The sequence below is a fragment of the Mesorhizobium sp. WSM4846 genome (assembly GCF_055811415.1).
In genome coordinates this window covers 39173-84111 of the sequence record NZ_JBVVPZ010000021.1, presented here as the reverse complement: position 1 = coordinate 84111, position 44939 = coordinate 39173, and the positions used below count along the sequence as shown (strand labels likewise).

Annotated in this window: 50 protein-coding genes, 1 tRNA gene and 2 pseudogenes; 36 read left to right on the top strand and 17 right to left on the bottom strand. The window is 61.9% G+C overall.

Translation table 11 applies throughout. The features are described 5' to 3' along the window. The first annotated feature begins 126 nt into the window (after positions 1 to 126). Positions 127 to 1262, top strand: a pseudogene (locus AC0L15_RS18760) (OpgC family protein). Positions 1263 to 1402: 140 nt separating this feature from the next. Further along, positions 1403 to 1636: a hypothetical protein gene (locus AC0L15_RS18755; protein WP_287247608.1), complete on the top strand. Its 234-nt coding sequence runs from the start codon at positions 1403 to 1405 to the stop codon at positions 1634 to 1636. Positions 1637 to 2235: 599 nt separating this feature from the next. Here the strand turns inward: AC0L15_RS18755 and AC0L15_RS18750 are convergent. Beyond that, a complete protein-coding gene (locus tag AC0L15_RS18750) occupies positions 2236 to 3318 on the bottom strand; it encodes a LacI family DNA-binding transcriptional regulator (RefSeq protein ID WP_287247606.1) in 1083 nt (360 codons plus the stop codon). A gap of 136 nt (positions 3319 to 3454) precedes the next feature. On the opposite strand from AC0L15_RS18750, the gene AC0L15_RS18745 reads away from it, so the two are divergent. Together AC0L15_RS18745 and AC0L15_RS18740 are read left to right on the top strand one after the other, a co-directional pair. Further along, positions 3455 to 3598 carry a hypothetical protein gene (locus AC0L15_RS18745; RefSeq protein WP_287247604.1) on the top strand — a complete coding sequence of 48 codons (144 nt, stop codon included), beginning with the start codon at positions 3455 to 3457 and terminating at the stop codon, positions 3596 to 3598. Positions 3599 to 3668: 70 nt separating this feature from the next. After that, positions 3669 to 3833, top strand: a complete 165-nt coding sequence (locus tag AC0L15_RS18740; protein WP_287193630.1) for a hypothetical protein — start codon at positions 3669 to 3671, stop codon at positions 3831 to 3833. A gap of 32 nt (positions 3834 to 3865) precedes the next feature. Here the strand turns inward: AC0L15_RS18740 and AC0L15_RS18735 are convergent, their stop codons facing one another. Further along, complete coding sequence (locus AC0L15_RS18735; protein ID WP_287247603.1) at positions 3866 to 4240, bottom strand: DUF423 domain-containing protein; 375 nt, start codon at positions 4238 to 4240, stop codon at positions 3866 to 3868. A 34-nt stretch (positions 4241 to 4274) separates the two neighbouring features. Then, entirely contained in the window at positions 4275 to 5534 is a 1260-nt protein-coding gene (locus tag AC0L15_RS18730) for a multidrug efflux MFS transporter (RefSeq protein WP_287193669.1), read from the bottom strand. 149 nt (positions 5535 to 5683) lie between these two features. On the opposite strand from AC0L15_RS18730, the gene AC0L15_RS18725 reads away from it, so the two are divergent. Further along, a complete protein-coding gene (locus AC0L15_RS18725; RefSeq protein ID WP_023798420.1) occupies positions 5684 to 5941 on the top strand; it encodes a DUF982 domain-containing protein in 258 nt (85 codons plus the stop codon). A 260-nt stretch (positions 5942 to 6201) separates the two neighbouring features. Here AC0L15_RS18725 and AC0L15_RS18720 read toward each other — a convergent pair whose 3' ends face one another. After that, the gene (locus AC0L15_RS18720) at positions 6202 to 6360 is read right to left on the bottom strand and encodes a hypothetical protein (protein ID WP_023798419.1); all 159 of its coding nucleotides are present in this window, start codon (positions 6358 to 6360) and stop codon (positions 6202 to 6204) included. 202 nt (positions 6361 to 6562) lie between these two features. Between AC0L15_RS18720 and AC0L15_RS18715 the strand changes: the two genes are divergently transcribed. Next, a complete protein-coding gene (locus AC0L15_RS18715; protein ID WP_287247602.1) occupies positions 6563 to 7534 on the top strand; it encodes a glycosyl transferase family 90 in 972 nt (323 codons plus the stop codon). A 30-nt stretch (positions 7535 to 7564) separates the two neighbouring features. On the opposite strand, the gene AC0L15_RS18710 is transcribed toward AC0L15_RS18715, so the two are convergent. Then, positions 7565 to 8608, bottom strand: a complete 1044-nt coding sequence (locus AC0L15_RS18710) for an aldo/keto reductase (protein WP_287247600.1) — start codon at positions 8606 to 8608, stop codon at positions 7565 to 7567. A 255-nt stretch (positions 8609 to 8863) separates the two neighbouring features. Here AC0L15_RS18710 and ppk2 point away from each other — a divergent pair, with 255 nt between their 5' ends. Further along, the gene (gene ppk2 / locus AC0L15_RS18705; RefSeq protein ID WP_236389674.1) at positions 8864 to 9784 is read left to right on the top strand and encodes a polyphosphate kinase 2; all 921 of its coding nucleotides are present in this window, start codon (positions 8864 to 8866) and stop codon (positions 9782 to 9784) included. Positions 9785 to 9996: 212 nt separating this feature from the next. On the opposite strand, the gene AC0L15_RS18700 is transcribed toward ppk2, so the two are convergent. From AC0L15_RS18700 to hemB, 3 genes are all read right to left on the bottom strand, one after another. Continuing rightward, entirely contained in the window at positions 9997 to 10641 is a 645-nt protein-coding gene (locus tag AC0L15_RS18700; RefSeq protein WP_287247599.1) for a dihydrofolate reductase family protein, read from the bottom strand. 250 nt (positions 10642 to 10891) lie between these two features. After that, complete coding sequence (locus tag AC0L15_RS18695; RefSeq protein ID WP_287247598.1) at positions 10892 to 11188, bottom strand: nucleotidyltransferase family protein; 297 nt, start codon at positions 11186 to 11188, stop codon at positions 10892 to 10894. A 48-nt stretch (positions 11189 to 11236) separates the two neighbouring features. Beyond that, positions 11237 to 12268 carry a porphobilinogen synthase gene (gene hemB, locus AC0L15_RS18690; protein ID WP_027154643.1) on the bottom strand — a complete coding sequence of 344 codons (1032 nt, stop codon included), beginning with the start codon at positions 12266 to 12268 and terminating at the stop codon, positions 11237 to 11239. Between the two features lie 205 nt (positions 12269 to 12473). Between hemB and AC0L15_RS18685 the strand changes: the two genes are divergently transcribed. The 17 genes and pseudogenes from AC0L15_RS18685 (at position 12474) to AC0L15_RS18605 (ending at position 27600) form a co-directional block, all read left to right on the top strand. Then, a complete protein-coding gene (locus tag AC0L15_RS18685; RefSeq protein ID WP_287247596.1) occupies positions 12474 to 13517 on the top strand; it encodes an enoyl-CoA hydratase/isomerase family protein in 1044 nt (347 codons plus the stop codon). Next, positions 13514 to 13936 (top strand): DUF6163 family protein, encoded by a 423-nt coding sequence (locus AC0L15_RS18680; RefSeq protein ID WP_287120431.1) that lies wholly within the window; start codon positions 13514 to 13516, stop codon positions 13934 to 13936. Before AC0L15_RS18685 ends, AC0L15_RS18680 begins: the two co-directional genes overlap by 4 nt. A gap of 256 nt (positions 13937 to 14192) precedes the next feature. Next, positions 14193 to 14708 carry a transcriptional regulator LdtR gene (ldtR, locus tag AC0L15_RS18675; protein WP_027154640.1) on the top strand — a complete coding sequence of 172 codons (516 nt, stop codon included), beginning with the start codon at positions 14193 to 14195 and terminating at the stop codon, positions 14706 to 14708. A 359-nt stretch (positions 14709 to 15067) separates the two neighbouring features. Further along, positions 15068 to 16321, top strand: coding sequence for a L,D-transpeptidase family protein (locus tag AC0L15_RS18670; protein ID WP_091591574.1), 1254 nt, complete (start codon positions 15068 to 15070; stop codon positions 16319 to 16321). Between the two features lie 304 nt (positions 16322 to 16625). After that, positions 16626 to 17939 (top strand): serine hydroxymethyltransferase, encoded by a 1314-nt coding sequence (gene glyA, locus AC0L15_RS18665; RefSeq protein ID WP_128246712.1) that lies wholly within the window; start codon positions 16626 to 16628, stop codon positions 17937 to 17939. An 81-nt stretch (positions 17940 to 18020) separates the two neighbouring features. Continuing rightward, positions 18021 to 18608 carry an invasion associated locus B family protein gene (locus AC0L15_RS18660; protein ID WP_353813075.1) on the top strand — a complete coding sequence of 196 codons (588 nt, stop codon included), beginning with the start codon at positions 18021 to 18023 and terminating at the stop codon, positions 18606 to 18608. Positions 18609 to 18742: 134 nt separating this feature from the next. Next, a complete protein-coding gene (nrdR, locus tag AC0L15_RS18655) occupies positions 18743 to 19219 on the top strand; it encodes a transcriptional regulator NrdR (protein ID WP_023798407.1) in 477 nt (158 codons plus the stop codon). Between the two features lie 2 nt (positions 19220 to 19221). Further along, positions 19222 to 20343, top strand: coding sequence for a bifunctional diaminohydroxyphosphoribosylaminopyrimidine deaminase/5-amino-6-(5-phosphoribosylamino)uracil reductase RibD (gene ribD / locus AC0L15_RS18650; RefSeq protein WP_287247595.1), 1122 nt, complete (start codon positions 19222 to 19224; stop codon positions 20341 to 20343). Between the two features lie 118 nt (positions 20344 to 20461). Further along, complete coding sequence (locus tag AC0L15_RS18645) at positions 20462 to 21079, top strand: riboflavin synthase (RefSeq protein ID WP_287247593.1); 618 nt, start codon at positions 20462 to 20464, stop codon at positions 21077 to 21079. Positions 21080 to 21117: 38 nt separating this feature from the next. Beyond that, positions 21118 to 21219: pseudogene (locus AC0L15_RS18640) on the top strand (CopG family transcriptional regulator); the annotation flags it as partial. A 111-nt stretch (positions 21220 to 21330) separates the two neighbouring features. Beyond that, positions 21331 to 21825 carry a 6,7-dimethyl-8-ribityllumazine synthase gene (gene ribH / locus AC0L15_RS18635; RefSeq protein ID WP_287247592.1) on the top strand — a complete coding sequence of 165 codons (495 nt, stop codon included), beginning with the start codon at positions 21331 to 21333 and terminating at the stop codon, positions 21823 to 21825. Beyond that, positions 21822 to 22322: a transcription antitermination factor NusB gene (gene nusB / locus AC0L15_RS18630; protein WP_023798402.1), complete on the top strand. Its 501-nt coding sequence runs from the start codon at positions 21822 to 21824 to the stop codon at positions 22320 to 22322. Before ribH ends, nusB begins: the two co-directional genes overlap by 4 nt. Next, positions 22319 to 23536: an MFS transporter gene (locus AC0L15_RS18625; protein WP_473496724.1), complete on the top strand. Its 1218-nt coding sequence runs from the start codon at positions 22319 to 22321 to the stop codon at positions 23534 to 23536. Before nusB ends, AC0L15_RS18625 begins: the two co-directional genes overlap by 4 nt. A 251-nt stretch (positions 23537 to 23787) precedes the next feature. Continuing rightward, positions 23788 to 24699 carry a glycine betaine ABC transporter substrate-binding protein OsmF gene (gene osmF / locus AC0L15_RS18620; protein WP_473496722.1) on the top strand — a complete coding sequence of 304 codons (912 nt, stop codon included), beginning with the start codon at positions 23788 to 23790 and terminating at the stop codon, positions 24697 to 24699. A 38-nt stretch (positions 24700 to 24737) separates the two neighbouring features. Then, positions 24738 to 25904 (top strand): ABC transporter permease, encoded by a 1167-nt coding sequence (locus AC0L15_RS18615; protein WP_287247589.1) that lies wholly within the window; start codon positions 24738 to 24740, stop codon positions 25902 to 25904. Beyond that, positions 25901 to 26839, top strand: a complete 939-nt coding sequence (locus AC0L15_RS18610) for an ABC transporter ATP-binding protein (RefSeq protein ID WP_287247587.1) — start codon at positions 25901 to 25903, stop codon at positions 26837 to 26839. The genes AC0L15_RS18615 and AC0L15_RS18610 overlap by 4 nt, the downstream gene beginning before the upstream one ends. Next, positions 26836 to 27600 carry an ABC transporter permease gene (locus AC0L15_RS18605; protein WP_287247586.1) on the top strand — a complete coding sequence of 255 codons (765 nt, stop codon included), beginning with the start codon at positions 26836 to 26838 and terminating at the stop codon, positions 27598 to 27600. Before AC0L15_RS18610 ends, AC0L15_RS18605 begins: the two co-directional genes overlap by 4 nt. A 172-nt stretch (positions 27601 to 27772) precedes the next feature. Here AC0L15_RS18605 and AC0L15_RS18600 read toward each other — a convergent pair whose 3' ends face one another. Further along, a complete protein-coding gene (locus AC0L15_RS18600; RefSeq protein WP_287247584.1) occupies positions 27773 to 27973 on the bottom strand; it encodes a type II toxin-antitoxin system HicB family antitoxin in 201 nt (66 codons plus the stop codon). A gap of 110 nt (positions 27974 to 28083) precedes the next feature. Between AC0L15_RS18600 and AC0L15_RS18595 the strand changes: the two genes are divergently transcribed. Together AC0L15_RS18595 and AC0L15_RS18590 are read left to right on the top strand one after the other, a co-directional pair. Then, complete coding sequence (locus AC0L15_RS18595) at positions 28084 to 28197, top strand: DUF2165 family protein (protein ID WP_287181899.1); 114 nt, start codon at positions 28084 to 28086, stop codon at positions 28195 to 28197. A gap of 251 nt (positions 28198 to 28448) precedes the next feature. Continuing rightward, positions 28449 to 30590, top strand: a complete 2142-nt coding sequence (locus AC0L15_RS18590; RefSeq protein ID WP_128169988.1) for a sodium-translocating pyrophosphatase — start codon at positions 28449 to 28451, stop codon at positions 30588 to 30590. Positions 30591 to 30882: 292 nt separating this feature from the next. Here the strand turns inward: AC0L15_RS18590 and AC0L15_RS18585 are convergent, their stop codons facing one another. Beyond that, positions 30883 to 31425, bottom strand: coding sequence for an outer membrane protein assembly factor BamE (locus AC0L15_RS18585; RefSeq protein ID WP_473496718.1), 543 nt, complete (start codon positions 31423 to 31425; stop codon positions 30883 to 30885). Between the two features lie 114 nt (positions 31426 to 31539). On the opposite strand from AC0L15_RS18585, the gene AC0L15_RS18580 reads away from it, so the two are divergent. From AC0L15_RS18580 to AC0L15_RS18550, 7 genes are all read left to right on the top strand, one after another. Then, positions 31540 to 32082: a ubiquinol-cytochrome C chaperone family protein gene (locus tag AC0L15_RS18580; protein ID WP_287247582.1), complete on the top strand. Its 543-nt coding sequence runs from the start codon at positions 31540 to 31542 to the stop codon at positions 32080 to 32082. Positions 32083 to 32108: 26 nt separating this feature from the next. Further along, the gene (locus tag AC0L15_RS18575) at positions 32109 to 32672 is read left to right on the top strand and encodes a YceD family protein (RefSeq protein ID WP_287247580.1); all 564 of its coding nucleotides are present in this window, start codon (positions 32109 to 32111) and stop codon (positions 32670 to 32672) included. A 131-nt stretch (positions 32673 to 32803) separates the two neighbouring features. Continuing rightward, the gene (plsX, locus tag AC0L15_RS18570; protein ID WP_023798389.1) at positions 32804 to 33874 is read left to right on the top strand and encodes a phosphate acyltransferase PlsX; all 1071 of its coding nucleotides are present in this window, start codon (positions 32804 to 32806) and stop codon (positions 33872 to 33874) included. Positions 33875 to 33883: 9 nt separating this feature from the next. Beyond that, entirely contained in the window at positions 33884 to 34855 is a 972-nt protein-coding gene (locus AC0L15_RS18565; protein ID WP_023798388.1) for a beta-ketoacyl-ACP synthase III, read from the top strand. Positions 34856 to 34960: 105 nt separating this feature from the next. Further along, on the top strand, positions 34961 to 35284 hold the full coding sequence (locus tag AC0L15_RS18560) for an integration host factor subunit alpha (RefSeq protein WP_287247578.1): 324 nt from the start codon (positions 34961 to 34963) through the stop codon (positions 35282 to 35284). A 196-nt stretch (positions 35285 to 35480) separates the two neighbouring features. Then, positions 35481 to 36023: a MerR family transcriptional regulator gene (locus AC0L15_RS18555; protein WP_095485784.1), complete on the top strand. Its 543-nt coding sequence runs from the start codon at positions 35481 to 35483 to the stop codon at positions 36021 to 36023. Between the two features lie 152 nt (positions 36024 to 36175). Next, positions 36176 to 36514 (top strand): hypothetical protein, encoded by a 339-nt coding sequence (locus AC0L15_RS18550; protein ID WP_128183720.1) that lies wholly within the window; start codon positions 36176 to 36178, stop codon positions 36512 to 36514. Positions 36515 to 36567: 53 nt separating this feature from the next. Here the strand turns inward: AC0L15_RS18550 and AC0L15_RS18545 are convergent, their stop codons facing one another. Beyond that, entirely contained in the window at positions 36568 to 36843 is a 276-nt protein-coding gene (locus AC0L15_RS18545; RefSeq protein WP_128183718.1) for a hypothetical protein, read from the bottom strand. Between the two features lie 369 nt (positions 36844 to 37212). Next, positions 37213 to 37737 carry a hypothetical protein gene (locus tag AC0L15_RS18540; protein ID WP_473496714.1) on the bottom strand — a complete coding sequence of 175 codons (525 nt, stop codon included), beginning with the start codon at positions 37735 to 37737 and terminating at the stop codon, positions 37213 to 37215. An 18-nt stretch (positions 37738 to 37755) separates the two neighbouring features. Here AC0L15_RS18540 and AC0L15_RS18535 point away from each other — a divergent pair. From AC0L15_RS18535 to AC0L15_RS18525, 3 genes are all read left to right on the top strand, one after another. Further along, positions 37756 to 37832 (top strand) — tRNA-Pro (locus AC0L15_RS18535). A gap of 271 nt (positions 37833 to 38103) precedes the next feature. Beyond that, positions 38104 to 38793 (top strand): hypothetical protein, encoded by a 690-nt coding sequence (locus AC0L15_RS18530; protein WP_473496713.1) that lies wholly within the window; start codon positions 38104 to 38106, stop codon positions 38791 to 38793. Between the two features lie 33 nt (positions 38794 to 38826). Further along, positions 38827 to 39012: a hypothetical protein gene (locus AC0L15_RS18525; protein WP_473496711.1), complete on the top strand. Its 186-nt coding sequence runs from the start codon at positions 38827 to 38829 to the stop codon at positions 39010 to 39012. 527 nt (positions 39013 to 39539) lie between these two features. On the opposite strand, the gene AC0L15_RS18520 is transcribed toward AC0L15_RS18525, so the two are convergent. From AC0L15_RS18520 to AC0L15_RS18500, 5 genes are all read right to left on the bottom strand, one after another. Then, the gene (locus AC0L15_RS18520; protein WP_473496709.1) at positions 39540 to 40847 is read right to left on the bottom strand and encodes a deoxyguanosinetriphosphate triphosphohydrolase family protein; all 1308 of its coding nucleotides are present in this window, start codon (positions 40845 to 40847) and stop codon (positions 39540 to 39542) included. Then, complete coding sequence (locus AC0L15_RS18515) at positions 40834 to 41052, bottom strand: hypothetical protein (RefSeq protein WP_473496707.1); 219 nt, start codon at positions 41050 to 41052, stop codon at positions 40834 to 40836. Before AC0L15_RS18515 ends, AC0L15_RS18520 begins: the two co-directional genes overlap by 14 nt. Before the next feature lie 282 nt (positions 41053 to 41334). Next, positions 41335 to 42954, bottom strand: coding sequence for a terminase large subunit (locus AC0L15_RS18510; RefSeq protein ID WP_473496705.1), 1620 nt, complete (start codon positions 42952 to 42954; stop codon positions 41335 to 41337). Continuing rightward, complete coding sequence (locus tag AC0L15_RS18505; protein WP_473496704.1) at positions 42917 to 43321, bottom strand: phage terminase small subunit P27 family; 405 nt, start codon at positions 43319 to 43321, stop codon at positions 42917 to 42919. Before AC0L15_RS18505 ends, AC0L15_RS18510 begins: the two co-directional genes overlap by 38 nt. An 18-nt stretch (positions 43322 to 43339) precedes the next feature. Further along, positions 43340 to 43630: a head-tail connector protein gene (locus AC0L15_RS18500; protein ID WP_473496702.1), complete on the bottom strand. Its 291-nt coding sequence runs from the start codon at positions 43628 to 43630 to the stop codon at positions 43340 to 43342. Positions 43631 to 44939: the final 1309 nt, after the last annotated feature.

Below are 44939 nucleotides of genomic sequence, written 5' to 3'. Positions count from 1 at the left end.
ACCCCTATTTGTGACTTAATTAAAAAAATCACCACAATAATCGCCGCGCGCCCCCCCCGTCCCCCCGGGGCGCCGGCGGGGGGGCGGCCCCCCCCCCCCCGCCCCCCCCCGGAACGCGACACGCGCATTGATGTGTTCCGCGCTCTCGCTCTGCTGATCATATTCGTCGACCATGTCCCGGGCACGGTTTTCGAAACTCTGACCTACAAGAATTTCGGCTTTTCGGATGCCGCCGAGGCCTTCGTGCTGATCTCCGGCATGTCCGTCGCGCTCGCCTACGGCGCAAAATTCCAGTCCGGAGACCGGCTCCTGGCGACACTGAAATTGTGGCGCCGCGCCGGAGTGCTCTATGTCGCCCACATCGTCACGACGATGGCGGTGCTGGCCATCTTCTGCGCGGCGGCGATGTTCGCGAAGCGGCCGGACATGCTGACCCTGATCAACATCGAGCCATTGATCAGGGACCCGCAACATGTGCTGATCGGCATTGTCACGCTTGGCCATCAGCTTGGCTATAACAATATCCTGCCGGTCTATGCGGTGCTGCTGCTGATGGCGCCAACCTTCCTGCTGTTCATCAGTTACCGGCCTTTTACGGCGCTCGCCCTGTCCGGAACTCTGTGGCTGGTTGCCGGGATCTACCAGATCGCCCCGCCGAATTACCCTGAGCCCGGCTTCTGGTTCCTCAATCCGCTGTCGTGGCAGTTCCTCTTCAACATCGGCCTGGCGAGCATGCTGCACATCAGGCGCGGCGGCGTCATTCCGGTCAATCGCTGGCTGGTCGGCGCGTCGGCGGCCTATGTCGCGACGGCGTTGGTCTGGGTGCACAGCCCGCTATGGGGGCACGTGTCGTGGCTGAACCTGCCGGTGGTGCTGACCGGCTTCGACAAGACCTTCCTGTCGCTGCCGAGGCTGCTGCACATCCTGGCGGTGAGCTATCTGATCGTGGCGTTTCCTTCTGTCTCCAACCTGTTCGCACCAGCCGCGACCATCCGCTGGCCATATTGGGCAAGCGATCGCTGCCGGTTTTCATCGCCGGCACGCTGATCGCCATGGCGGCGCAGGTGATGAAGCTGATCAACCCGGGTGGATTTGCCTATGACAGCCTGCTGATCGCCGCCGGCATCGCCATGCAGTTCGCGCTCGCCTATTATCTCGAATGGCTGTCTTCTATTGGCGGCAACAGCAAGCCGGTCCGCAGCCAGGCGCCGCCGATCCATGCGTCCTTCGGCGTGGGCGGCATGGCAACTAGCAACCCCTAGAGATTTTTGCAGCCGAGTGGAATCACTTGGCGTAGTCGCGGTCGGTCCCCCCTCCCTCCCGGCGGCGGTCTGCGTCGTCGGCAGCGCAGCCGGCGGCGCTTCGCATTATTCGCCGGCGCCCGAGGTCGGATGTCCCGTCCTTGCCGATTCCGATGGCGACTGTTCCGGCACCCGTCGTTCCAAACTGCGACTTCAGCAACAAGGTATACGATAATAAGACGGTCACAATTGATCCTGGCGTCTACTGTGGAGGAATGTTCATCCTCAACAACTCCGTTGTCACGTTCCGCCCTGGTATTTACTTCGTCAAGGACGGGAAGTTCTTTGTCGACTCCAACGCGAAGGTCCAAGGCGACGGCCTCGTTTCTACCTGACTGGAAACAACGCGACGCTGCATTTCACCAGCAATACGAGAATCGATTTCACCGCGCCTTCGACCGGTGCCCTGGCTGGAATTCTTTTCTTCGAGGACCGCAGCGCGCCGGTCGAGCGCCTCCATTATTTCGATAGCAACAGCATCACCAGGGAGACGGGTTCCATGTACCTGTCACGCGGCATTTTTTCCACTGACAGCAACTCCACCATCGCTGCAAATTCGGCCTTCACAAACGTCATCGCCCGGAAGGTGTGGATCAAGTCGAATGCCAGCCTCACCCTCAACGCCGACTATGGTGCGACATCGGTGCCGAATGTCGCGGTTTACTATGAAGGAGTGGAAGCCGTATGGCTGGTAAGTGAGCCTGGCCCCATGCGCAACCGACGCTTGACTACAGATTCCGCATCGGGACAAAAAGGGCGGGGAGGCAGTGGTACCGGATCGGTCGCGCTACGGTGGTGCGTAGTGGGTGACGAGCCCAAAGGTCCGGGCCCCGACCGAGGCTTGTACACGCGGGGGTCACCTCGCGCTCCCTGCGGGGCAAGAACACTGGCGAGGCGCAGGAAACTGCGCCACGTATTAATTAGACGTCCGGGCTCAGGCTGTCTTGGGCGGCGGCCCCGAAGATGCCCTGACCTCTAGCTCGACGCCAAGCGTCTCGCGCCGCACCGTGCCGTCGAAATCGAGGATCGTTCGCGCCGCCCGGCGGCCGATCTCGGCGATTGGCTGCGCGACCGTGGTCAGCGGAGGATCGCAAAGTGCGGCGTCAGGCACGCCGTCGAAGCCGACGACGGAGACGTCGCCGGGAACCGCAATGCCGCGCGCGGCCAACCATTCGATCGCGACCATGGCGATCCGGTCCGACATCGCCAGGATGGCGGTCGGCGGCGCTGCCGAGGCGAAGATCGTTTCGAGGCCGGCCCTTGTGCTGGCTTCGTCGTTTTCGGTCTCGTATACCGGTATCCCAGCGGTTTCGACGCCGTACCGGGAAAACGCCTCGAAATAGCCGACGAGGCGATCGCGCGTGCCGGTGTAGAGGGCCGTCCGGACTTTCTCCGGCGAGACAAGGCCGGTACTGCCGTCGGCGAAAGGCAGCGCCAGCACGGCAAAGCGGCGATGGCCAAGCTCGGCGAGATGCTGCGCCGCCAGGCGGGCGCCGGCGACATTGTCGACGCCGATTGCCGAAACGGTGTCGTCGTCGAAGCCGAGCTCAAGCGCGACAAAGGGGAGTTTGCGTTCGCGCGTCAGTTCGACAAGCCGTGAGCCGCCCTCGATGCAGAACAGGATGAAGCCGTCGACTAGCGCGCTCTGGATGTTCCAGGCAAGTTTTTCCTGGTTGCCGGCCGATACCAGCGCTATTCCCGCGCCGGTGGCGTCACAGGCCTCGGAAATGCCGGCCATCATCGCGCGGGCAAAGGGATCGTCGAAGAAATAGGACAGCGGCTCGGTCGTGGCGACGCCAATCGCGTTGACCTTGCCGGCGCGCAGCAGCCGGCCCTTCGGGTCGGGACCGGCATAGCCCATCGCCTCGGCCGCCGCCTTGACTCGTTCGCGGACTTCCTCGCGCACGATCTCGGGACGGCTGAACACGTTGGAGGCGGTGCCGTGCGAAACCCCGGCGGCCTTGGCGATGTCGGCCAGCCGGATGGGTCTTGTATTGCTTTCGCTGGATGATGCCATTTTTTGCCTCCAGCAGGCTATCTAGCATCTTTGTTGGATCGATTCAAATTTTGCTTGACATCAGCGTGGTCCAAGCCTAGTTTTGAATCGATCCAATTGAGTATCGTCATTGGATCGATTTAGGAAGGAGCGAGCCATGCACCCCGTCAATTATCTGTTCGAAGACATCTATCGCAAGGACTGGAGCATAATTTCGAAGCCGGTGACCCGGACACGCGGCGGCAGCGCCGGGCCGTGGATCCGCGATCTGCGCTTTCTCGTGGAGCGCAAGCGGAGCTGATCGGCAGCGCTTTTTTCCGCCTGTCGATTGGATCGATTCAAATCTCAAATCGAAAAAAGGAAGCTAAGCCATGCACCCGATCAATCATCTGTTCGAAGAGATCTATCGCAACTATTGGGGCATCTCGCCGGCCATCGACAGGCCGGAGCGGCGGCGCCTGGCCAAGCCGGCGGCACGCAATCGCGACCTGCCGGTCCGGCCCGAGCGCCGGCATGAGGGGCCGTCGTCTGACTGACCGTTGTTTGGCGGAAACCGAATCCGGCCGCCTCAGGAGCGCGGGCGCCTCAGCGCCGAGGCCGCAACCGCCAGCCAGCCGGCGATGAGCAAGGTGCCGCCGATCGGCGCCGACATCGAAAAAAGCCGCGAGCCGAGGAAGTCGCGGGCAAGCAGATCGCCGCAGAACAAGACAAGCCCGATGAGAAGAATAAGGCTTGCGGTTCGCATGATCCGGTTTGCGCCGACGAGGCCGATGGCAAGGAAGACCGGTGCATGCATGAGCAGGAAGGTCGCGACCGTGCCGACGAAAGCGCCGCCCAGATGTGCCGCCGCGGCAGAAAGCGCCACACCGGCCGCGCCGCACAGGCCGCCGGCGAAAACGAGGATGCGGCCGATGCCGCTTGCTGGGTGGTCGGCTGTGCTCATGGCTTGGACTCCGTAAAGTGGCCCGCAAACGGTGTCAGGATTTGCCCGCCTGCACCAGCATGTCGCGTGCGCGGCGCGACTGGACCAGCCAGTTATACGCCGCTCCACCCGCCATCAGCACCGACGTGCCGAGAAACACCGCGCGCATGCCGAAATGACCACCGACGAACCCGCCGAGTAGCGGGCCGGCAACCTGTCCGACATACTGCGCCGAGATCGACAGACCCAGCACATTGCCGCCGACGCCGTCCGGAACATTGTGGCGGATGACGCTGGTGATGCAGGGCAAGAGGCCGCCAAGCGCCAGTCCCATCAGGAAACGCAGGCCGACGAGCTGCCACCCCTGGGTGACGAAAGCCTGCGGGATCAGCAGCAGCGCCGAGACGGCAAGCGCCGCAATGATGACGTTCCAGTGGCCGACGCGGTCGGCGAGCTTGCCGAGACGCGAGGCCGACAGGATGGCGCCAAGTGCCGCCGCCGACATGACCGCGCCGGACATCAGCGTGACCCGGCTTTGGTCCTCGATGATCTGTTGCACATAGACCGCGATGATCGGCTCGATCGACATGGTGGCGAAACTCAGCAGCGTGCCGGTCACCAGCATGGCGACGACGGGGCGCTTGTCCGGGATTTGCGACCAGCCGCCTTTCGGCTTCTCAGTCGATGCCGATTTGTCGGTTTCCGGGCGAGGGTTCTCCTTGATGAGAAAAGTCGTTGCCAGGAACGCCAGGAAAATGACGCCTCCGGCGAGCAGGAAGGTGGCGCGGATGCCGATCAAGGGCGGCAGCGCGCCGCCGAGCAAGGGACCGACGAGAGCGCCGCCGGTGATGCCGGCCGACAGCACGCCGAGCGCCCAGCCCGACCGCTCCTTCGGCGTCTGCATGGCGACGAGAATGGTCGAGCCCGAGGAATAGCCACCGGCGAAACCGATCAGCAGGCGTAGCAGCACCAATTGCCAGACGGTCTCGACCATGCCGGTCAGGGACATGCAGACGGCCATGCCGAAACTGGCGCGCACCAGCATCAGCTTGCGGCCGTAGCGGTCGCCAAGCCGTCCCCACAGCGGCGCGACCAGCGCGGCGGCGAAGAAGGTCGCGCCATAGGCGATGCCGGACCACTGCACAACAGCCGCGTGGCCCTCGGCGCCCAGCTGCTCTACGTAAAGCGGCAGGAAGGGCAACAGCAAGGTCATGGCGACAAGCGTGCTGAACGAGCCGGCAAAGCACACGGCGAGATTGCGGCGCCAATGGATATTGTGGGCGCCTTGGGTGGCAGGGGTGGAGTCTTGCGGCATGTCTGTCCTGTCCGGCAGCCTCTCGACGGCATCATTGCACAAGAACTGGCGCGGCCTGCCTGCCAGGGGATTAGCCAGCGTCGCGGCGTGATTGCGGTGGCAACCACTTTCGCGCTCGCTTCGCGAGCGGCGATGGCGTAAGAGCGGCGATGGAAAACAACCGATTTGAAACACCCGTGACCGTCAAGGGCGCGGCGGGAACCACTCAGCTCTTGCGCACGGCCCGCGAGGCTTCCGACTACCTCCTCAACAACTGGCCCGGCAAGCGCAGTCCAAAGCACCGCGAAGCGCTGCAGGCCTGCCATGATGCGCTGGCCGGCGACAAACCGGCAATGATCGCAAGGCGTGCCTTCATCGCCGCCGCCCGCGAAGTGAACGTTTTCGTCAGCGACAAGGCGCCGGTCTGAAGACGCAGGGAAATCTGATCCGCCTCGCGGGCCGGGTGCGCTTTTACTAAGGGGCAACCGCTTCAGGTTTGCAGTGCCCCTCATTGCCCTGCCCGTCCTCCGCAGCAGCTGCGGAGGATGGGCCGGGCATTTCTCCCCGTATAGTGACAGGAGAAAGCGGCCTGCCCCAAGGGTTTCGCCAATTCCGGCGTTGCAGAAAGCGCGCCAAGGTTGCGGCCAGTTCCCTTCTCGCCGTCACTATGAAGCGATTGCCCTGCAGTTTACTCTGCGGTTTCCGTTTCGGTCTCGGACGTGGTCTCGTCTTCCGGCTTCGAACGTTCCTTGGCTGCAACCTTGGCCGCTTGCTTTTCCGCCTTCTTGGCAGCCTTCTGCCGGTCGCGTTCCTTGCGTTCCTGGCCGTAATTCGGTGCTCGCGCCATATCTCTTCCTTTCGCAATCCAAAGGGTTATTAGCCCTGCCTAGGAGCATTGGGCTCCAAACACAACACCGCAAAGAGCGATCGGCTCCATAGACAGCCGGCAGGCCGGCTGAACACGGTTCCGTGGCTTGCAAGATAGCCGGCACAATGGTGTAGGAGGCACCGGGGGGCAAATCACAAGCCGACTTTTCACCAAGTGACCGATGGCCACCCTTCAAAGAAACGCACAGAAGCTATTCTACTATGCGCGCAATGCCGTGCGCGATATTGCACCGCAGGCGCTGTTCCGCCGCAGGCTCGCCGGGCTGCTCGATCAGGCCAGGCTTTCGGACGGATCGGTCCGCGCGCGTCTCAACTACTACAACAGATTGCAGGACGCTTTCGCGCCGAGCGGCGGGGCCGTGCCGGTCAGCCGGCTACCGAGAGGCCGGAGCATGTATTACTACGATCTGAAGGAATTTACCCGCTACTTCGATCCCGATTTGCGCATCGACCTCGAATTCGGCGACGTCGCCGACGTGCCTGCGATGCCGTCGATCGTCAAGGATCGGCCGATCGCCGGCGACAACAGCAACGGGGTCCTGTTCAAGCTCAACAAGTTCCGCCACTTCCACATGCCCGCCGACGATGTAACCTTCGCGGACAAGCTTCCGGTTGCGGTGTGGCGCGGCGAGCTCAACAATCCGATAAGGACCTTGCTTCTGGACGCTGCGCGCGATCTGCCCTTTTGCGATGTCGGAACGCCCAAACCGACGGCAGCGCCGGAATATCGCAAGCCTTATCTGAGCATCGACCAGCAGCGGCGCTGTCGCTACATCATTTCGCTCGAAGGCAACGATGTGGCGACCAACTTGAAATGGATCATGAGTTCGAATTCGCTGTGCCTGATGCCGCCGCCGACATATGAGACATGGTTCGCCGAAAGCGAACTCGTGGCTGGTGTTCACTATGTGCCGCTCGAACCTGATTTCACGGATCTTGCCGAGCGGGTGCAATATCTCGAACGCCATCCGACTGAGGCCGAACGCATCGTTGCCGCCGCCAACGCCTATTGCCGCAAGTTCGCCGACGAGCGGGCCGAGCAGGCGATCTGCTTGCTCGTGCTCTACAAATATTTCGTGCTCAGCGGCCAGATCGAGCCTGATCCCGAGGTCTGGCGTTTTATCTCAGGCTAAGCCCACGGCGACCTTCGACCTGATCCGTTGTCAGATATCTTCTCGGTCAAGAACCAGATCGGCCGGACCAAACCGGTCTTTTGCCGTGAATTGCTGGTGCCAATAGGGGTAGAGAACCGGCGGGCGGCTCACAGTGTCGAGGCGTGCGCGCTCATCGCTGGTCAGCACCAGGCTGGCTGCGGCGATATTGTCCTTGAACTGCGCTTCGGTCCGTCCGCCGATCACCAGCGAACTGACCGCGGGCCGGCCGAGCAGCCAGGCAAGCGCCACCTGCGCCGCCGAGACGCCATGGTTCTCGCCGATATGGGCAAGCGCGTCGACGATCCGCCACAGCCGGTCCTCGTCACGGATTGGCGGTTCGGTCCAGCCGCTGAGCTGGCGCGCGGTGGCCTGGTCGCGGTGGTATTTGCCGGACAGCAATCCACCGGCGAGCGGGCTCCACACCAGCACGCCAAGCCCCTGGTCGACCGAGATCGGCAGCAGTTCATATTCGGCTTCGCGCGCTTCCAGCGTGTAGTGGATCTGCTGGGTGACGAAACGCGGCTGGTGCTGGCGGTCGCTGACCCCCAGCGCCTTCATCACCTGCCAGCCGGAATAGTTGGAACAGCCGACATAGCGGACCTTGCCCTGGCTGACGAGTGTGTCGAGCGCGGCGATGGTCTCTTCGAGCGGCGTCGTGCCGTCCCATTCGTGCAGGAAATAGATGTCAATGACGTCGGTCCTGAGGCGTTTCAGGCTCTTCTCGCACTCGCGGATCAGATGGTAGCGCGACAGGCCCTCATCGTTGGGGCCGTCGCCGATCCGCATGCGCGCCTTGGAGGCGATCAGCACATCGCCCTTGCGTTTGCCGCCGAGTGCTTCGCCGATGATCTCTTCCGAAAGCCCGTTCGAATAGACATTGGCGGTGTCGATGAGATTGATGCCGGCGTTGATGCAGAGGTCGATCATCCGGCGTGCCTCGTCGAGATCGGTCTTGCCGACCGCCGAGAATGCGCCGGCGCCGCCAAAAGTCATGGTGCCCATGGTCAGCGTCGAAACCTTCAGCCCGGAACGGCCGAGTGTGCGGTATTCCATGTCAGATCCTCGCGATTGCGTTGAAAAGAGTGTTTTGAAGGTTGCTCGGGGAAACCTGGCATTTGTAGGACAATTCGAGCCGCTTGTCGTGTGTGCCAGGAGGCTGATCGATCCCATCTCGCGGAGTTGGGCGACCGGCGTGCGGGCCGGCTGCAATAAAACCGTCATTGCCGGCCTATATGCAAGTCGGCTCAAGGTGTCCGATCTCGGCCGGCAGGCCGAGGCCGACGCGGGCGTGCACGCGGAGCAGCATAAATGACCGAAGCAAAACAGAATTCTCCCGCCAGGGACTGGCTGGAAGCGGAACTCGCCGACACGCTCGACGAGGACTACGAGCTGGAGATGTCGGAACCGGCGCTGTCGCTGGAAATCGCCAGGATCTACAAGAACGCGCATCCGCCCTCGATGGATCGCCTGCAATATTTTCGCGACCTGATCACGCTGCAATCCGAATTGATCAAGCTGCAGTCCTGGGTGGCTTACACCAGGAAGAAGCTGGTGGTGGTTTTCGAGGGCCGCGATTCGGCCGGCAAGGGGGGCGTCATCAAGCGCATCACCCAGCGGCTCAATCCGCGCATCTGCCGCGTCGTCGCACTTCCGGCGCCGACCGAGCGCGAGAAATCGCAATGGTATTTTCAGCGCTACGTGCCGCATCTGCCGGCAGGCGGCGAGATCGTGCTGTTCGACCGCTCCTGGTATAACCGCTCCGGCGTCGAACGTGTGATGGGCTTCGCCGAGCCGGACCAGGTCGAGGAGTTTTTTCGCGACGTGCCGGAGTTCGAGCGCATGCTGGTCCGCTCCGGCATCACCCTGGTCAAATACTGGTTCTCCATCACCGACGAGGAGCAGCAGATGCGTTTCCAGATGCGCATCCATGATCCGATGAAGCAGTGGAAGCTGTCGCCGATGGACCTGCAGTCGCGCGTGCGCTGGGAACAGTATACCAAGGCCAAGGAAGAGACCTTCGCCCGCACCAACATTCCCGAAGCCCCCTGGTTCATCGTCGAGGGCAACGACAAGAAGCGGGCGCGGCTGAACTGCATCGATCATCTCCTCAAGCAGATGCCTTATGAGGAAGTGCCGCACGAAGAGATCACGCTGCCCGATCGCGTCTTCAATCCAGAATACGAGCGCCAGGTGCTGCCGCGCGAGCTGTATGTTCCGGAGAAGTATTGAGGAGCGCGCCCCTTCTCCCCTTGTGGGAGAAGGTGGATCGGCGCCCAGCGCCGAGCCGGATGAGGGGTGCTGGAAGAAATGAGGCGTCAGCGATCCTGGCGCTGTGCGTCCAATTTGGACGAGCGTGTCCGCCAAGCTGGAACACCCCTCATCCGACCGAGCTTCGCTCGGCCCCCTTCTCCCACAAGGGGAGAAGGGGGACCTAGCCAGGCTTACGCGCGCTCGATGGTGACATGCATGGCATTCGGCGTGCCCACCTGCTCGCTGCAGCGGTAGCCGAGCTTGACCATGTCGATGCCGGCAAAAAGGTTCTCGCCTGAGCCGAGCAGCATCGGCGATATCGCCAGATGCATGTCGTCGATGAGCTTTTCCCTCAGATATTGCCGGATCGTGGCGACGCCGCCGCCGAGCCGGACATCCTTGCCGTCAGCCGCGGCTTTCGCCTTTTCCAGCGCCGAGTGGATGCCGTCGGTCACGAAATGGAAGGTCGTGCCTCCCTCCATGACGATAGGATCGCGCGGTTGGTGGGTGAGCACGAAGACCGGCACATGGTAGGGCGGATTGTCTCCCCACCAGCCCTTCCAGGTGTCATCGGGCCAAGCGCCGCGGATCGGTCCGAACATGTTGCGGCCCATGATCCACGCGCCGGTGTTTTCGAAGCTGCGCGTTACGAACGCGTCGTCGGTATCCGTGGTCCCGCCATCTTCGCCGGACATGTTGCGGAAGGTTCGGGTGCCGAACATCCATGTGTGCAGGGCTTCCCCGCCGACGCCCAGCGGCTCTTTCAAGTCCTGGTCGGGACCGGCGCCGAAGCCGTCGATAGATACGGTGAAAGCGTTGACGCGAAGCTTTGACATGAGGACCTCCTTCTAATCCAGTTGTGAAATGCAAGCAGTTGTTTTTAGCCAGACTGATTGCATTTTGCAAGCGGTATTTCGCCGCGGAGCATAAGCGGCTCGTTTGGCTCGCATCAGGGTCACCGCAAAGAGGGGTGGTTGCAACAGCAGCTACATGCGCCGCGACGCCTCGAGTATGCCCTCGACAGCTAGGCGGAGCGGAGCGCCGCTATGATCTCGGCTAGGATAGGCTCGATCCGGCGGACTGCCATCAGAATACGCGCACGGCCGATCGTTCGATCTCGGCCTTCAACATAGGATGAAGGCTGTCACGCGTGGTGATGTCGATTTCCGTTGACATCTTCTCTTCCAGAAATTGCTTGATCCCGACCGGGTCGATCAGAGAAAAGCGCCGCGCTGGATCATAGTCGATGAACAGATCAAGATCGCTGTCCGGCTGCGCTTCGTCCCGCGCCGCCGACCCGAACAGATACAGCGAAGTCGCGCCCATGCCTTTGATGGCATCTGCGTTTCTCTGCAACCGTTCGATAACCTCGTTCCTGCTCATGAGCCTATTCTATCGGATTGCAGCAAAATCCCAAAACGATGCGGGTGCCTATCCCTTGAGCATCGCCGCCACTTCGGGCGCGAAATAGGTGAGGATGCCGTCGCAGCCGGCGCGCTTGAAGGCGAGTAGCGATTCCAGCATCGCCTTGTCGCCGTCGATCCAGCCATTGGCGGCGGCCGCCTTGATCATCGAATATTCGCCCGACACCTGATAGGCGAAGGTCGGCATCCGGAATTCGTCCTTTAGCCTGCGGATGATGTCGAGATAGGGCAGGCCGGGCTTGACCATCAGCATGTCGGCGCCCTCGGCGAGGTCCTGTTCGGCCTCGCGCACGGCCTCGTCGGAATTGGCGTGGTCGAGATAATAGGTCTTCTTGTCGCCCTTGAGCAGGCCGGCGGTACCGACCGCCTCACGGTAGGGTCCGTAGAAGGCGGAGGCGAATTTCGTCGCGTAGGACATGATCGCCACATCCTGAAAACCATTGGCGTCGAGCGCATCGCGGATGGCGCCGATGCGGCCATCCATCATGTCGGAAGGGGCAATGATATCGGCGCCGGCCGAAGCCTGGATGACGGCAGCCGCCGTGACCTGCTCCACCGTCTGGTCGTTGACGATGATGCCGTCACGCAAGATGCCGTCGTGGCCGTGCGAGGTGAAGGGATCGAGCGCCGCATCGGTGATGATGCCGATCTCGGGCACCGCGCGCTTGATGGCGCGCGTGGCACGGTTGATGACGTTTTCCGGATCGAGGATGTGCGAGCCGGTCTGGTCGCGCAGGCCAAGCTCGACATTGGGAAAGGTGGCGATCGCCGGAATGCCGAGCTTTGCCGCGCGCTCGGCCTCCTTGACGGCAAGGTCGAGCGACAGGCGGAAAACACCAGGCATGGCGGCGATCGGTTCGCGCATATTTTTCCCATCGATGACGAAGATCGGCCAGATAAGGTCATCGACGCAGAGCCGGTTCTCCTGCACGAGGCGGCGCGACCAGTCGGCCTTGCGCATGCGGCGCAAACGGCGACTGCCGGTGATCTCGTCGACGCTGCGCGCGCCGGCAGGCTTTGCTGGGGTGAATTTGTTCATCGCCAAAACTCCGGATTGGCGGCTTTTAACACGAGCCTCCGCCGCTGACCAATGCGGCACGATAGTGCCAGGCACAAGCTGGATACCGGTATACGAGTTCCCGACCGTTGTTGTCCGACAGGATTGCGCCCCGGCATTGACGCACCCATGCGCCACGCTTTAGCACTTCAGTCCCGGCGGCATTGGGCGAGGGATTCTTTAGGCGATGGATTTTGGCGGCGGCAACGAGATCCGCTTCGAACGATTGGGCAGGGCCGGCGTCGTCACGCTGACGCGGCCGCAGGCGCTCAATGCCGTCACCCATCGCATGGTTGGGACGTTCGACAAGGCGCTGCGCGCCTGGGAGCGCGACGACGGCGTCGATGTTGTCGTCGTCAAGGCCGAGGGCAGGGCGTTTTCGGCCGGCGGCGACATCCTCCACATCTACGAGGCCGGCCGCGCGGGAAAGCCGCCGGTCGATTTCTTCGCCGACGAATACCGGCTGAACGCCCGCATCGCGCGGTTCGAAAAACCCTATGTCGCGCTGATCGACGGCATCGTCATGGGCGGCGGCGTCGGCATCTCCTTCCACGGCTCGCATCGGCTGCTGACCGAGAACGCCCAGTTTGCCATGCCGGAAGTCGGCATCGGCTTTTTCCCGGATGTCGGCGCCAGTCATCTGCTGCCGGGCCTCGGCGGCAGCTTCGGCATGTATCTGGCCCTGACCGGAAACCGCATCCGCTATGGCGACGCTCTGTGGTCGGGCCTGGCGACGCACACGATCAAGGCGCAGGACCAGGCCGGCTTTCTCGACCGGCTGGTTGCGAGCGGCGACCCGGAAGCGGCGCTGCGCGGCTTTTCCGTCCCGGCCCGGCGCGAAACGGACAGTCCGACACTGGAAGCCATCGCTCGCCATTTCGCGCAGCCGTCGCTGAGCGACATCATCGGCAGCCTGGAGCGCGCCGCACCCGCAGACGCGTTCGCGGCAAAGACACTGGCGACGATCCGCACCCGCTCGCCGACTAGCCTGCATGTTGCCTGGCGCGAGATCAGCGCCGGGCTGACGCTGTCGATGGACGAGTGCATGCGGATGGAGTTCCGCATCCTCAACCGCATGCTTGCCGGCCACGATTTCTACGAAGGCATCCGCGCCGCCATCATCGACAAGGGCTCGTCGCCGCAATGGCGGCCAGCAGACATCGACGACGTCAGTGCTGCCGACGTCGATCCCTATTTCGCTCCGCTCGGCGAACGGGAACTCAAGCTGTGAGCGAGGTCACGTCGAGACGCGTCGTGCTCCAGCCCTCGACGGTCGAGGTGATCTTCGCCTGGTTTCAGCGCGTCATCTCAGGCTACTGTCTGTTGTTCGGGATTTTGTACTGGATCCGGCTGATCGGCTTCTATCCCGGCTCGTTGTGGCGCTTCGATCTGATGCCGGTGCATTGGCAGGTGGCGGCGGTGACGCTCGCCGTCTTCTTTCCCTTCGCCGCCGCCGGTCTGTGGATGCTGGCCTCCTGGGGGCCGGTGATCTGGTTCATCTGCGCGGCGACCGAGACCGTCATGCATGCCGGCTTTCCCGAACTCTTCGGTCACCGGCCGCTGATCCTCGCCTCGCATGCGGCGGTGGCGCTGCTCTACATCGTCTTTCGCGTGGTGATCTGGATGCAGAAGCGCCGGAGCCGGCAATAGAGCATCGGACCGATGCTCTACAAGAATAGCCCACGCCTGCGGTTGGACGGGGCAAATTACCGCCCGCAATCATTGGCTAAATCTTTAGGTTAATCATCCTTGTTGGGGTGACCCTTCGTTAAGCCTCTCTCGAAACCTATTACCGGTAAGCTCTTGTTAGCCCTAGCGTTTAAGTCGAATTTTATGAGTATTCGATAGTGTCGCGATCAAGGTGAAAAACAAAAAATCACCAGGCGACAAACGAGAGGCAAAGACAATGATCAATTCCCGTCCGGCGGCGAAGACCGCCAACGTATCCGATGACCGCCGCGAGGCGATCCGTTCGCTGTACATGGAATCGCTGCAACTGGTGGAACGGCTGCACCGCCGCCTGCTTGACGTGATCAAGGACGAATTCGACCGCAACGGCCGTTCCGATATCAACGCCATCCAGGCGCTGCTACTCTTCAATATCGGCAATTCGGAACTGACCGCCGGCGAGCTGCGCTCGCGCGGCTATTATCTCGGCTCGAACGTCTCCTACAATCTGAAAAAGCTGGTCGATCTCGGCTTCATCAACCACCAGCGCTCGCGCATCGACCGCCGTTCGGTGCGGGTCTCGCTGACGCCGAAGGGCAGTGAGGTGGCGGAAGTCGTCGCCGGCCTCTACGAGCGCCATGTCGGCTCGATCGAGCAGGTCGGCGGCATCAACACGGAAGAATTCAAGCAGATGAACCGCGCCTTGCAGCGCCTCGACCGCTTCTGGAACGACACCATCGCCTATCGCATGTAAAGCATGTCCATCGCGTGCAACCGCGCCACAGGCCCAGTCGGGGAGCGATACACAAGACCGGTGCCGAAAAGCATCGGTCTTTGCGTTTCGTGAGGCCAGCCGATCCAAATCGCGGTCAGGGTCACGTTGCCGCCATATTCCCGGTGGAAGCGAGAACGCGGGTGATGTTGCGGCGCGAGCCAATCCGTCTCCCCGCCAACCGCCTCAGTGAAGGCGCGTCGCGCCCGGCGCGTTCTCGCACAGAAGCGAGTGGGGCATGGTTGGCTAATTGTTAAGGGCGCCAACCTTAGAGTGGGCCGGGCCTAGCATGCGGGCGGATCGCCCGGTGAAAAACTGTTACAGGACTATCTGGAGCGTACATGAGAACCAGTCGCCGTTTCTTCCTTTCCGGAGCCTCCGCGTTGGCCGCGACGATGGTTGCCGGTGGCGCCAGCGCGCAGGACGTGATCGCGGACATCCTGAAATCCTCGGGCCGCGGCAACTGGAACGACCAGTTCGACGCCCGCGCCAGCGAGGGCGGCAAGGTGGCCTCGACGCTGCCGATCGTCAGCCTGCAGACCGTTGCGTACACAGAGCAGGCGATCGCGCAGTATCAGAACATTGTCGCGCAGGGCGGCTGGGAGCGGGTCCCGGACACCAAGAAGTTGCAACTCGGCGTCATCGATCCCGACGTGGTGCCGTTGCGCAGGCGCTTGATGATTTCGGGTGACCTGGCGCAGAGCGCCGGCCTTTCAGAGGCCTTCGATTCCTATGTCGATGCGGCAGTCAAGCGCTTCCAGGCGCGTCATGGCCTGCCTTCCGACGGGACCCTGGGCCAATATAGCTATGCGGCGATGAATGTCTCGGCGCAGGTCCGGCTTGGCCAGCTGCAGACCAATCTGCAGCGGCTGAACGAACGCGCCGGCACGCTGGGCAACCGCTATGTATTGGTCGATATCCCCGGCGCCCAGATCGAAGCGGTCGAGAACGACCGCGTCGTGCTGCGCCACACCGCCGTCGTCGGCAAGATCGATCGCCAGACGCCGATCGTCGATTCCAAGATCAACGAGATCATCGTCAATCCTTACTGGAACGCGCCGGTCTCGATCGTGCGCAAGGACATCATTCCGCTGATGCGGAAGGACCCCAACTATCTCAAGGACAGCAAGATCCGGCTGTTCGCACCGGATGGCAGCGAGGTCGATCCACTGACTGTCGACTGGTCGACCGACGACGCGGAGAAATACCGCTTTCGCCAGGATCCGGGCGCCGGCAATGCGATGGCCTCGGTCAAGATCAATTTCCCGAGCCCGGACGGCGTTTACATGCACGACACGCCGCAGCAGAGCCTGTTCGGCAAGATGATGCGCTTCGATTCCTCGGGCTGCGTGCGCGTCCAGAACGTGCGCGACCTCGTCACCTGGATCCTGCGCGACACGCCGGGCTGGAGCCGCCAGCATTTCGAGGCGTCGATCAAGAGCGGCGAGAACATCCCGGTGCAGGTCACCAATCCGGTGCCGGTCTTTTTCCTCTACATCTCGGCCTGGTCGACGGGGCCTGGCGTCGTGCAGTTCCGCGACGACATCTACGGGCTCGACGGAGCCAACGAGCTGCAGATCACCTCTGCGCTCTAAGCCACTGATCGTATTGTTTAAAGGCCGCCATCGAGGCGGCCTTTTTGATGTGCGCCAGGCATGGCGCGTGGTGCGCAAGCACCGTTTGGCCGGGATGGTAGCCGCAATGACTTGGAGGTGAAAGTCCTCTGCTGGCCCTGGTGGCGTCGCGAAGCCTTGCTGAACGGCCGGCAGGCGAGGAAATAGGTAGCTCTTCGCCTCGCTGCCGCAATCCGACCAGCAAATTTCGCGCCGCAAACGTGGCGGGGCGAAAGCAACTGTGTTAATGGCGCGGCAGACCCCCCGGACGACAAGGATCTCAAGCATGGCAACAGCAGCGGCAGTGTCGAACAAATTCGAATCCTTCTTCGAAACCACGCTTGCCGATGCCGATCCGGAGATTTTCGGCGCGATCCGCAACGAACTCGGCCGCCAGCGCCACGAGATCGAGCTGATCGCTTCGGAAAACATCGTCTCCCGCGCCGTGCTGGAAGCGCAGGGGTCGGTCATGACCAACAAATACGCCGAAGGCTATCCCGGCAAGCGCTACTATGGCGGCTGCCAGTTCGTCGACGTGGCCGAGGAACTGGCCATCGAACGCGCCAAAAAGCTGTTCGGCTGCAACTTCGCCAATGTCCAGCCGAATTCCGGCAGCCAGATGAACCAGGCGGTGTTTTTGGCGCTGCTGCAGCCCGGCGACACCTTCATGGGGCTCGACCTCAATTCCGGTGGCCACCTGACGCACGGTTCGCCGGTCAACATGAGCGGCAAATGGTTCAAGGTCGTTTCCTACGGCGTGCGCAGGGACGATCACCTGCTCGACATGGACGCGATCGAGAAGACCGCCCACGAGACCAGGCCGAAGCTGATCCTGGCCGGCGGCACTGCCTATTCGCGCGTCTGGGACTGGAAGCGTTTTCGCGAGATCGCCGACTCGATCGGCGCCTATCTGATGGTCGACATGGCCCACATCGCCGGCCTGGTCGCCGGCGGCGTGCATCCGTCGCCGCTGCCATACGCCCATGTGGTCACCACCACCACGCACAAGTCGCTGCGTGGCCCGCGCGGCGGCATGATCCTGTGCAATGACGAGGACATCGCCAAGAAGATGAACTCGGCGGTGTTTCCAGGCCTGCAGGGTGGTCCGCTGATGCATGTCATCGCCGCCAAGGCGGTGGCCTTCGGCGAAGCGCTGAAGCCAAGCTTCAAGATCTATGCCGAGGGCGTTGCCGCCAATGCCAAGGCGCTGGCCTCCAGCCTGCAGGAAACCGGCCTCGACATCGTCTCCGGTGGCACCGACAACCATCTGATGCTGGTTGACCTCAGGCCGAAGAACGCCACCGGCAAGCGTGCCGAGGCAGCGCTTGGCCGCGCCAACATCACCTGCAACAAGAACGGCATCCCTTTCGATCCCGAAAAGCCGTTCGTCACCTCGGGCGTGCGCCTCGGCACGCCGGCCGGCACCACGCGCGGTTTCGGCCAGGCCGAGTTCCGCGAGATCGGCAAGCTGATCGCCGAGGTGCTGGACGGGCTCAAGGCCGCGAATTCCGATGAGGGCAATGCAGCCGTCGAAGCCGCGGTGAAGGCGAAGGTGGCCGCGTTGACGGATCGTTTTCCGCTCTATCCCTATCTCGGTTGAGCTCACGCAAAGTGTCGTCCCTTATCGGCGGACGAGAAGCACTTTTTCAGCGGGGACGGAGTCCGGACAGGAGCCTTGACGATGATGCAGATTTTCGGTGTCGCTGGCTTGGGCACGCTTGGCGTGCTGGTCACATTGACCAGCTTGCCGTCCGTAGCCCGGGCACAGTCTGCGCCCATCCCAGCCGCACCGAAGACCGAAACCTTCGGCAACTGGTCCACCACTGTGGACGAGATCGATACCGGTGGGGATCTGCGCAAAACCTGCGTCGCCTCGACCGCCTTTCTCGATGCGAGCGGTACCAGCGGCACGCTCACGCTTGTCATCTCGAACGGTGATGCACTGCCGCCCAATGGCTATCCGACCCTCGTCATCGCCATGAAGAACAAGGACTTGCCGACTGGCGAGAACATTCCGGCGGTGTTCGGCGATGGCAACGGCAAGGTCAAGGCGACCGTCGATGCCATGGCCGGTGCCGGCGGAAAATGGATGTTGAACAACAAGCCCGAGATCAGCCTGGCGCTGCTGCGTGCCATGCGCCGCGCCAGCGCGCTCGATGTCATATTCGCCGACACGCCGGTCGCGACCGTATCGATGGACGGCTTCACCAAGGCCTATCGCAGCCTCGGCGTGTCATGTGGGTTCCCGACTGATGACGTCGCGCCGTAATCGGCCGGTATTGCCGTTGATGCTGGCAATTTTCCTCGCCCCTCGCTATCTCTGAGGCGCGACCGATACTTTGCCATCGCGGCAAAAACCTCTAAGCCTTTCGCTCCACGAGATTCGCGAACACAAGGCTGCTCATGCGCTGTCCCTACTGCCAGTCCGAAGATACGCAGGTGAAGGATTCGCGCCCCGCCGAAGACGGCGCGGCGATCCGCAGGCGGCGCGTCTGCCCCGATTGCGGCGGCCGCTTCACCACCTTCGAACGGGTGCAGTTGCGCGACCTCGTTGTGGTGAAGAAGTCCGGACGCAAGGTGCCGTTCGACCGCGACAAGCTGCTGCGCTCGGTCGAGATCGCCGTGCGCAAGCGCAATGTCGATCCCGAGCGCATCGACCGCGCGGTGACCGGCATCGTGCGCCAGCTCGAAAGCTCCGGCGAGACCGAGGTCGCCTCGGGCGAGGTCGGCCGCCTGGTGATGGAGGCACTGAAGTCGCTCGACGACGTCGCCTATGTGCGCTTCGCCTCCGTCTATCGCAATTTCCGCGAGGCCAAGGATTTTCACGACGTGCTGGGTGAGCTTAAAGGTGACGAGCTCAAGGAAGAGGACGCCGGCTGAGCATGGCAAGGCGCAGCCAAGCCGAGCAAGAGGTTCTTGATCGCCGCTTCATGGCGGCGGCACTGAGGCTGTCGCGGAAAAACGCCGGGCGGACCTCGACCAACCCTTCCGTCGGCACGCTGATCGTGCGCGACGACGGCGCCGGGCCGATGATCGTCGGCACCGGCGTCACCGCTGTCGGCGGCCGGCCGCATGCCGAGACCGAGGCGCTGGCCGAGGCCGGCGAACTCGCACGCGGCGCCACCGCCTATGTCACACTGGAGCCCTGCGCCCACCATGGCCGCACCCCGCCTTGCGCCAGCGCATTGGTCAATGCCGGCGTCGCGCGGGTGGTTGGAGCTGCGAGCGACCCCGATCCACGCGTGTCCGGCAACGGCTATGCGATCCTGCGTGTCGCCGGTGTCGAGGTGGTCGAAAAGGTGCTCGTGGCAGAAGCCGCCGAGCAGATGGCCGGCTATCTCATTCGATCTCTGAAAAAACGTCCGGAAGTGATCCTGAAACTTGCGCTTTCCAGCGACGGCAAGATCGGCGTGGAAGGCGCGGGGCAGGTCTCGATCACCGGCGACATCGCCCGGCGCGAAGTCTATCTGATGCGCGCCGAAGCCGACGGCGTACTGATCGGCATCGGCACGGCGCTGGAGGACGATCCGGCGCTGACGGTGCGGTTGCCGGGGCTGGAGAACCGCTCGCCGGCGCGCATTGTGCTCGACCGCCAGATCAGGCTGCCGGAGACGTCGAAACTGATAGCCGGCGTCGACCGGGTTCCGCTTTACGTCGCCGCCTGTGCCGAAGCCGACCCGCATCGGCGCGCCGCGCTCGAACGCGCCGGCGTGCGCTTCATCGGCACTGAGACGTATGAAGGCGATATTGCGCTGCCGGAGTTGCTCGAGGATCTGGCCGCACTCGGCATGGCGAGCGTGCTGGTCGAGGGCGGCGCCAAGGTGGCCAAGGCCTTCCTCGCCGAAGGGCTGGTCGACCGCATCGTGCTGTTCCAGGGGCAGGAGCCAATCGGCAAGCGCGGCATTGCATCGCCCATCGACGCCGATCATATCCCGGCAGGATTTCGCAAATTGCGCGACATGCGTTTCGGCGAAGACAGCTACGCCGAGTGGATAAGACCATGATCCCAAAAAGTGGGAACCGATATTTGGACAAGAACATGGTCAAACTGAAAGACATGATCCCGAAAAGTGGGAACCGGTTTTCGGAAAAGATCATGGCCAACCAAGAAGACAGGATCTGATGTTTACCGGGATTGTCACCGATGTCGGCACCGTCGCTGCCGTCAAGCCGCTGAGAGAGGGCGTCGGCTTGCGCATCGACACCGCCTATGACCCGCAGACGATCGCCATTGGGGCTTCGATTTCTTGCAGCGGCGTCTGCCTGACGGTGACGGCGCTGCCGGAAAGCGGCGCCAACGCGCGCTGGTTCGAGGTCGAGGCCTGGGAAGAGGCACTCAGGCTGACGACGGCCATGGGCTGGAAATCCGGCACCAGGATCAATCTGGAGCGGGCGCTGAAGATCGGCGACGAACTCGGTGGCCACATCGTTTCAGGCCATGTCGACGGCATCGCCGAGATCGTTGCGCGCAAGGAGGAGGGCGATGCCGTGCGCTTTACGCTGGAAGCGCCGCGCGATCTGGCCAAGTTCATCGCACCCAAGGGTTCCGTCGCGCTCGACGGCACCTCGCTCACCGTCAACAAGGTCGACGGCACGCGCTTCGACGTGCTCTTGATCCATCACTCGCTGACCGTGACCACCTGGGGCGAACGCCAGGTCGGCGACCGCGTCAATCTGGAGATCGACACCATGGCCCGCTACGCGGCCCGCCTGGCCGAGGCCGCGAAAGAGGGGCTTTGATGGTTAAAGGCAGAGGAACTTCCAATAAGCAAGAACAGCTGACTCGCGAAGCGTTGGCCGACGTGGATACAGGTCTTGTGATTGATCACAGCATCGTACAGGCCTGGGCTTTGAGCCTCGATACCGATTATCCGCTTTAGGCGCCGCACTGGGAAACGGAATAGTTCGGCAGACCTCGCGCATCTCCGCCAATCTTCTGCTTGCGATCAAACCGGCTTCGGCCTAAGTCACCGGCGATCCCGGAGACATCTATGGCTGGCACATCCCAACACGGCAAAGCGTTCATTCGCCCGAAGAAGAAGGCCCACCTTCTTGTCATCGAGGCACGCTTCCATGACGACCTTGCCGACGCGCTGCTCGAAGGCGCGACAAGCGCGCTCGAGGAAGCGGGCGCGACATACGACGTCGTCACCGTTCCGGGCTCCCTCGAAATTCCCGCGGTGATTTCCTTCGCCCTCGACGGCGCCGCCGAAGGCGGGCCGAGCTATGACGGCTTTGTCGCCCTCGGCACCATCGTGCGCGGCGACACCTATCATTTCGACATCGTCGCCAATGAATCGAGTCGTGCCCTGATGGACCTGTCCATCCAGGAAGCGGTCTGCATCGGCAACGGCATCCTGACCACCGAAAATGACGAGCAGGCCTGGACGCGGGCCAGGCGTTCGGAAGGCGACAAGGGCGGCTTTGCCGCGCGTGCGGCGCTGACCATGATTGCCCTCAAGCAACAGTTGGGAGAGCGATCGTGAGCGAACCCGCATCGCCCGGCCAGCCCGCGGTGCGCCACGCCAACAAGCGCGGTGCAGCCCGTCTGGCCGCCGTGCAGGCGCTCTACCAGATGGACGTGGCCGGCAGCGGCGTCTTCGAGATCACCGCCGAATACGAGGCGTTCAGGCTCGGCAAGGAAGTCGACGGCGCGCTCTATCGCGAGGCCGACGCGCAATGGTTTCGCGCCATCCTCGCCGGCGTCGTCGAGAACCAGAAGACCATCGATCCGATCATCCGCCAGGCGCTGACCGAGGACTGGCCGTTGTCCAGGCTCGATTCGACGCTGCGCGCCATATTGCGCGCCGGCGTCTACGAGCTGATGAAGCGCGAGGACGTGCCGGTGGCTGTCATCGTTTCGGAATATGTCGATATCGCCAAGGCGTTTTACGAAGAAGACGAGCCGAAGCTGGTCAACGCGGTGCTCGATCGCGTGTCTCGCCGGGTGCGCGGCGAAGGGCGTGGCAAGGACGCGTCATGACGGCCGTCGCTATCGCCGAGGCCGGCAGGGAAGCGCGCCGCACGGCGCTCATCCTTGCCGCTTCGCAGGCGATCATCGGCTCGGCCGCACCTATCGCCATTTCCGTGGGTGGATTGGCCGGATATTATCTGCTCGGCTCCGACAAGTCGCTGGCGACGGCGCCGATCACCGGCTTCAACGTCGGCGTGGCGCTCGGCGCCCTGCCGGGCGCAGCCATCATCCGCCGGCTCGGCCAGCGCGATGGCTTCATGACCGGCACGATCGTCACTGCGCTCGGCGGTCTGGTCGCCACGCTGGCGCTATTTTACGCCAGCTTCTGGCTGTTCGCCTTCGGCCTGCTGGTGATCGGCATCGGCGGCGCCTTCGTCCAGCAATTCCGCTTCGCCGCCGCCGACAACGCACCAGCTGAATTCAAGGCGCGCGCCATCTCCTTCGTGCTGGCCGGCGGCATCGTCACCGCCATCCTTGGGCCGCAGATCGTCATCTTCACCCGCGAATTGTTTGCGCCGGTGATGTTTGCCGGCTCGTTTGCCGCCATCCTGGTGCTGGCGGCGGTCGGCGCTGCCATCCTGTCGTTGCTGCGCATCCCGGCCAAGGCGACGGGCAAAGCAGAAATCGCCGACAGCGACGCGCGGCCGCTCGCCGAGATCGTCACCAGGCCGCGTTTCGTTGCGGCGCTGTTTTGCGCTGTCGGCAGCTATGCGCTGATGAGCTTCGTCATGACCGGCGCGCCGCTCGCCATGGTCGGCTGCGGCCTGTCGACGGACGACGCCACACTCGGCATTTCCTGGCATGTGATGGCGATGTTCGCGCCGAGCTTCTTCACCGGCTCGCTTATCTACCGCTTCGGCGCCGAACGGATTGTCGCAACCGGCCTTGTGCTGCTGATCGGCTGCGCCGTGGTAGCGCTGTCGGGCCTGGCGCTGTGGCAGTTCTGGACGGCGCTGATCCTGCTCGGCCTTGGCTGGAATTTCGGCTTCATCGGCGCCACCGCCATGGTCGCCGACAGCTACCGGCCATCGGAAAAGGCCAAGGTCCAGGGTTTTCACGACTTCGTCCTGTTCGGCTCCGTCGCCTTCGCCTCGCTGATGTCGGGCGCGGTCTACAACGCCTGGGGCTGGGAGATGCTGAACTGGATCATCTTCCCGGTGACGGTGCTGTGCTTCGTGGCGCTGGGCGTGCTGAAGATGACCGCACGGCCGACCAGCGCATAACCCCGAACCGAAGGTTCGGAAAGGATCATGCCCAAAATCAAAGTGCTACAGCGTCCTTTGCGTGTCCAAACGGACGCGACGCGCTTTAGTGACATGACGCTGTCGGGATCAGACAGCAGCGGATTCACCCGCATCCGAACAAAATTATTGCCCCCATCCCCCTTCTTATGAAACCGTGTGCCCCGACGGGGCATTGAAGCCATGCTCATATGCGGCAGCCGCAGTCCGGTTCTCAGCGAGGGATTTGTGAAATGTTTTCAGTCAAGGTTCTGGCCGGCGCGGCACTGGCGCTCGGCATCACCGCAGCCTCGGCGAGCGCTCAGGTGGTCGTGTCGTCGAAGATAGACACCGAAGGCGGCGTGCTCGGCAACATCATCCAGCTGGTGCTGAACGCCAACAACATCCAGACCACCGACCGCATCCAGCTCGGCGGCACTCCTGTGGTGCGCAAGGCGATCACCGCCGGCGAGATCGACATCTATCCGGAATACACCGGCAATGCCGCCTTCTTCTTCGAAAAGGCCGACGATCCGGTGTGGAAGGATACCGCCAAGGGCTATGAAACGGCCAAGAAGCTCGACTACGACGCCAACAAGATCGTCTGGCTGTCGCCGTTGCCGGCCAACAACACCTGGGCGATTGCGCTGCGCAAGGATGTCGCCGAGACCAACAAGCTGGCGACGCTGTCCGACTTCGGCAAATATGTCTCCGGCGGCGGCCAGGTGGTGCTGGCGGCCTCGGCCGAATTCGTCAATTCGGCTGCCGCGCTGCCGGCTTTCCAGACCACCTATGGCTTCACGCTTAAGCCGGACCAGCTGATCACGCTCTCCGGCGGCGACACGGCGGCGACCATCGCCGCTGCGGCCAACCAGACCAACGGCGCCAACGCCGCCATGGTCTACGGCACCGACGGCGGCATCTCGCCGTCCGGCCTGGTCGTGCTCGAAGACGACAAGGGCGTGCAGCCGGTCTACCAGCCGGCGCCGATCATCCGCGAGGCGGTGCTGAAGGAGCATCCCGAAATCGAGACGCTGCTGAAGCCGGTCTTCGCCAAGCTCGACCTCGTCACCCTGCAGGAACTGAACGGCCGCGTGCAGGTCGGCGGCGAGCCGGTCAAGGGCGTCGCCGAAGACTTTTTGAAGAAGAACGGGTTTTTGAAGTAGGCCGTTCCTAAAATCGTGACGCCGGTGCGAGGCGCGCCATGACCACCCGCTTCGACAAGCTCGGCGTGGTCATCGCGGCGATCGTTGCCTATGCCGCCTTCGCGGCGCCCTTTGCCACCTTGCGCGCCAATCGCATCGTGCCGGGCGAGGCGCGCTCGATTCTTGAAGCGCTGCCGCCGACGCTGGGGCCGCTGCTGCTTGCAGTCGTCGTCGTTGCGGCGGTCGTCGCCTTGCTGAAAACGCCGCTGGTCCTGCGCCTGGCCGCCAGCGTGGTCGCGCTTGCCGCACTGGCGCTGCTGATCGGCGTCGCCGGCAGCTTCCTGACGCCTGAGGGCAACAGCTTTGCCCGCATCTCGCCGGCTTCGGGTTTCTGGCTGCTCATCTTCGCCTTTACGCTGTTGCTCGCCGATGGGCTGACGAGGCTGAACCTGTCGCCATCGGCGCGGATCGGCGTGCTCGTCGTCGCGGCAGCGGCGATCGGCCTGCTGCTGGTCTCGGGCAGCTGGAACAGTCTGTCGATTCTCAAGGAATACGCCAACCGTGCCGACAGTTTTTGGGCCGAAGGCTCCAAGCATGTGACGCTGGCGTTGGGCTCGCTGGCAGCAGCGGTGCTAGTCGGCCTGCCGCTCGGTATCCTCTGCCACCGCGTCGAAAAATTGCGGGCCGGCGTGCTCAACGTGCTGAACATCATCCAGACCATTCCCTCGATCGCGCTGTTCGGCCTGTTGATCGCGCCGCTCGGCTGGGTCGCCACGCATGTGCCCGGCGCGGCCTCCCTCGGCATTCGCGGCATCGGCACCGCGCCTGCCTTCGTCGCCCTGTTCCTCTATTCGCTGCTGCCGGTGGTGGCCAACACCGTGGTCGGTCTTGCCGGCGTGCCGCGCGCCGCCAACGATGCCGCACGCGGCATGGGCATGACCGAGCGCCAGCGCCTGTTCGGCGTCGAATTTCCACTGGCTTTCCCGGTGATCCTCACCGGCATCCGCATCGTGCTGGTCCAGAACATCGGCCTTGCCACCATTGCCGCGCTGATCGGCGGCGGCGGTTTCGGCGTGTTCGTGTTCCAGGGCGTCGGCCAGACGGCGATGGACCTGGTGCTGCTCGGCGCCGTGCCGACGGTGGCCCTGGCCTTTGCTGCCGCCATCATTCTCGACGCATTGATCGAAATGACCTCCACCAGGCGACGCGAGGCACAACCGGCATGATCGAGATCGAAGGCATTACCAAGCGCTATGACGCGACGACCGTCGTCGACGACGTGTCGATGGTGATCGAGCCGCGCACCATCGCCGTCATCGTCGGCACCTCCGGCTCCGGCAAGACGACGCTGCTGCGCATGATCAACCGGCTGGTCGAGCCGACCGCCGGCGTGATCAGGCTCGACGGCGCCGACAACCGCTCGCTGCCCGGCTACGAACTGCGCCGCAGCATCGGCTACGCCATCCAGGGCCATGGGCTGTTTCCGCATCGCACCGTGGCGCAGAACATCGCCACCGTGCCGGTGCTGCTCGGCTGGGACGCGGCCCGCATCAAGCGCCGTGTCGACGAGTTGATGACGCTCTACCAGCTCGATCCCCAGGGGTTCGGGCCACGCTATCCGCACGAGCTCTCCGGCGGCCAGCAGCAGCGCGTCGGCGTCGCCAGGGCGCTTGCCGCGGCGCCGAATGTGCTGTTGATGGACGAGCCGTTCGGCGCGCTCGACCCGATCATCCGCAACAAGGCGCAGGAGGACCTTCTGGCGATCCAGAAGCGCTTCGGCACCACCATCATCCTCGTCACCCATGACATGGAAGAGGCGGTGCATATGGGCGACAAGATCGCGGTGATGGATGCCGGCAAGCTGGTGCAATATGCCAGGCCCGCCGAGATCCTGGCGAAGCCGGCCAGCGCCTTCGTCGAGACCCTGGTCGGCGCCAGCGAAAAACCGTTCAGGCTGCTGTCGCTCGGCCGGGTGCGCGACGCCGTGGAGACGGGCACCGCCGAAGGCGAGGCGATCCCCGCCGACGCCAGCCAGCGCGATGCGCTGGCCGAACTGTTGTGGTCGGGACGCCCGGCGTTGCCGGTGACAGGCGCGGATGGCAAGCCGCTCGGCCGCGTGACTGTGGATGGGCTGGTGAAACGCGCGGCGAGGCCGGCATGAAAGAGGCCGGTGTAAAAGCCTGGCTTCCGTCACTGCTCAGGCTTGCCCTGGTGGTGCTGCTCATTGCGTTCGTGACCAATCCGGGTTGGTTCGAGCCGCTGCTGAAGCCGCTGACCGAGAGCAACGCGCCGGCAATCTACAACCAGGGCAGCCTGTTGACGCTGACGCTGCTGCATCTGAGGACCGTGCTGATCGCGACGGTGGCGGCAACCATCGTTGCCGTGGCGCTCGCCATCCTGGTCACCCGGCCGGCCGGCGTCGAATTCCTGCCGCTGTCGCGCAGCCTGGTCAATATCGGCCAGACCTTTCCGCCGGTGGCGGTGCTGGCGCTGGCCGTGCCGGCCGTCGGCTTTGGCGAGAAGCCGACACTGATCGCGCTGTTTCTCTATGGCCTGCTGCCGATCTTCGAGAACGCGCTGACCGGGCTGACGACGCTGCCGACCAATGTGGTCGAGGCGGCGCGCGGCGCCGGCATGACCGGCTGGCAAAGGCTGGTCAAGGTCGAGCTGCCGCTCAGCGCGCCGATCATTCTCGGCGGTATCCGGCTTTCGGTGGTCATCAGCCTCGCCACTGCGACGATCGGCTCGACCGTGGCGGCCAGGACGCTCGGCGAGGTGATCATCGCCGGTCTGTTGTCCAACAATCTCGCCTTCGTCCTGCAGGGCGCTCTGATCGTCGCCGCGCTTGCCGTGCTGATCTATGACGGGCTGTCGGCGATCGAGCGCTACACCGCACGCCGCATGGGGCAGGAGGCGGCGTAATTAGCAAAACTCAGATATCGCCTTCGCTCATCTCGGCCAGCGCCAAGAGATGTCGCAAGAGTCCTGTTTTGAGCGGCCTGTTGCCGTGAATCGGGATCGAAGGCGCACGATGCTGCCTTCCTTGCCGTAGATCCGATGACTGGCACGCGCAAGCTCTTGCCGGAAATGGACTTCAAACAGCGATTTCCATGACCCGGCCGGGTTCTGAAGTGAAAGGTAGCGGCTCTACCGAGAGGCAGCCTTCGATTGCTTCACGCAAGTTCTCGACAAGTTCGTCCAAGATTTCACCCTGGGTCGCGCAGCCCGGAATTGCCGGCACTTCGGCCCAGTAGCCACCTTCTTCGGCTTCGTGAATGATCGCCTTGAACTTCATCGGTCATCTCCAACTCGACCCTGAAGATAGGCTGCCCCGCCGATATTTGCAAAATCTGCATGAGCGCTGTCTATCTGCAAGTTCTGCCTGCCTGATCAGGCTCTCGACGGGTGTGGCAGTCCAACGTCTGCAACGGCCAGCAGAAAGCTTTCATGTTCTACATTACCATGCTGGCGGTGCTGATCTTCGCCGTCAGGCTGGACTGCGACCTGCGCAAAGGCTGACAACCGCCAGCCGATTTCAATCGATCTGATCGGGTGGCGGCACTTGCGAGCGTGTTGCCGCCATTGCTTTTGGGCGAAAGCCGAGGCTTTTGGGCGAAAGCCGGGCAAAAACCGAACAATATCTTGACGTTCGCAGCCCTGTTTCGCATAAGCGGATGCGAGGGGAGCGGATTCGGCGCGCGGAATCCGTTCCCCGTCTCAACGGCCCAGGGAGGGGTTCTTTTGGGTCATCAATCGAGGAAAATCCGGCAATGACCATAATTTTAGCTGTCATCGCCTGCGGTCTGCTTTCAGTCCTTTACGCCATCTGGGCGACAAAATCGGTCCTCGCGGCCGATCAGGGCAATGCACGCATGCAGGAAATTTCCGCGGCCATCCGCGAAGGCGCGCAGGCCTATCTGGCGCGCCAGTACACCACCATCGCCATCGTCGGCGTAGTGGTCCTGCTGCTCGCCTGGTGGCTGCTTTCAATCACCGCCGCCATCGGCTTCCTGATCGGCGCCGTTCTGTCGGGCGCCGCCGGCTTCATCGGCATGCACGTCTCGGTGCGCGCCAATGTGCGCACCGCGCAAGCGGCTTCCAACAGCCTCGCAGCCGGCCTCGAGATCGCCTTCAAATCGGGCGCCATCACCGGCATGCTGGTCGCTGGCCTGGCCCTGCTCGGCGTCTCGATCTATTATCTGATCCTCACCCAATTCATTGGCCTCCAGCCCAACGACCGCGTCGTCATCGACTCGCTGGTTTCGCTCGGCTTCGGCGCCTCGCTGATCTCGATCTTCGCCCGTCTCGGCGGCGGCATCTTCACCAAGGGCGCCGACGTCGGCGGCGACCTCGTCGGCAAGGTCGAAGCCGGCATTCCCGAAGACGATCCGCGCAACCCGGCCACCATCGCCGATAATGTCGGCGACAATGTCGGCGACTGCGCCGGCATGGCCGCCGACCTGTTCGAGACCTATGCGGTGACCGTGGTCGCCACCATGGTCCTCGCCGCCATCTTCTTCGGCGGCACCGCCGTTCTCAGCGCCACGATGCTCTATCCGCTGGCCATCTGCGGCGCCTGCATCCTGACCTCCATCGTCGGCACCTTCTTCGTCAAGCTCGGCTCCAACGGCTCGATCATGGGCGCGCTCTATAAGGGCCTGATCGTCACGGGCCTGCTGTCGATCGTCGGCCTCGGCATCGCCACCTCGGCAACCCTGGGCTGGGGCGAAATCGGCACTGTCGCCGGCATGGCCATCACCGGCGCGAACCTGTTCATCTGCGGCCTGATCGGTCTCGCGGTGACGGGCCTCATCGTGGTGATCACCGAATACTACACCGGCACCGACAAACGCCCGGTGAACTCCATCGCCCAGGCTTCGGTCACCGGTCACGGCACCAACGTCATCCAGGGCCTTGCGGTCTCGCTGGAATCGACGGCACTTCCTGCGATCGTCATCGTCGGCGGCATCATATCGACCTATCAGCTCGCCGGCCTCTACGGCACGGCGATCGCAGTCACCACGATGCTCGGCCTTGCCGGCATGATCGTTGCGCTCGACGCCTTCGGCCCGGTCACCGACAATGCCGGCGGCATTGCCGAAATGGCCGGCTTGCCCAAGGAAGTGCGCCAGTCGACCGATGCGCTTGATGCCGTCGGCAACACCACCAAGGCGGTGACCAAGGGTTACGCCATCGGTTCGGCCGGTCTCGGCGCGCTGGTGCTGTTTGCGGCTTACTCCAACGACCTGAAGTTCTTTGCCGCCAATGGCGACAAATACCCTTACTTCCAGGGCATGGGCGACGTCTCTTTCGACCTCTCCAACCCTTACGTCGTTGCCGGTCTGATCTTCGGCGGCCTGATTCCGTATCTGTTCGGCGGCATCGCCATGACGGCTGTCGGCCGTGCGGCGGGCGCCATCGTCGAGGAGGTGCGCAAGCAGTTCCGGGAGGATCCGGGCATCATGGCCGGCACCTCGAAGCCGAACTATGCGCGTGCGGTCGATCTTCTGACCAAGGCGGCGATCCGGGAAATGATCATTCCGTCGCTGCTGCCGGTGCTGGCGCCGCTGGTCGTCTATTTCGGCGTGCTGCTGATCTCGGGCTCGAAGGCGTCCGCCTTTGCAGCACTTGGCGCCTCGCTGCTCGGCGTCATCGTCAACGGCCTGTTCGTCGCCATCTCGATGACCTCTGGCGGCGGCGCCTGGGACAATGCAAAAAAATCGTTCGAGGACGGCTTTACCGACAAGGACGGCGTCAAGCATCTCAAGGGCTCCGAGGCGCACAAGGCCTCGGTGACCGGCGACACGGTCGGCGATCCCTACAAGGACACCGCCGGTCCGGCAGTCAACCCGGCGATCAAGATCACCAACATCGTCGCCCTGCTGCTGCTGGCCGTGCTCGCGCACGGCTGAGGCGGCTTGGCCTTCCGAGGCCGAGATCCACAACCGAACCCGCGGGAGCGATCCCGCGGGTTCGTCTATTTTGGACGTCCAGCATCAGGGAATTGACGCCCGTGACAGTTCCAAAAGCTCGCGTTCAAGTCGTCTGCGGCCCGCAGCCTGCGACAATGTCTTTCTGGCCCAAGACAAAAACCCGCAGAATCGCTCCCGCGGGTTTTCGGTCGCCTGAGATGTTGCTGCTTCCCCTCGAAGTTAAAAGAAGGGAAGCAAAAAAGGGATGAGAAGCCGATTCTGCCGGGATTGATCAGGTGCCGGGCGAGGCGCCGCCGCCGCCGGGGAGGCCGGGCGCCAGCTTGCTGGCGCCACCCATGATCTGGCTGAGGAAGTTCTGGTCCTTGCCGCCGGTTGGCGTGGTCCGCGAGATGAAGTCGAACACCTTGCCGTCCTTCAGGCCGTAATTGGCGATCTGGGTAACGCGCCCGTCCTCGCCGAAATAGACGGCCAGCACCTTCTGGTCGACCAGCCTCGGCTTGTCGAAGGCGACGTAACGCTTGCGCGTCTGTGAGATGTAGTAGAAGGCCTCGTTGTCGAAAGTCGCCTTGGTCGACGGGGTGCCGAGCGCCAGAAGCACCTGTTCGCGGCTCGAGCCGACCGGCACCAGGTCGATCGCCTCCTGGTCGATGACGTAGCCCTGCGTCAGCGTCTCGCTCGGATTGAGATCACCGATCATCTTCGACGAGTTGCAGCCGCAAAGCGCCGAAGCTGCCACCAGCAGCGAGATCGCGCCGGCGGATCTCGGAAAAGCGGACCTGGGCAGAAAAGTCGACTTGATTTTCAGCGCGCGCAACTACAACTCCATTAGCTGGCCGCAACTTGCGCTGGGCCGCAAAACCGGTAAACCAGCTTGCTCGCCGATGCAACAAGGCCAATTCAACAAACGGTCCCCGGGAGACCACCCTCAATGTTCCAGCGCCTTTTTGGTCGCGAACGTCACGCCAACCGCGCTATCACCGAGGCGCTTTACGCACAAATCGTGGCAGCGGCGCGGCAAACCGTGTTTTATTCCGACTGGGATGTCCCGGACACGCCGCTTGGCCGCTTCGAGATGCTGTCGCTGCACATGTTCCTGTTCCAGCACCGGCTGCGCGGCGAGGGTAGTGTTGCCGGGGAGGTCGCGCAGGTGCTGATCGACGAGTTCTTCATGGATGTCGAGCATTCGCTGCGCGAACTCGGCATCGGCGACGTCGGCGTGCCGAAGCGCATGAAGAAACTGGCGAAAATGTTTTATGGCCGCACCGCCGCCTATGACGAAGCGCTGGAACGAAACGACCATGACGCACTCGTCGCGGCGCTTGCCCGCAATGTCAGGCCCGATGCCGGCACCTGGCCGCAGGCGATGCATCTGGCCGGCTACGTCGCCGATGTCTCCAGGCGACTCGCGGAACAGCCGACCGAATCGATTGTTTCCGGCGCTGTGGCATTCCCCGCGGCCAAACCTATTTAAGAAAACAAGCCTATTTAAAGGAAAATATGAAACACGCCGATTCTCAGAGCCCCGATCGCCAGAGCCCCGTGTCCTTCGTGGCCAACGTCGCCCGGCTGCCGCAAAAGGGACTGCCGGTGCTGATCGAGGCCGACGCCGCGCAGCGCGCCGCGCTGGCAGGCGAGCACGAGTTGCTGTCGGTCGAGAACTATCACGCCGAACTGCTGGTGGCGCCATGGAAGCGCAACGGCGTCAAGGTCAGCGGCCGCGTCGAGGCCGATATCACCCAGGCCTGCATCGTCACCCTGGACCCGATCGAGGCGCATATCAACGAGGCGGTCGACGCACTGTTCCTGCCGGAGCAGTCGAAGCTCGGGCGGCAGGGTTTCGAGGGCGGTGGCGAGGTAATGCTCGATGCCGAAGGGCCGGACAGCCCGGAAACATTTTCCGGCAATTCAATCGATGTCGGGGCGCTCGCCGAACAGTTCTTTGGACTGGCGATCGATCCCTATCCGCGCAAGCAAGGCGTTTCGATGGAGGCTGCCGACGATGCCGGGACTGCGGAAAGCGAATTTCAGCAAAAGCTGCGTTCCCTGCTGGGGAAATCCTGAAAACCCGACCCAATCGGAGAAAGCCGGTTGTGCGGCAGCCCAAAAACGCTATTTTCGCCGAACCTTCGCGAGCCCCAAACCCGTTGCCAGCGCCAGGCGCTCGCTCAAGCAAACTGTGAGATGAACACCGCGTGATCAGGATTTCCATCGATGCCATGGGCGGCGATCACGGACCAAGCGTGGTCATCCCGGCGCTCATGACGGTCGCGACCCGGCGTCCCGACATCCGCTTCGTCATCTATGGTCGCGAGGAGGCAGTGCGCCCCGAACTCGCAAAGCTGCCCAAGCTGGCGGAAGTGAGCGAGTTCATCCACTGCGAGATAGCAGTCCGGATGGATGACAAGCCGAGCCAGGCGCTGCGCCATGGCCGCTGGAAGTCGTCGATGTGGAAAGCGGTCGAGGCGGTCAAGGCAGGCACTGCCGACGCCTGCATCTCGGCCGGCAACACCGGCGCGCTGATGGCGATGTCGAGATTCTGCCTCCGCACCATGGCGACCATCGACCGTCCGGCGATCGCGGCGCTGTGGCCGACATTGCGTGGCGAAAGCGTGGTGCTGGACGTCGGCGCCACCATCGGCGCGGATGCGCATCAACTGGTTGATTTTGCCATTCTGGGCACTGGCATGGCGCGCTCGGTTTTCGGCATCGAACGGCCGAGCGTCGGTCTGCTCAATGTCGGCGTCGAGGAGATCAAGGGCCAGGAAGAGGTCAAGGAGGCGGGCCGCATGTTGCGCGAGGCCAACATGGCCTCGATGAACTACCATGGTTTCGTCGAGGGCGACGACATCGGCAAGGGCACGGTCGACGTGGTCGTCACCGAAGGATTTGCCGGCAACATCGCGCTGAAAACGGCGGAAGGCACGGTACGGCAGATCGCCGGTTACCTGCGCGCCGCGATGGACCGCACGCTGATGGCCAGGATCGGCTATGTATTCGCCAAGGGCGCCTTCGATCGCCTGCGCGAAAAGATGGATGTCGGCCGCTCCAACGGCGGGGTTTTCCTGGGTCTGAACGGCGTCGTGGTGAAAAGCCATGGCGGCGCCGATTCGGACGGCTTCGCGGCGGCGATCGAGCTTGGCTACGACATGGTGCGCAACAATCTGCTCGATCGCATCGAAGCCGATCTTGATCTGTTCCATGCGCGCAATCCGCATGCCCAGACATCCAGGAAATCCGACGTCGTTGCCGACGCAGAGGAATAGGAAAGAGCCTTGATCAGATCAGTCGTGCGCGGCACAGGCTCCGCGCTGCCCCGCCGCATCATGAAGAATGCCGATTTCGAAGGCATGGTCGAGACGTCAGACGCATGGATTGCCCAGCGCACCGGCATCCGCCAGCGCCATATCGCGGCCGACGACGAGACGACGGCTTCGCTCGGCGAGGCGGCGGCGCGCGCAGCCCTCGACAATGCCGGCCTGACGCCGGCCGATATCGACCTGATCGTGCTGGCGACCTCGACTCCCAACAACACCTTTCCGGCGACCGCCGTCGACATCCAGAACCGGCTCGGCATGCATCACGGCTTCGCCTTCGACATGCAGGCGGTGTGCTCGGGCTTCGTCTACGCGGTGACGACGGCCGACCTCTATATCCGCGGCGGCCTCGCCAAACGCGTGCTGGTGATCGGCTCCGAAACCTTTTCGCGCATCCTCGACTGGAGCGATCGCTCGACCTGCGTGCTGTTTGGCGACGGCGCCGGCGCGATGGTGCTGGAAGCAGGCGAGGGGGCGGGCGGCATTGCCGACCACGGCGTGCTGGCGGCCAGCCTGCGCTCCGACGGGGCTCACAAGGACAAGCTGTTCGTCGACGGTGGAGCGTCGACCACCGGAACGGTGGGCCATCTCAGGATGGAAGGTCGCGAAGTGTTCAAGCACGCGGTCGGCATGATCACCGACGTCATCGAGGCGACGTTCTCAGCTGCCGGGATCACCGCTGAAGATCTCGACTGGTTCGTGCCGCATCAGGCCAACAAGCGGATTATCGACGCTTCCGCCAGGAAGCTCGGGATAGCGGAACAAAAGGTGGTGGTTACCGTCGATTTGCACGGTAACACTTCGGCTGCTTCGGTGCCGCTGGCGCTGTCGGTGGCGGTCGCCGACGGACGCATCAAGAAGGGTGATCTGGTGCTGATCGAGGCGATGGGCGGCGGCTTCACCTGGGGCGCGGTCCTGGTTCGCTGGTAAGTGCCGAACGGACCGGTTCGGTCCTTGACCTTGCCGGATCAATTACTTAGGCTCTATCTTTGCTTATATAGAGTTATGTTTTTTGAGCTGATGGGGACGGTTCGCATGGGGGGAAAGACACTTACGCGCGCCGATCTTGCTGAAGCCGTTTATCGCAAGGTTGGCCTGTCGCGTACTGAATCGGCCGAGCTCGTCGAAGCGGTTCTGGACGAGATCTGCGAGGCGATCGTTCGCGGCGAGACGGTGAAATTGTCGTCGTTCGCAACCTTCCATGTCCGCTCCAAGAACGAGCGCATCGGGCGCAACCCCAAAACCGGCGAGGAAGTGCCGATCATGCCGCGCCGCGTGATGACCTTCAAATCGTCGAATGTGCTGAAGAACCGCATCCTGCGCGCGCACCAGATCAGCAAGGCCAAGGGCAGCAAATAGCGCCTGCGCTTCAAAGCCCGGTTGAAAACGGTCGCCTGCTTTGACGCCGGGCTTGAATATTGTTTCATAAACCGCTGAAATAAGGCTCGATTCGGCACAACAAGCCGGATCGGAATGACTCTTTGTTGAGCATGATCCTGGCCGAAAACCGTTTTCCCACTTTTCGGGACCATGCTCCAGCGTGAGGATTTCGCCCATGGACAAGAGCCCCGACGCTTTCCGCACCATCAGTGAGGTCGCAGAAGATCTCGACCTGCCGCAGCATGTGCTGCGTTTTTGGGAAACGCGTTTCAACCAGATCAAGCCGATGAAGCGCGGCGGCGGCCGCCGCTACTACCGGCCCCAGGATGTCGAACTGATCAAGGGCATCCGCCACATGCTTTACGATCAGGGATACACGATCAAGGGCGTGCAGAAGCTGTTGCGCGAGAACGGCAATCATTTCCTGGTCGCCATCGGCAATGGCGACATGGCGGCCGTCGAGGCGATCTCGCAGCGCCGGCAGGCCGATGCGGTGCCGTTGACGCCGGCGGCCCAGCCGCGCGGCGCCGATGACGAGATGCTGGTCGGCGAGCCCAAGGTGAAACCCAGCCGGCGCTTTTTCGGCCTGGGCAAGACCGACGACGAAGGCCCGGTGCAGCCGGGCACGTCGAAACTCTCGCGCGACAATCGCGCTTTGCTGCAGGAGGCGCTGTTCGACCTTCTGGAATGCAAGCGCCTGCTCGATCAGGTGCGCTAGCGCATGACCCCGGGATAGCGACTGCATAGAAACTTCAAGCGGGTCGCATGAATTGCTTCTGACGCGACGCGCTCTAGGCCCCGATCGGTCGCGGCAAAAACCGGAACCGGTTTTGCGATCGTGCGTTCCTTCGCAAAAGAAGGAAGCCTGTCATGGTATCATTTTCGACCCTCTCCGACATCGATCTTGAAAAACAGGTCGCGGCTCTCTCCAGGGAACTGGCGGCGTTGAGGAAAGCCGTTTCCAGGCGCGGCAGCGCCTATTACGAGGACGGGCGTGACACCGCGTCGGACTATTACTCGGACCTCGCCGAGCGTTTCAATGACGCTCTGCCTGCGATCAGGAGGCATGGCAGGGTGATAGAGAAGACAGCCCGCGATCATCCCGCGACAGCGGCCGCAGTCGGTCTGGTTGTGGTCGGGCTCGTCGCCAGCCTGTTCCTCAGCCGCCAGCAGAAAACGTCGCGAACGAGATCGAGATCGGCACGTTGAGACAAGAAAATGGCGGCGCGGACGGCCGCCATTTTCGTTGACCAAAAGGTCGATCAGCGCGCGAGCTTGAGCTTGTTCTTCGGGCTGACCTGCGCGGTCTGGCTGCATTTGCCGTAGACGGTGCCGTTGGAGTCGGTGGCGTCCGTATAAGTACCCTTGCAGTCGAGCTGCAGCACCAGGCAGTGACCCGCGCCCTTGCAAACCGCGCCGCCGCCGCTCGGATGCGTGCCGTTGGCGAAGGCCGAGCCCGGCAGTGAAATCGAGCCGAAGGCCGAGACGACGATGGCAGCGGCGATCGACAGGCGCTTGAAGTTCGAGATGTTGGTCATTTGAGCATTTCCTTCTCTGGATCGAGGATCGCCGCCTCGGCGTCCTTCCGGTTGGGACCGCCTTTGTGGCGTCCATGCCGTGTTGGTGCGGCCCGGAGAGAAAAGGTTCACGCGTCGGTTCAAGAAAATTCGCAGCCCTGACGCGTTCTGGGTGCTCAGGCTCCCGCCGCTGGGATTCGATCCGCTGACGGGCCAGCGACAGCCGCTTGACAAGGGAGCGGCTCAGAACCGTCGAACAGTTCGGCGATCGGCCAGTCAAAGACCCCGATCGGGATGACGGTCCCGTGCCGGTGCCGCCGAGGGCCTGTGCCGGGCTGCGCCGATCGGAATCACGATGCCGTGACGGCATTTTTGGCGCTTGGCAAATCACTATCGAGAGGGCATTCTCTGCGCCGTCTCAGGCAACTTCTTGATTTGATCGAACTCTTTAAATCCACGGAGTTGCCAAATGCCCCAAATAGCAACAAGCGAAGCTTTTTCCGAACTGTCGGCGACCGAAGCTGCGCCCGACCACAGCGCCCTTAAGGCCATCCGAGAAACCAGGGGATACAGCATGGAAGAGCTGTCCCTGACGTGCGGACTGTCGGTCGATGAGATCGCGGACATCGAGAACGGCAGGAATGCCGATTTGTCGAAGCTCAGGCGAATAGCCTCTGCGCTTCGGCTTCCGGAAAGCGCGCTGATCGATACGGCCGCGCTGACACAATCCGTGGAAAATACAAGACCCGTCTCATAGCAGCGACGCCAGAGGATCAAGCCAGACAAGCGAGGTGTGTTCTGGATTTGAAGTTCCTGACTGCTGACGACGCCCGACAGGGCAGGAACTTCAAATCCACCATGCCGGGCATCGGCGCGACGGTCGCCGAATTCGGTTGACCCGAACCGCGTTATCACGATACATCGCGACCGGTCCGGAGTGTAGCGCAGCCCGGTAGCGCACTTGACTGGGGGTCAAGGGGTCGTCGGTTCGAATCCGGCCACTCCGACCAAATAAAACAAAGACTTAGCCAGCATCCCCCAAACTGGCTATACGGAAAATAGCCATACTGTAGCCAGTACAACAAAACCCCGCGCGAGGCGGGGCTTTGCCGTTGCCGGGCTTGCCAGTCGCGCTATCAAGGGTGGTCGGAGCCATGAGACATGACGTCACGTCAAGACTCAGCTATTCGCTAACGTGCGACGGGCTGAATTCCCGCTTGGCGGGCGCCATTCAGGGTAACCTCCTCCCGAGTGGGCGCCCGCCATCTTTTCGGTGAATCCATGTGGCCATATCTGCAGGCGACACAGCAAGACAGAGAGACATGGCTGGAACTGTTTAAGCCCCCCTTCGATCCATTCGTTGAGGTGGCGAAACAGGACGGGCGAGAGCTGTTCCTGCTCAAAGCGAACAGCCTTTCCAACATATCAAACGCTAGGGAAACTTGTGAGGTCGCAAAACTGCTGGTACGGCAGATGAACGGCATCGTTGTGGCCATGATCGGGGCATCCGAGGTCATCGTAAATGGAACTTGTGAACGCCATGCCGGGCGCCTTCAGTGCACTGTCCACCTGGAGCCTAAATCTATGCACTTCAGGTTCGGCATGGGTTCGCCCAAGCTTCAGGTTTTTGACTCGTCCGGTAAACTTTTCGAACCGCTGCCAGCGCCTACCGCCGCTCAGCGGCGCATTAGCGTAGCGATGGCGAATGACGCCATTTCGCAGGCCCTGCTCTATTGTGGAGCGGATCCAGATTGGTTCGACCTCTATAAGGCTTTTGAATGCCTGCGTGACGCCGGCCTTCTAGAGGATGCATCGACCAAGAATTTTACTCACACTGCAAACGCGATGTTTCGGCATCGGGTCGGGAAGTATGACAGGCCGATCGACCCGATGACACTTGAAGGGGCGCAGCAGCTCGTGCGCCGATGGATATTTGAAACGGCGGACAAACTGGCAAAGTCGAACCCGTGAAAACTCGGCCCCCTGCACTAGTGAGGAAACGAATTGACCAAAAAATGGGGTACATATTTAGGCGGTCACAAGGTGATCAAAGTGAAGCCTCAATCAAGCGCCGGGCGCACGGTGCATACCGGCCTATTGAATGACCTGGCTGCCTACAACGCCTCGACCGGTCCCAAACCTTTGCCGGTCAAGAGGTCGAAACGCGGCGCGCCGAGCGACGAGCAATGACTGACTTTACCGCTTCACCTTCGGCGTGATCTCCTCGACCCGCACCTTGTCGCCGATTTCCTTTGCGAGTGCGAGAGGCAGCAAAGCACCCCCTCTACGGCTCGTCGCGCCAAACCGGAACGCGCTTTGTTTTGATGTCGACAAGCCGCCGCACAGTCATGCGGGCGCGCTCCGCTGCAACCGGGATGAAAACTTCGGCCGTCATTTGGTCGCCGCGGCTGCAGCGCTCGCACCGAATTCGGTAGGGAATTCGCTGCACTTCGACATCACCAAGCACGCGTTGCAGATCGGCCGGGATATAGTACCGCCAGCCAGGGCAATATCCACACCGGAGGCGAACGAGCTGCCCAACCTCGTGGGCTTTGCTCAAACGCCATATGATTCCGCCCCGTTGGCTGTTGCTCTCTGGCATAGAGAACGAAATAGGAACAAATGCCTGTGGCGGTCAAGAGGACAGTCGACCGGAGGCGCCCTGATGTATCTCAGTCGGAAAGCCCGGTCTTAGCGGCCCGACCTTTTTGCTGAGACTACCGGATAATTGGGTCCATAACGGAACCCGCCGATGCGCCGGTGAGGCGTTCATGCAGGGCTATCACTTCAGATTCTGTCATGCTGGCGATACAATCGGCAGCAAAGCGGGCTTTGTGTCCAGCGCTCAAATTCCATATATAGCGTAGCTTAACGGGCAAGAACTTAGGATAAATAGTTCCAGAGTGATCAAACAGAGCGTTAAATACGTCTGTAATAATATGCCTTTGTCCATGCTGTTGCGCGGCGAGACTGGGGCTTGATATTATGAATTGTTTTGCGATTTGCTTGAGTAGACGAACTTCCGCCTGAACTGACGTATCTAACTCAAGACCTTGTTCTGTTATTTTTGTCGCCTGCAAGAATCTTCCGATTAGGAACGATGTAAGATTTCTTAGGGCAAATCTTTGTTCCTTAGTGCCTTCATATTTTACCTCCAAGAGAGGCCCGAACACTGGCTGAACTGCTCCGATCAATAATTTATCGAACGCTTTCTCCAATGTTCTTTGAGCGTTTTTCGGTGCTGCGAACCACTTTTTTAGTGTATTATCGACAATCGCAGCTTTAGATTCCGTGGAGAATATTGCAGCCCAAGGAATGGCACCCACACGATGGAAGTCTTCCAAATCGTGTACGGAGTAGGCGATGTCGTCAGCCCAATCCATAAGTGCGGCTTCAAGGGTCTGCCTGTCATCGGATAGGTGCTGGCGCGCGAATTCAAAGTCTTCACGGTCCAGCTGATAGGCGCCCCATTTGTCGGTTCGACCTAGAATCGATTTGTCTCGAAGCCAAGGATATTTCAAGCAGGCCGCTAATGTGACTCGCGTAAGATCCAATCCGTCAATTTCAGGAAACCGAACCGCCAACTTCGTAATTATGCGGAAAGTTTGCGCATTGCCCTCGAAGCCATCTGCATCGCCTTTGTTCTCGACGAGTTCATTTAGCGCATGCTCACCTGCATGGCCAAACGGCGGATGCCCAAGATCATGAGCGAGGCACGCTGCTTCAACGACCTCTGGATCGAGACCTAACTTTTTTGCAAGCTTCTCATTGGCGGACTGACAATATTGAGCGAGGCGCCTGCCGATCTGCGCCACCTTATATGTGTGCTGCTGGCGCGTGTGAAACACGCCCGACTCTCCAGCGCGGACAATCTGAGTTACACCGGCTAGCCGGTGAAACGCGCTGGAGTATTGAATGCGATCCCGGTCTACTTCAAAAGGGCGCCTTTGGTCCTTGTTTGGCGTCTTATGTCGGCGCTCGCTCTTGTACTCATATGACTTGATGTAGACATTAGGCCGCTTCAAGCGTCCTCACCGCTTTCACTCGCAGTTGCTTATCGAGGATAATTTCACTCTGTCCCATGGCGGTCTGCAACGCGCCATGAATTTCCTCGCGAGTGTAGCCTGCATCTAGCAATGCAGCCAAAACGTCCTTCGGCTGCGCCACACGGCCTTTTTGCTGGAGAAATACCAAAAGCGCCCGCTTTGCAGCGGCAACACGTGCGGTCATATTAATCTCTCCCGTTGCGGTTCACATTCTCATACTCATTTCACATTGACAATGCGTCAACGTGGAAACCGTTCACATCCATGTTCGCGAATTGAAGCTACAATTGGAAACGCAACGCGTAAGGAATGGCGAGGACGAACCAACAGATAAGTTACACACGCAGATTCGGCAATCAGATTGTTGCGATGATGGCGCGATCGCTTGCCGCAATCTAAACGGTAGTCGCTGCCGATACCCTCACCCAAAAGCCGCCACAGCCGTCTGCCAATTCGGAGCGGCTCCTTAAAAGAAAAATGCGTCTTCCGACGCCATTTCGTACATGCTCAAGCCGCTTGCGCCGGCTACGGCTCGGCCACAGCTCATGATGGCAGCCACGGCCGGATCAATGCGATCCGCAGCACGCGCTTTGTTTGGGCGCCTGTTGCCGGATTGATCCGCCATCATGACGACGTTGCCTATTGTCCATCGCAGAAGCGGGTTGCCATCATGCATAACCTGCCGCGTCAGCATTAGCTGTTCGAAGTCATCGACGGGCTTGGCAAAGTTCGCGAGCGTCTGCGGGAATGCAGCAACGGGAATGCCGTCCGCCTCGAGATTTTCCATAATCTCTCGCGCCAGATATTGGTCAAATGCGACTTCCTGCACGTCAAGCAGTCCGGCCAGGTACCGGATGTGGTCCTCGACAATGCCGCGGTCCACGATGTCGCCGGGACAGGGCGTCAAATAGCCTTGCTGCGCCCAGAGCGGATATGGAGCGCTGTCGTTATCGGCTCGCCGCCTGATGCCTTCCTCCGGCGCGAAGCTCTGCACATGCAGCGCATACTTACCGTCGTCCAGTTCGATACAGGCCGCGACGGCGCAAAGGTCAGTCCGCTTCGCAAGGTCTACGGCAAGCCAGGCCCGCGAACCCTTCAGGGCTGATAGGTCGACCGTGCCGGCGCATTCATCCCAAATCGCAAGATCCCATTCGGGATTGGCGGCACCATCTTGCCAGACGTTGAGATGCAATTGCTGGAACATGGCACGGTCGGCTGGCCGGTGCTCGGCCTCGCGCACCATCTGACGCATGCCGTCAATGTCAGGGTATGGCGGCACGCACGACAGGCCGGGGTTAACTCGATACCACACTGCTTCGTCGCGCCAGTCGTCGTCCTTGTCGGCTTCGAACAGGATAGGCAAGAAGGCATCGTCTTCGATTGCGTCAGACGCGACTTGCCGCGCATAGGCGTACATGTCGTAAGCGATGTTTTCGCGGCCAATGCCTGCCGTTGTCGTCGCCACAAGCAAGCTGCCTGGCGTCTTCACAAGGCCGGTTTTGATGGCGTCCCATAGGTCGCGTTTCTTCCACGCATGAAGCTCGTCAACGAGCGCGAAGACAGGCGTGCGTCCATGCGCCGTGGCCGCATTAGCGGACATCGCTCTATAGAACGCGCCGCTCTTACGATGCGTTATGCGATTCTTCGTATCCTGAATCTGAAACGCTTCTTCGAGGCGGGGATGCGCCTTAATAATGCCGGTCATCTCCTCGAGCGCGATACGCGCCTGGTCCCTATCGACGGCTGCGGAAACGACCTGGCTGCGCGGTATGCGCTCCGGTCCAAGGTGCAGCATGGCCAGAGCCGCGCCAAGCGTGGTCTTACGGTTCCCTCGAGGGATTAACGCGAAGACAGTCTTGATGCGGCGGGTGCCGTCCGGTTTGGTGTCGCCGTAGACTCGCCGGATGATGCGCTCCTGCCAGCGGTCCAGTTGGAAAGCATTTTGCGGAAGATTCGATTTTGGATGGCGCAGTGCTCGGATGAAACGGACGGCGGCTTCGCCTTTACCGTGCGGGTCGGGGAGTTGGCTGTCATCGAATATCCAGGCATTAGATGTCTCCGAGGTCGTCGGCGGCGTCGTTTCCAATGGCGCCTCCCTTGTTCTTGCTCCTCGATGCCGGTGCCAAACCAAGGGCGTCTGCGAGGCGTGCAAGCGTCGCGTGGTATTCTTTAAGCAATGTGGTTTCGGGTCGGCGCTTGGTCTCACCGGACGGCGAGACCATTGTTAATCCAAGCTCTGATATTGCGGCCTCGCACACGCCAATGTGCGCGACCACGCGGCAGTAAGCGTCGACAAGGGGCAACTCGTGATCTGCTATCTTCCGCTGCTCGACCAGCACGCCAAGCACCTTGCGCCATTCCCTAGCAGCGCGGCCTGGCATGTCCTTAGGTGCGGCTGGCACCCTCGATAAGGCACCGTCTAGCGCCGTAACCGTCGCTTTCCGTCCACGCATTTTTTGTTTTCCTATCAATTAGAAAGTGTAATTCCGGCGTTCACGGACGATATCCCAAAGGCCCAAAGGCAACTCGCTGGGCACATCGGATGACGTGGCTTCGCGGTTTTCGTACCAGCTTGCCGCCAACTGCATTACTGCCTCTGTTATGTCCGAAGGGACAGTCGCGAATTCGGTCTCGATTTCGTATCCAAGTAGCTGCTCCAGGTGAGCTTGCGCGGCGTCTATCAGGGCCTGGATAGGTGCATTGTCCTCCTCGAAATCGACGCGCATGTGCGCCTTCTGCTCGGCAAGCGAGACGATAGCCATTGGTTCAAATTCCTATTTTGAGTTTATTGCGAATTACGGGGCACGGGTGGTCTTGGCGGTGGTCGATCAAAGTTGTCGACGTGCCCCCGTTGGTGGTGTAAAATAATCGGCCAGAATTTAGGAGAGGAGCGATGAACAAGTTTGTGCTAGCAATACTTCTAACTACAAGCGCTCTTTTTACAGGAAGAGCTGCATCGGAACCAATCGGGGAGTCTCAAGTAAGTGTGTTACGCATGCCACAACTGGAGCGTCGAATGACGACGGCTCCCCAAAGTAACCTGCACTCGGTGGCGGCGCTTGAGGATGACTTTGCAAATTGCAGAGGCGGGCATAGTGCATGCGGCGCGTATGGCGCTGAAGCAGGACAATGCAGTGATGAGGAACGCATTTGCTATCAATGGCACGGCATGGGCGACCTCTGCTTTCACACATGCTCCTGTCCTGCTCATGCAGCGGTTTCGCTCGATTGTAGATAGGTCCGCCCAAACCCGCCCTCAGTCCTGATACTCTTCCGCCTATTGCATAGCCCATTCATGGGCTGCCAGTTGGTGCGATCCCAGAACAATTGCATGTTGCCTTTCGGCGCAATGCGATGGTCGACCATGTCGGCTGGCCTACCGCATCCACATGCGCACAGTGGGCCGTCTAGGGCTGTTAGGAACGCCTTGCTCTCGCGTGCCCACTTGCCGTCATAGCCACGCTCAGCGGCGCTGCCACGCTTGGCATCGTTAGCCGCTCGCCGTGTCTTTGCGTTGCGTACCTGACATGGACACTTAGTGCCCTTGGGCATGCTGTAGCCGCACGCGCATATCACGTTGGGCATGGCTTGATTCCGCTAATTTGCATGATTACATAAATCCTCATCTCCACGGCTAAAGCCCATATGCCGAGCAGTGAGATGTGTCTAAAGCCCGAATTGGAGTGGCGTCCCGACGGCCGTGCGTTAATCGGCAACATGATCTCTGATGCCGTGACGGGCATCCGCGCGGTGGGCCACGGCCGGGCAAGGCGATCCCTATCAACTTGATGCATGCGCAATGCGCGTGCACCTGTGATTGTGGATCGACAATGAAGTTCACTTATTTGCTGGCTGTCATTCCTGCCGTCGACAATGGCTGGAGCTTGTTGGCGCTCGTCATCGTTCTAGGCTACTGGCATCTTTTCCGCAGAGGCTAGGCAAGCGGGGGGGCGGGTAAAAAGCGCCCCCCCCCCGTGGACCCCTAGCCGCCACCCACCCGCCCCGTTGGGGAATGGGGAAGCGGGGGGGGGGGGGGCCGGTTGAGGTTGTTAGGGTTTATGAACTAAGTTG

Bases quoted from the DNA above. Each gene is read 5' to 3' on its own strand.
- AC0L15_RS18750 (WP_287247606.1), bottom strand. From the start codon at position 3,318: ATGGCATCATCCAGCGAAAGCAATACAAGACCCATCCGGCTGGCCGAC.
- AC0L15_RS18625 (WP_473496724.1), top strand. From the start codon at position 22,319: ATGACGGCCGTCGCTATCGCCGAGGCCGGCAGGGAAGCGCGCCGCACG.
- AC0L15_RS18725 (WP_023798420.1), top strand. From the start codon at position 5,684: ATGGAAAACAACCGATTTGAAACACCCGTGACCGTCAAGGGCGCGGCG.
- hemB (WP_027154643.1), bottom strand. From the start codon at position 12,268: ATGAACAAATTCACCCCAGCAAAGCCTGCCGGCGCGCGCAGCGTCGAC.
- glyA (WP_128246712.1), top strand. From the start codon at position 16,626: ATGGCAACAGCAGCGGCAGTGTCGAACAAATTCGAATCCTTCTTCGAA.
- AC0L15_RS18605 (WP_287247586.1), top strand. From the start codon at position 26,836: ATGAAAGAGGCCGGTGTAAAAGCCTGGCTTCCGTCACTGCTCAGGCTT.
- AC0L15_RS18615 (WP_287247589.1), top strand. From the start codon at position 24,738: ATGACCACCCGCTTCGACAAGCTCGGCGTGGTCATCGCGGCGATCGTT.
- AC0L15_RS18670 (WP_091591574.1), top strand. From the start codon at position 15,068: ATGAGAACCAGTCGCCGTTTCTTCCTTTCCGGAGCCTCCGCGTTGGCC.
- AC0L15_RS18735 (WP_287247603.1), bottom strand. From the start codon at position 4,240: ATGAGCACAGCCGACCACCCAGCAAGCGGCATCGGCCGCATCCTCGTT.
- AC0L15_RS18555 (WP_095485784.1), top strand. From the start codon at position 35,481: ATGGACAAGAGCCCCGACGCTTTCCGCACCATCAGTGAGGTCGCAGAA.
- AC0L15_RS18710 (WP_287247600.1), bottom strand. From the start codon at position 8,608: ATGGAATACCGCACACTCGGCCGTTCCGGGCTGAAGGTTTCGACGCTG.
- AC0L15_RS18610 (WP_287247587.1), top strand. From the start codon at position 25,901: ATGATCGAGATCGAAGGCATTACCAAGCGCTATGACGCGACGACCGTC.
- AC0L15_RS18600 (WP_287247584.1), bottom strand. From the start codon at position 27,973: ATGAAGTTCAAGGCGATCATTCACGAAGCCGAAGAAGGTGGCTACTGG.
- ldtR (WP_027154640.1), top strand. From the start codon at position 14,193: ATGATCAATTCCCGTCCGGCGGCGAAGACCGCCAACGTATCCGATGAC.
- AC0L15_RS18505 (WP_473496704.1), bottom strand. From the start codon at position 43,321: ATGCGTGGACGGAAAGCGACGGTTACGGCGCTAGACGGTGCCTTATCG.
- nrdR (WP_023798407.1), top strand. From the start codon at position 18,743: ATGCGCTGTCCCTACTGCCAGTCCGAAGATACGCAGGTGAAGGATTCG.
- AC0L15_RS18685 (WP_287247596.1), top strand. From the start codon at position 12,474: ATGGATTTTGGCGGCGGCAACGAGATCCGCTTCGAACGATTGGGCAGG.
- AC0L15_RS18740 (WP_287193630.1), top strand. From the start codon at position 3,669: ATGCACCCGATCAATCATCTGTTCGAAGAGATCTATCGCAACTATTGG.
- AC0L15_RS18500 (WP_473496702.1), bottom strand. From the start codon at position 43,630: ATGGCTATCGTCTCGCTTGCCGAGCAGAAGGCGCACATGCGCGTCGAT.
- AC0L15_RS18645 (WP_287247593.1), top strand. From the start codon at position 20,462: ATGTTTACCGGGATTGTCACCGATGTCGGCACCGTCGCTGCCGTCAAG.
- AC0L15_RS18745 (WP_287247604.1), top strand. From the start codon at position 3,455: ATGCACCCCGTCAATTATCTGTTCGAAGACATCTATCGCAAGGACTGG.
- AC0L15_RS18575 (WP_287247580.1), top strand. From the start codon at position 32,109: ATGAAACACGCCGATTCTCAGAGCCCCGATCGCCAGAGCCCCGTGTCC.
- ribH (WP_287247592.1), top strand. From the start codon at position 21,331: ATGGCTGGCACATCCCAACACGGCAAAGCGTTCATTCGCCCGAAGAAG.
- AC0L15_RS18580 (WP_287247582.1), top strand. From the start codon at position 31,540: ATGTTCCAGCGCCTTTTTGGTCGCGAACGTCACGCCAACCGCGCTATC.
- AC0L15_RS18530 (WP_473496713.1), top strand. From the start codon at position 38,104: ATGTGGCCATATCTGCAGGCGACACAGCAAGACAGAGAGACATGGCTG.
- osmF (WP_473496722.1), top strand. From the start codon at position 23,788: ATGTTTTCAGTCAAGGTTCTGGCCGGCGCGGCACTGGCGCTCGGCATC.
- AC0L15_RS18515 (WP_473496707.1), bottom strand. From the start codon at position 41,052: ATGACCGCACGTGTTGCCGCTGCAAAGCGGGCGCTTTTGGTATTTCTC.
- AC0L15_RS18730 (WP_287193669.1), bottom strand. From the start codon at position 5,534: ATGCCGCAAGACTCCACCCCTGCCACCCAAGGCGCCCACAATATCCAT.
- AC0L15_RS18660 (WP_353813075.1), top strand. From the start codon at position 18,021: ATGATGCAGATTTTCGGTGTCGCTGGCTTGGGCACGCTTGGCGTGCTG.
- AC0L15_RS18560 (WP_287247578.1), top strand. From the start codon at position 34,961: ATGGGGGGAAAGACACTTACGCGCGCCGATCTTGCTGAAGCCGTTTAT.
- ppk2 (WP_236389674.1), top strand. From the start codon at position 8,864: ATGACCGAAGCAAAACAGAATTCTCCCGCCAGGGACTGGCTGGAAGCG.
- ribD (WP_287247595.1), top strand. From the start codon at position 19,222: ATGGCAAGGCGCAGCCAAGCCGAGCAAGAGGTTCTTGATCGCCGCTTC.
- AC0L15_RS18550 (WP_128183720.1), top strand. From the start codon at position 36,176: ATGGTATCATTTTCGACCCTCTCCGACATCGATCTTGAAAAACAGGTC.
- AC0L15_RS18700 (WP_287247599.1), bottom strand. From the start codon at position 10,641: ATGTCAAAGCTTCGCGTCAACGCTTTCACCGTATCTATCGACGGCTTC.
- AC0L15_RS18695 (WP_287247598.1), bottom strand. From the start codon at position 11,188: ATGAGCAGGAACGAGGTTATCGAACGGTTGCAGAGAAACGCAGATGCC.
- AC0L15_RS18720 (WP_023798419.1), bottom strand. From the start codon at position 6,360: ATGGCGCGAGCACCGAATTACGGCCAGGAACGCAAGGAACGCGACCGG.
- AC0L15_RS18590 (WP_128169988.1), top strand. From the start codon at position 28,449: ATGACCATAATTTTAGCTGTCATCGCCTGCGGTCTGCTTTCAGTCCTT.
- AC0L15_RS18715 (WP_287247602.1), top strand. From the start codon at position 6,563: ATGGCCACCCTTCAAAGAAACGCACAGAAGCTATTCTACTATGCGCGC.
- AC0L15_RS18545 (WP_128183718.1), bottom strand. From the start codon at position 36,843: ATGACCAACATCTCGAACTTCAAGCGCCTGTCGATCGCCGCTGCCATC.